We start from the raw sequence: 57671 nt of genomic DNA, 5'->3' as shown, positions 1-57671 counted from the left end.
CGCAACCCCACCGGCATCTCGCATTCGCCGGAGGAACACGTGGAACCGGCTGACGCGGACGCGGGAACCGCAGCACTGGCCGATGTCCTTGCGGACCTGCTGTGAGCGGCAAAGCTGCCGGGGTATGGGCTGACCTTCCGGTGGAGCGTTTCTTCTGGTGCGAACAGGCGTTGCTGGACGGGCGGATATCCCGGGGCGTGCGGGCGGAGGTCGACGGCGCAGGCTGCATCGCCGCCGTCGAAACCGGTACGGCGGCGCGCGGGGGTGACCGGGTGCTGCCCGGGGTGACCTTCCCGGCCGCGTCCAACGCCCACTCCCACGCCTTCCACCGGATCCTGCGCGGGCGCACCCACGCCGGCGGCCCGGGCAGCTTCTGGACCTGGCGGGAGCAGATGTACGCCGCCGCCGCGGTCCTCACCCCTGAGCTGTACGAGGAACTCGCCACGGCGGTGTTCGCCGAGATGGTGGTGACCGGGTGGACCTCCGTGGCGGAGTTCCACTACCTCCACCATCACCCGGACGGCAGTCCCTACGCCCCTGCGCACGCGATGGAACGCGCCCTGGCCCGCGCCGCCCTCGCCACCGGCATCCGGCTCACCCTCCTGGACACCGCGTACCTCTCGGGCGGATTCGGCACCGCCCTGTCCGCCGAACAGCTGCGCTTCGGGGATGCCGGCGCAGACGGCTGGCTCACCCGGCTGGCATCGCTCCGCACGGCGTTTGCCAACGACTTCGATCCGGCGCAGATCAGCGTGGCCGCAGCCCTGCATTCGGTCCGCGGCGTCCCGGAGGAGGCACTGGCCGAGGTGGCTGCCGGGCTGGATCCGGACCTGCCCCTGCACATCCACCTCTCCGAACAGCCGGCGGAAAACGAGGCATGTCTGGCGGCTACCGGGATGACTCCCACCGGGTTGCTGCATAAACACGGGTTGGTGACCGGCCGGCTGTCGGCGGTCCACGCCACCCATCTGAGCGGGGAGGACATCGGCATTCTCGGCGGGGCGGGAGCCACCGTGGTGCTGTGCCCCACCACGGAGGCGGACCTGGCGGACGGTATCGGCCCCGCTGCCCGGTTGCGCGACGCCGGAGCCGGGATTGCGCTGGGAACTGACCAGCACGCCGTCGTCGATCCGTGGCAGGAGATGCGCGCCCTGGAGTACGGGGAGCGGCTTGGCTCGGGGGAGCGCGGCAGGTTTGCCCCGGCCCTTCTGCACCGGGCCGTTTCCGACGCCGGTGCCCGGGCGATGGGGAGGCCTGCGCCGGGACTCGCCGTCGGAAACGCCTGTGACCTGATGGTGATGGACCCGGCTTCGGTCCGCACCGCCGGAAGCCGGCCGGAGCAGCTGGCGCTGACGGCCACCGCTGCGGATGTGCGTACAGTCGTGGTGGCGGGGCGGATCCTCGCCCGGGACGGACACCACGCCGTGCTGGGGGATCCGGCAGCCCTGCTCGCCGGCGCCCTGGCGGCGGCGGATTCCCTACCCGACCCGCAAGGACGTGCCCGCCCGTGACACCGGCCTCCCTTCTTATTACCAACATCGGCGAGCTGTCCACCCAGGACCACCGCCGCCCGGACCCGGTGCTCCGCAACGCCGCCATAGCGTTTGAGGGCGAGCGGATCAGCTGGATCGGTCCCGCACCGCAGGCGCCGGCGGCGGACGAGGTGTTCGACGCCGGCGGGCGGGCCGGGCTGCCCGGCTGGGTGGACTCGCACACCCATCTGGTGTTCGCCGGGGACCGTAGTGCGGAGTTCGAGGCACGGATGGCGGGGGAGCCGTATGCCGCCGGAGGGATTGCCGTCACCACCGAAGCAACCCGCTCGGCGTCGGACTATGACCTGACCCGGCTGCTAATGGCCAGGGCGGCCGAAGCGGCCGCGGGCGGCACCACCTACCTGGAAACCAAAACCGGTTACGGGCTGACCGTGGAGGAGGAGGCGCGCAGCGCCAGGATCGCGTCCACCGTGGCGGACACGGTCACGTTCCTCGGCGCCCATCTGGTTCCGCCCGGAGCCGATCCGGAGGAGTATACGGAGCTGGTCTGCGGGCCGATGCTCACCGCCGTCCGCCCCTATGTGCAGTGGATCGATGTGTTCTGCGAGGAAGGAGCCTTCACCGCAGACCAGTCCCGCCGCGTCCTGGCCGCCGGACAGGCGGCCGGGCTGGGACTGCGCGTCCACGGCAACCAGCTGGGCCCCGGTGCCGGTGCCGCCCTGGCAGCGGAGTTTGGCGCGGCCAGCGTGGACCACGTGAACCACCTCTCCGACGCCGACGTGGCGGCGCTCGCCGGCACCTGGACCGACTGGGACGGCACGGCCGGCACGGGTACCCCGGGCACTGTGGCAACCTGCCTGCCGGCCTGCGACCTGTCTACCCGTGCGCCGCTGGCCCCGGCCCGCCGGCTGCTGGATGCCGGGGTGCAGGTGGCGCTGGCATCGAACTGCAATCCGGGCACCTCCTTCACCAGCTCAATGAATTTCTGCGTCGCAACGGCGGTGCTGCAGATGGGGCTGACCGTGGCCGAAGCCGTCCGGGCAGCCACCTACGGCGGTGCTTTGGCGCTGCGGGTGCACACCGGGGAGGACCGGGACGGCGCCAGGGCGGTGGGGTCCCTCGCCGTCGGGCACCGCGCGGATCTGCAGCTGCTGAACGCGCCCTCAGCCGCGCATCTGGCCTACCGGCCGGGGATGCCGCTGACCGGCATGGTGTTTAGGGCCGGGGAGCCGGTCCGCGGCTGACTTCCGGCGGGGGTGCGTCGGTGACCGGGGCTGCGGGATGCGGGCTGAGGGCGCATGACGCACCGCCGGCGAATCGAGAAGTCACAAATTACCGTTTTTACGGACGAAACCTGTAAATCGTGCCGTTTCGATTCCCGAAACGGTAAATCGTGCCTTTTCGATGCGGGCCTGACCCCTTCCGGCACAATGGAGTCCATGCGCGCTGCCTTCCCTTCCGCGCCGGACGGTTCCCTGGACCCCCGGGCCCGCCGGATGCTGGTTTTCGAGATTCTGATTGTGCTGGGGCTGTCCCTGGGCCGCTCCGGCGTCTACGCCGTCGTCGAGCTGATCGAGAAGGCCACCGAAGCGCCTCTTGGTTCCCAGACCACCACACTGAACCCGGTGCTGGATGAACAGCCCTGGTTCGACCTCACCTACCAGCTGCTGGGCATTTTCTTCTCCCTGCTTCCCGTGGCACTGGTCCTGTACCTGCTGACCGAGCCGGGGAAATCAGCGTTCCGGCGGATCGGCTTCACCTTCGCCCGGCCCGTGCATGACTTCCTGCTGGGCGCCGGACTGGCGGCGCTGATCTGTGTAGGGACCCTGGGTGTCTACGCCGCCGGCCGTGCCCTGGGCATCACCACGGCGTTGGTCCCCGCCGCACTGGATACCTATTGGTGGACGCTGCCGGTCCTGATTCTCTCGGCACTCAGGCACGCGGTGCTCGAAGAGGTGATTGTGGTGGGCTACCTGTTCCTGCGCCTGCGGCAGCTGGGCTGGAGCGCGCCGGCCATCATCCTCACCAGCGCCCTGATCCGGGCCAGCTACCACCTGTACCAGGGGATCGGCCCCGGGATCGGCAACTTCCTGATGGGGCTGATCTTCGGTTTCGTGTACCTGAAAACCAAACGGGTTATGCCACTGGTGATCGCCCACGCGCTGGTGGACATTACCGGATTCGTCGGTTTTGCCCTGTTTGGGCCGGCCATCGGAATAGGGAACTGACCCGCCTGCCCGGTCCGGGCACAAGCTGCTGGTATGGTGCAGCACAACCCCCGCCGATGAGGAGTCCCATGCCACCGCTTCGCCCCCGCACGGACCGGCCGACGGCGGCTCTCGGCGGACGGACCTGGGCGGCACTGGTGATACTGGGGCTGACCGGCCAGCTGGCATGGACCGTGGAGAACATGTACCTGAACGTGTTCGTCTACAACACCATCACCGACAACCCCACCGTCCTGGCAGGGATGGTCGCCGCCAGCGCCGTGACCGCCACGGTTGCCTCCCTGCTGGTCGGCTCCGCCTCGGACCGGTTGCGCCGGCGGCGGATCTTCATTTCCACCGGCTATGTTCTCTGGGGCGGCTGCACCGCCGCGTTCGGGTTCATCTCCGTGGATGCCGCCGCTGCGCTGGGGCCGGCGCGGGATGCCGTGGTGCTGAGCGTCGTCGCCGTGGTGGCGTTGGACTGCCTGCTCTCCTTCTTCGGCTCCGGCGCCAACGACGCCGCGTTCAACGCCTGGGTCACCGATTCCACGGTGCCGGCCAACCGGGGCCGCGTGGATTCGGTCCTGTCGATCATGCCGCTGCTGTCCATGCTGGTGGTCTTCGGCGCCCTCGACGGGATGACGCGCGCGGGCATGTGGCAGGAGTTCTTCGCCGTCATCGGGCTGACAACGGCAGCTGTGGGGGTGTTGTCCTGGTTCCTGGTCCGTGAGCACCCGGACGCTGCCCCGGGGGCGGAGAACTACCTGCGGTCCCTGGTGCACGGCCTGCGTCCCTCAGCGGTCCGGGACTCGCCCGGGCTGTACCTGGTTCTGGCGGCCGCCGCCGTGCTGGGCATCGCAGCGCAGATCTTCCTGCCGTACCTGATCATCTACCTGCAGCGTTTCCTGCGGATTGAGAATTATGCCCTGCCCCTGGCCGTGGTCCTGGTGGCGGCTTCCGTTGCCAGCGTGGCCGGCGGGCGGCTGATCGACCGGATCGGGAAAATCCGTGCCATCCTGCCCGCCGCCGGAGTCATGGTGGTTGGTGCGGCCGGTATGTTCTTCGCCCGCGGCCAGGGACCGGTCATGCTCGCCGGGACGGTGATGATGGCCGGGTTCCTGCTGGCCACCGCCGCAGTGATGGCCTCGGTCCGGGATTTCACTCCGCCCGGACGGGCCGGTAACGTGCAGGGCCTGCGGATGATCTTCGCCGTAATGATCCCCATGGTGGTGGGGCCGTTCATCGGCTCGGCGGTGATCATCGGGGCCAATGAAACCTATCTGGACCTCGGAGTGCTCCGCCAGGTGCCCACCCCGTGGATTTTCCTGGCCGCCGCCGCAGTGGCCCTGCTGACCATAGTGCCGGTGTATTTGCTGCACCGGCTGAACACTCTGCACGACACCCAGCACCCGCCTGCCGCCGGTGCGGCATCCGGGCCGGCAACCGGGGCCGGGCAAAAAACTGCCGAAAAGAAGGAGAACACAGCCCCGTGACACTGATGACCGAGTGGGGAACGGACCTGGATCCGGCCGCCGTGCTGCAGGAATACCCCCGGCCCCAGCTCGTGCGCGACAGCTACCTGAACCTGAACGGGTACTGGGAATACGCCATCACTGCAGGCGGACGCGAAGAGGCGCCGGACGCTTGGGACGGGCAGATTCTGGTGCCGTTCTCCCCGGAGGCACCGCTGTCCGGCGTCGGCCGGCAGCTGCAGCCTTCCGAGGCGCTCTGGTACCGGCGCACTTTCATCCTGCCCGCGGACTTCGCCGGGGATACAGGATTGGCGGGGGAGCGGGTGCTGCTGCACTTCGGCGCCGTGGACCAGAGCTGCACCGTCACGGTCAACGGTGTTCCAGTAGGCGGGCACGACGGCGGCTACCTGCCGTTCAGCTTGGACGTCACCAAGGCGCTGGCCGGGCAACCCGGCGCAGAGCAGGAGCTCGTGGTCCGGGTGCGGGACATCAGCGACACCGGCTACCACAGCCGTGGCAAGCAAAAGCTGGACCGGGGCGGCATCTGGTACACGGCGCAGTCCGGCATCTGGCAGACCGTGTGGCTCGAATCGGTGCCCGGAAAATCCATCGGGGGATTGGCCCTGGTGCCGGATCTGGACTCGCTGACGGTTACCGTGCAGGTCAGCGATGCCGGTACGGCGGGCACCGCCAGCACCGGGCATGACAACGGCAACCAGGCCAGCGCGGCCGGGGCGGATTCCACCGGAACCCCGGCCGGGGGAGCGGACCTAAGCAGTGCCGGAGTGGCCGTGCCCTCCGAAGCCGGTACCCCGGCCGGCGGAGCGGACCTGAGCAGTGCCGGAGTGGCCGTGCCCTCCGAAGCCGGAACCCCGGCAGGCGGAGCAGACCTGAGCGCCGAGATCACCGTCTCCGCGGCCGGACAGACCGTGGCGCGCGCCGTCGTCGTCCCCGGTGTTCCACTGCGCCTTGCCATTCCCCACCCGCACCTGTGGACCCCGGAGGACCCGTTTCTTTATGACGTTCAGGTGCGGCTGCTCGACGGCGGGCGCGAAGTGGACCGGGTACAGAGCTACACCGGGCTGCGGACCTTCGGCATGGGTCCTGACGCCGCAGGGCGGCTGCGGTTGCTGCTCAACGGCCACCCCTACTTCCACGCCGGGCTGCTGGACCAGGGTTACTGGCCGGACGGGCTGTACACCGCGCCGTCGGACGCCGCGCTGGCTTCCGATATTGAACGGGCACGCGACCTGGGCTTCACCATGCTGCGCAAACACATCAAGATTGAACCGTTGCGCTGGTACTACCACTGCGACCGGCTGGGAATGCTGGTCTGGCAGGATCTGGTCAACGGCGGGACCACGTACCGGCATTCGGTGGTCACCGCTCCTGCCGTGGCAGGGACGCACCGGCGGGATAACGCGTATCTTGCCTTCGGCCGTGATGAGGAAGCCGGCCGGGCCGAGTTCCTGGCGGAGATGCACGGCACGGTGGAGCTGCTCCGCAACACTGTCAGCCTGGCCGTCTGGGTGCCCTTCAACGAAGCCTGGGGCCAGTTCGACGCCAACGCGGTCACCGCGCAGCTCCGCCGGCTGGATCCCACCCGCAGCATCGACCATGCCAGTGGCTGGCATGACCAGGGCGGCGGCGACATGAAAAGCCTGCACGTCTATTTCCTGCCGTTCCGGCTGCGGAAAGCCTGGCTGCGCGGCAGCCGCGCCGTTGTCCTCTCCGAATACGGCGGCTACAGCCTGCGCATCCCCGGACACACGTTCAATACCAAGGAGTTCGGCTATCGGAGCTTCCGGACCAGGCAGGCGCTGCAGCGCGCTTACCGCCGGCTGCATACCCGGCAGATCGAACCGGCGGTGGCGCGCGGCCTCGCGGCCACGGTCTATACCCAGCTCACCGACGTCGAGGACGAGGTCAACGGGCTGGTCACCTATGACCGGGCGGTGCTGAAGATCGACGCCGGGACGCTGCGGGAGGTTAATGCCCGGCTGATCCGTGCTGCGGGGCAGTGACCGGCGGGTTTTCTGCTGCGGTCCGTGACAATCGACCGGTTTGGGAAATCCCTGCCAGTTTGCGGCGGAGGGAATTCCCAAAACGGCAGGGAATTCCCAACCGGCAGAGAGTTCAGCGCTGGCGGCGGGTTGGAGACAGGCCAGCTTGGATCAGCCGGTGGACCAGGCTCTCCGGGTGCTGCGCCGGCATGCGGATATCGCGCCAGGACCAGCGGACAAAAGCGACCCCGGTTGCACGGATGGCGTCTTCGCGACGTTTTTCCCGCATCAGCGTGTCCCACGACGGAGGGAGTACGGATCCGTTGGCACCGTACTTCACTGCACCGTCGAATTCTCCGACCACCCGCTGGTCCTTCCAATAAAAATCTGTTCGGAAGTGACCCATTGAAGTAAGAAATTCATACTGAAGCTCCGGAACCGGAAAACCATGGCGGTGCAGAACTGCACGTGAATACGATTCCCCTGGGGACTCGGACCGGGGGTCGGCAAAGTCGATTACGCGCCGGGCCCTCGTCTGTTTGGCCATGTCGGGCAGGTTCCGAGCCAGTTTTTCCAGCTCGTCTTTGTTCGTGGCTGGGCGGCCGTGCACCAGGTCCGGGCGCAGGACACTGTCCATAGCCGGAACTGAGTGCTCGAAAGCCAGATACGCGGCCATGTCCAGAGCGGTCTGTGCACGGGAGGTCAGCGACATTCCCTCCACAACATCGAGCGGCTCCAGCAGCTTACGTTCCGTCCAGTGGAGACCGCCCCGGCGCCGGCCGTGGGAGGACGGGGAAGCCAGCAGTAGTACCTCAGGTGGTGAATCGATCACCGGTAGCCCCCAAATGACGGCGGCGGACTGCTGGACGAGGACGCGTTGCCCGGGCACCTGTTGTGATGCTGCCTGGATACGTACCCGCTCTTTTTCCCAGGCACGGAGCTGTCGCCATACCTCGACGTCGATATAGATCCCGGCACGAAGCCGCACCAGTTGCCCCGCCCGGCACTGCAGGGCAAGGGAACGGCGGCCTGAGCCGAAGGAATCGGCGTCAGCCGCGAAGATGAGCTCGGGATTCACGCCTTCAGGGTGGAAGGGCGGTGGCGTAGATGCGAGCGAACCAGGCTCAAATGTGGAAAACCTGCGGCTCGGAGAGAGAATCTACCGGTTTGGGAAATTCCTGCCACTTTGCAGCGGAGGGAATTCTCAGACCGGACGGAAAACCCCAAACCGGCCGAAAAACCCCGGAGCTAGATCTCCACCCGGCCGTTGGCGGTGTCGAAGGTGACCGACATGATGCCGGGCGTGCCGGCCGGAGCGATCCAGGTGACATCGACGCCCTCCAGCGGTGCCTCCACCGGGTGGCCCAGCCAGTCAGTGACCCGGGCAGCCGAACCGGCGATGGTCAGCGAATTCAGTTTCACCGAACCGGGCATCCCGGGCAGGGCATTGGAGGGGTGCAGTGCCTCGGTGCCGTCATCCCAGCGCAGCAGGTAGGGCACCTGGGGATCCGCGATCAGGCCGTTGATGCCGATCTGGCGCCAGGTGAGTTCCTGGCCATCAGGGAATTTGCGGTTGCCCGGCACTGACGGGCGGCCCAGGCGTTCTTCGAAGGGCGAGAGGTCATCGACTGCAACGCACCACCCCATCCAGCCGCCTCCGCATTCGGAGCGCTGGCGGACGGCCTGCCCGAAGGGCGCCTTGTCCGAGGCAGGGTGGTTGAGCACCTCGACAACTTCCACATATTGGTTGTTGGCCAGGGGCAGGATCATATTGCGGGTACCGAATCGGGGGTGGACGCCACCCTTTACGAAGTCGGCTCCGAGAGCAGCAGCAATCCTCTCGGTGGTGGCCAAAAGACCGTCGGATTCACAGGCATAAGAAACATGGTCCAAGCGCATGCGGCTCATTGTGGCACGTTGTGATGCCCGTCTCGACTAAGGGAAGCCTAAGAAGAAATCCAGTTGCCTCAGGACACGAAATCTATACACGGGGCCGGTTATTTTTTCACGAAAAGTCACGAAGGTTGCGCATCCTCAGCGGATCAGTTTTTATGGGTGCAGGTCATGAGTGCCAGCAGATAGCCCCGGCTTGCTGGCCGGCAACCCTCCAACCGCGGTGGGGTGCCCCGGGTGAAGACCTGGCCGCACGCCAAAAGGGCGTCCGGCAAGCGCGGGTCCCACAAACCCCACCGGACATCCGGCGTACCCGGATGTTCCCGCGAAGGTAGTGTGCGGCCCCTGGAATGAGGGAGCATCATGAGTGCAGATTGGTCTTTTGAAACCCGTCAGATCCACGTAGGACAGGAGCCCGACGCCGTCACCGGCGCCCGCGCCCTGCCCATCTACCAGACATCGTCCTTCGTCTTTCCCAGCGCCGAGGCAGCCGCAAACCGGTTTGCCCTGGCCGATCTTGAACCCATCTACACCCGGATCGGAAACCCCACCCAGGAAGCGGTGGAGAACCGGATCGCGTCCCTGGAAGGCGGGGTCGGCGCACTGCTGCTGGCCTCGGGACAGGCCGCGGAAACCTTCGCCCTGCTGAACGTGGCCCAGGCCGGTGACCACATTGTGGCCAGCCCCAGCCTGTACGGCGGCACGTACAACCTGTTAAAGCACACGCTGAAGAAGTTCGGCATCGAGACCACCTTTGTGCAGGACCCGGATGACCTGGAGCAGTGGCGCACCGCGGTGCAGCCCAACACCAAGGCGTTCTTCGGCGAGGTGGTGTCCAACCCGCGCCAGGACGTACTGGACCTTGAAGGCATCAGCGCCGTGGCACACCAGGCCGGGGTGCCGCTGATCGTGGACAACACGCTCGCCACGCCGTACCTCATCCGCCCCATTGAATGGGGTGCGGACATTGTGGTGCACTCGGCCACCAAGTACCTCGGCGGGCACGGCACCTCCATTGCCGGCGTCATCGTGGATTCGGGGAACTTCGACTTCGCGGCGGACCCGGAGAAGTTCCCCGGCTTCAACACACCGGATGAGAGCTACAACGGGCTGGTCTACGCCCGGGACCTGGGGGTCGGGAGCCCGCTTGGCGCCAACCTGGCCTTCATCCTCAAGGCACGTGTGCAGCTGCTGCGCGATCTCGGCTCGGCGGTCTCACCGTTCAACGCGTTCCTTATTGCCCAGGGCCTGGAAACCCTCAGCCTGCGGGTGGAGCGGCACGTGGCCAACGCCGTCGAGGTTGCCAACTGGCTGGAGGCGCACGACGACGTCCTGTCCGTTGCGTACGCGGGCCTGGAGTCGAGCCCGTGGTTCGAACGCGGACGCAAGTACGGCCCGCGCGGAACGGGGGCCATTGTGTCCTTCGAGATTGCCGGGGGAGTGGAAGCAGGCAAGCGGTTCGTGGATGGTTTGGAACTGCACTCCCATGTGGCCAACGTGGGTGACGTGCGCTCGCTGGTCATCCATCCGGCCTCCACCACGCACAGCCAGCTGGGAGCCGAGGCGCAGCTCGCCGCCGGAGTCAGCCCCGGGCTCGTGCGGCTCTCCGTGGGCATCGAGCACATTGACGACATCCTCGCGGATCTCGAGGCCGGCTTCCGGGCCGCCAAGGGCGCGTAACGGGGCACCGTGACTATTCGGCATTCTGCACCGCAGTACCCCGCCACCGCCGTGGACGGGGTGCTGCGGTTCGCCTCGATCGGCGGACTTGAACTGGAAACCGGCGGATACCTGCCCGACGTCGTCCTCGGGTATGAGACGTGGGGCCAGCTGAACGCGGACGCGAGCAACGCCGTGTTTGTGGCCCACGCCCTCACCGGAAGCACCCATGTGGCCCGCGGGCACACGGATGAGCCCGGCTGGTGGGATGAGCTGGTGGGGCCGGGCCGGCCCGTGGACACCAATCGGTTCTACGTGGTCGCGGCGAATATGATCGGCGGCTGCTACGGCTCCACCGGCCCGTCCTCGCTGGACCCGCAGGGCCTGCCGTGGGGCTCACGGTTCCCGCTGGTTACCATCCGAGACGCCGTGCGGGCCGAGGCACGGCTGGCGGACCGCCTTGGCATTGCCCGCTGGCATGCCGTGCTGGGCGGCTCCCTGGGCGGGGCGCGGGCGCTGGAATGGGCGGCCACGGAGCCGGACCGGGTGCAGCGCTGTGCCGTGATCGCGGCAACCCCGGCCAGCACCGCCGAACAGATCGCCTTTGCGCAGGCGCAGATTGCCGCCATCCGGCTGGACCCGGACTTCAGCGGCGGCGATTACTACAACGGGAACCCGCCCCTGGCAGGCCTCGGCCTGGCCCGGCGGATCGCCCACATTACCTACCGGTCCGAACCGGAGCTCGAATACCGGTTCGGGCGCAGCCCGCAGGAGGACGAGAACCCCTTCGGCGCCGTTTTGCCCGCTGAACGGGGCCGATACGCCGTCGAAAGCTACCTCGACCACCAGGCCGGCAAGCTGGCCGGCCGTTTCGACGCCAACACCTACCTGGTCCTGACCGAAGCGTTGATGGGGCACGACGTCGCCCGCGGGCGCGGCTCGCTGCGCCAGGCCCTGGCGCGGACGACGGCGGAATTCTTTGTGGCTGCCGTGGAATCAGACCGCCTCTACTTTCCGCAGCAATCGGCCGACCTCGCTGCGGCACTGCCGCGCGGCACACAGGTGCATTTGATCCGCGCCCCGATAGGGCACGACGGTTTCCTCACCAACGTGCGGGAGATCGCCGGCCCGCTGCAGGCAGCCTTCTTCGCCTAGCGGAACGGTGGAACGCCCGGCACCGCCGGAGGCAATCCCTGCCGCGGACGCTCGGTACCGGAATTCCTCCCTTGCCAACGGGTCCTGTCCGGGCGAAAACTCTTCCCATGACAGACCGCATCCACCTTTCCGGACGTGCCCGGTGCTCACCGCAGGTGCTCTGGCACACGCTCGTGGACAACCGCGCCGCCTGGTGGCCGGACATGGACTTCGCGCCCCACCCCGGCGCCCCGCTGCAGGAGCGCTGGATGGAGGACGGAGTGGAACACATTTCACGCGGAACGGTCCTGGCCGTAGCCCCGGAGAAACTGCTCTCCTTCCGGTGGACGGCCCCGGACTGGGAGGCACACACCGTGGTGAGTTTTGAACTGATCCCGGCCGACGACGACGGCGGCGGCAGCGGGGGCGCGACGGACGTCGCCGTCACCGAAAGCGGGTTCTCCGGGCTGAAATCCGGCCCGGAGCTTTCCGAGGCGCACCGCGAAGGCTGGGCGTTTCACCTGGCCAACCTGATTGAGCAGGCGGAGAAGTAAACGTGAATCAGGCGCGGGCAGGTTAGCCTTGGCGCCATGAGTGAAACAGCGGATGCCTCCAACCGCCGGCCGGGCCGGGCAGCGCGGATCCTCAGGGCATCCGCGCTTCCGCTGGTGGCCGGTGTGCTGGTGCTGACCGGAGCAGTGCTGGCCGCGACCGGGACAACGGAGTCCTTCGGCTGGTTCTCCTACGCTCCGCTGCAGGAAGGAACACGGGCAACAGGCATGGGACCCGGAAGCCTGCTGGTGCTCACCAGCAGAATGCAGCTGGGCTATCTGCTGATCGGCACAGGCCTGGTTGCCGCCGCCTTCTGGGGCGGGTTCCGGCTGGGACGGCGGCCCGGGTCCGCCCGCAGTACGCGTCGTCAGGACCCGGCACCGCAGGACTAGTCTTCCGTGTCGGAGCCCAGGGGCATGGCGGCACCGAACATGGGCGCCGCGTCCGGCCGCTTGGCGGAGATGCCGTCACCGGAAGACTTATGCCGTACCCGGCGGACCACCCACGGGAACAGGAATTCCCGGGCCCAGACCAGGTCTTCGGAGCGGGCCGTCCGCCAGTTCTTGGGCGGTAGCGGCTTGTTCTCCAGCGGTTCGAGCGTATGCGGGACATTGAGTGTATCCAGGACCATCGCGGCGATGGTGTGGTGTCCCAGCGGTGAGAAGTGCAGCCGGTCCGGCGCCCACATCTGCGCGTCGCTCAGCTCTCGGAGTGCCCACATGTCAGCGATTACCGCATCATGCCGTGCAGCCACGGTCCGCAGGTTCTCGTTGTAGATGGCGACCCTTCCACGCACGCTGCCGATAACCGGCGTGCTGCCCAAATCCGGGCCGGTGAACAGCACCACGGTGGCCCCGGTGCCGCGCAGCCTGGCGATGGCGCCGTCCATGCGTTCGGCGAGCTTGTCCGGATCCCCTCCGGGCCTGATCACGTCGTTGCCGCCGGCGCAGATGGTGATGAGGTCCGGTTTCAGGGACAGCGCAGGTTCCAGCTGTTCGTCAATGATCTGGTTCAGCAGCCGGCCGCGAATGGCGAGATTGGCGTAAGCGAAGTCCGGGTGTCCTGCCGCGAGTTCCTCGGCTACACGGTCCGCCCAGCCGCGGTTCCCGCCGGGGCTGTCAGGATTCGGATCCCCAATGCCCTCTGTGAAGGAATCTCCGAGTGCCACGAACCGGCTCCAAGGATGAGGCGGGACCTCCGGTGTGGCAGATTCAGCCTGGATGTCCGGGGTATGCGGTGTCGAATTTGTACTCACCGGTCAATACTCGCAAACGGGGTCCGGGCTACGCGACCGTAGGTTGCGCATTCCGGCCGCGGGGACCAAAAGTGCCAGAATAAGGAAATGACTGAACCGAATCCCGTAGTCCTCTGGTCCAAGCCCGAAGCCGAACGCGCCGGCACGCCGCTCCTTGTGCTGTTCCACGGGTATCTGGCCAACGAGGAGGACCTTATGGGGCTCGCGGACTATCTGCCGGAGGACTTCACCATCGCATCGGTGCGGGCTCCGCAGGCCATGGGACCGGGCTACACCTGGTTCCCGCTGATGAGCGACGCCGACTACAGCGTGGAATCCGTGGTGGACTCCGTGACCGATGTGTCAGCCTGGCTCGACGGCGTGAGCGGCGCCCATTCCAGTGTGAGCCTGCTCGGATTTTCCATGGGCATGGCCGTAGCCACCACCCTGCTGCGGCACCGCCCGCAGGACTTCGCCGCCGTCGTCGGCCTCTCCGGTTTTGTGGTGCCCGCTGAGGAGAATCCGTTCTTCCATGACGGGGAGCTGGCGCAGCACAAGGTGCCGTTCTTCTGGGGCCGGGACCAGGCTGACCCGGTTATCGATCCGCAGCGGATCGAATACACGCATGCCTGGCTCAACGGGCACACGGCTCTGACCAAGATTCTTTACTCAAACATGGGCCACGGCATCAACATGCAGGAACTGGGCCATGTGAAGGAGTTCCTGGCGCACACGGTGCTGCGCGGCGCGCAGAAAGCCTGACCGGGCCGCCGGGGCGGGACATCAGCCTTCGCGGGTAATCCGGACCGTCTCGCCGTTCACGGAAACTTCGTCGCCGGCGTGCAGCTGGCGGCCGCGGCGCTCTTCGATCTCGCCGTTTACCTTCACCAGCCCGTCCTCGATGAGCTGTTTGGCATGGATGCCGTCCTCTGCCAGATTGGCGAGCTTGAGCAGTTGGCCCAGGCGGATCATGTTGTCACGGATGGGCAGGTCTTGGGCCTCGGTAGAACTCATGCCCCCATTCTGCCCGACTTCGGCTGCCGCCCGGCGCAGCACCCCTGCCGCCCGGCGCAGCACCCCTGCCGCCCGGCGCAGCACCCCTGCCGCCCGGCGCCGATGCGCCGGCTGCGGCATGGCGGCGCCGGGGACGGCGGGAGGCAACGGTAGGGTGGTCGGGTGCCAAATGCTGTGCGGATGTCCCCGCTGATCGGTCTGCCCCTGTCCCTGCTTGCCGGCGTCGCCATTCCCTCCCAGGCCCGTGTCAACGGTGCCCTGGGCGAACGCCTGGGCGACGGCCTTGGCGCCGCGCTCATCAGCTTTGTCGTCGGACTGGTAGTCATGGCGGTAATCAGTGCGGCCCTGCCGCGCGGCCGTGCCGGTGCAGGCCAGCTGATTCCCGCCCTGAGGGAACGGCGCTTCCCGCGCTATTACGTGCTGGCCGGAATGATCGGCGGGTACTTCGTCCTGTCGCAGACCCTCACCGTGGCGGTTCTCGGCGTGGCTGTGTTTACAGTAGCCACCGTCGCAGGACAGACGCTGACCGGACTCGTGGTGGACCGGCTCGGGATCGGGCCGGCGGGGAAGAAGGCGCTGACCATCATGCGCGTGGTGGGCGCAGTGCTGACCATCGCCGCCGTGGCGTGGGCAGTCAGTCCGAAACTGGGCGCCGGGACAGAGCCCTCTGAATGGCTGCTGCCGGTGCTGCTGCCCCTGACCGCCGGCATGCTGATGAGTTTCCAGCAGGCCATGAACGGCACCACCGGAATGCATTACGGCACGCCGATCACGGCGACCCTGGTGAACTTCATCTCCGGCACCGTCCTGCTGGCAGTGCTCTGGGGCATCAAAGTAGCGGTCTCCGGGCTGGGAAACCCGCTGCCCACAGAATGGTGGCTCTACCTGGGCGGACCGCTGGGCTGCGTTTTCATCGGCGTGGGCGCCCTGCTGGTGCGCAGCCTGGGCGTCCTGCTGACCAGCCTGGGCCTGATCGGCGGACAGCTGATCGGCTCCCTGCTGCTGGACATCGTGTTCCCGGCACCCGGGTCCACCGTGGTCGCAGCCACCGTGCTCGGAACGCTGCTCACGCTGCTGGCCATCGTGGTGGCAACCCTGCCATGGAATATGCCCGGCGCACGCCCGTGGCGCTCCAGAACACCGCGCTAAGGATCGACTGTTAACAGCAGGGGCCACAGCGGTAGAGACAGCCGAACAGGCTGATCCGGCACCGGTAGCGGGCTTTTACGGTCGTGACCTTAAGCTGGTATCTATAGGTTTTGCCCTCCACAGGCTCCCGGACGTTCATTCGAGCGGGTACACGCGTGGCAGGGATCAGAAGCGGACCGCACCCAGCGGCCTGCGCGACACGAAAAGAACGGCGGTACCATTCCATGGCTTCGACCAAATCCAAGCTGGATCCCATCATCTCCCTGGCCAAGCGCAGGGGGTTTGTCTTCCAGTCGGGTGAGATTTACGGCGGGTCGCGGTCCGCATGGGATTACGGCCCCCTGGGTGTCGAACTCAAGGAAAACATCAAGAAGCAGTGGTGGCAGCACATGGTCCGCGGCCGCGACGACGTCGTCGGGCTGGATTCCGCCGTCATCCTGCCGCGCCAGGTCTGGGAGGCCTCGGGCCACGTGGAGGTCTTCTCCGACCCGCTGGTGGAGTGCCTGAGCTGCCACAAGCGTTACCGTGCGGACCACCTCGAAGAGGCATACGAGGAAAAGAAGGGCCACGCCCCGGAGAACGGCCTGGCCGATATTGCCTGCGCCAACTGCGGCACCAAGGGCCAGTGGACCGAGCCGCAGGAATTCTCCGGCCTGCTCAAGACCTTCCTGGGCCCGGTGGCCAACGAGGAAGGCATGCACTACCTGCGCCCGGAAACCGCGCAGGGCATCTTCGTAAACTTCAACAACGTGCTCACCACCTCGCGCAAGAAGCCGCCGTTCGGCATCGGCCAGATCGGCAAGAGCTTCCGCAACGAAATCACCCCGGGCAACTTCATCTTCCGCACCCGCGAGTTCGAGCAGATGGAAATGGAATTCTTCGTTGAGCCGGGCACGGACGAGGAATGGCACAAGTACTGGATCGAAAACCGGTTCAACTGGTACGTGAACCTGGGCATCGACCCGGAGAACCTGCGCCTGTTCGAACACCCGCTGGAAAAGCTCAGCCACTACTCCAAGGGCACCACCGACGTCGAATACCGCTTCGGTTTCCAGGGCAGCGAGTGGGGCGAGCTGGAAGGCATCGCCAACCGCACCGACTTTGACCTGGGTACGCACTCCAAGCACTCCGGCACGGACCTGAGCTACTTCAACCAAGCCACCAACGAGCGCTTCACCCCGTACGTGATCGAGCCTGCCGCGGGCCTGACCCGTTCCTTCATGGCGTTCCTGGTGGATTCCTACACTGAGGATGAGGCCCCCAACGCGAAGGGCGGCGTGGACAAGCGCACCGTCCTGAAGCTGGACCCGCGCCTGGCCCCGGTCAAGGCCGCCGTACTGCCGCTGAGCCGCAACGAGGACCTCTCGCCCAAGGCCAAGGACCTCGCCGCGCAGCTGCGCCGGAACTGGAACATCGACTTCGACGACGCCGGCGCCATTGGCCGCCGCTACCGCCGCCAGGACGAGATTGGCACCCCGTTCTGCATCACCGTGGACTTTGACACCCTCGAGGACCAGGCCGTCACCGTGCGCGAACGCGACACGATGGCCCAGGAGCGGGTGAGCCTGGACAAGGTTGAGGGCTACCTCGCGGAAAGGCTGATCGGCGCGTAATGGCTTTGACGTTCCGCGAATGGCGCGAAGACGACGACCTCAAGCTGAACCAGCTCTGGGGCGATCCGGAAGGGGTGCAGGCCGGGCAGTTCCGTGCCGTCCTGCGGCCCTCCTCGGATGAGCCGTGGAGCCGCTGCATTGTGGCCGAAGATGACGGAATCCCGGTAGCGGCCGGGGTGGTCTACGAGACCAGCCTGCACCCGGACCGGCTCTGGGCCTATGTGGAGGTGGCCCGGGAAAACCGGCGCACCGGACTGGGCACCACCCTGCTGGATATGTTGCGCAAGGAAGCCGAAGCCGCGCCGTCGGGCGTCCGGAAGCTGCGGGCCAAGGTGGAGCCGGGAACCCCGGCCGCCGCCTTCGCCGAGGCCGCCGGGCTTTCCCCGATCCAGCGGTCCGCCGTGATTGTGGTGGAGCCGGGCAAGCTGAAGCTGCCCGTCTTCAACGACGACGGTCCCCAGCTGGACGAGGCAGCCACCGGATCGGTGGAACTCACGCAGGCGGTTACCGCGTTCTACAACTCGGTCCACGGCTGGGACCGCGCCGAAATGAGCCTGGGCAAGGCCCAGCAGATGCTGCTCAACGAGGCAACCGGCGCGGCCGGAGCCATTGTCCTGCGGGATAAGCCGAAGAAGGACGGCGGAAAGATCGCAGCCTTCGCGGTGAGCTACACGCAGGAACGCACCGACGAGCCGGCCGATGTGCTGGTGGGCTATGACACGGAGCTGGACGACGCCGAGGCGCAGGCCGCGGTTGAGTCACTGATCGCGATGCTGGCCTACCAGTACCCGGTCCAGCTGGAAGTGGATGAATCCATGACCGCCGTGGTCCGCGCGCTGGAACCGCTGATCAGGGCGGGTGTTGCCCGGCAGGCGGGCAGCGAGACGCTGATCCTCAGCGACTAGGGCGCTCAACAAAGAGGCGGTTCCGGCACTGTATTCACGGTGCGGGAGCCGCCTCTTTTGCATGCCAGGGAGCGTCAGGTATTCAGCCGCCCGGACAGTGCATAAAGCACGGACGAGGCCACGTCCTCGACGGGCCTCTCCGGATCAAAGACCAGCCAGTCCAGGGCCCCCATCAGGGTTGCCCCGAAAACACTGCCGGCAATCAGGGTCAGGCGGTCCGGCCCGCCGGCGTCCACCGCATTCCAGCCGCCGGTCTGCCGGATTGGTTCAACAAATTCGGCCAGCGCCTCCTGCCGGAGCAGATGCAGGGAGTGCTGCCAGGTGCGGTCGGTCCGCAGGATTTCCGCGGCCATCAGCTTGGCCAGCGCCCGGTTCTCGGAAAGCAGCTCCAGCAGCGCCCGCACCATGGACTCAATGGCAGTCCACCCTTCCAGACCGCTGCGCGCGGTACGCAGGCACTGCGTCAGTGCGCCCACGCCCTCGAGCAGGAGGGTTTCGAAGAGCTTGTCCTTCGCGGAAAAGTTGTAGTACAGGCTGCCCTTGGCCACCCCGGCGCGTTCGGCAACGTCATCCATGGTGGTGCCGGAGATGCCGTTGGCTGCAGCAAGTTCCAACGCGGCGTCCAGAATGGCCCGCTTGGTACCGGATTCGCGTGGCATGCGGCAATACGTCCTTAGAACCGATGGAAAACTCTCTCCCTCTGATCTTAGATGCCGCCGCGACAGGTCCCGGCGCCCGGTGATGCCTGGCTCCGTCAGGGGGCGGGTGCTTCCGCTGGGATGACGGGCGGTTCGAAGGTGAAAGTCATGCCCAGGAGCCAGACCAGCAGCAGCACTACGGGCAGATGGATGGTGAACTGCAGGAAGGTGAATCCCACCAGGTCCCTCGCCCGGAGCTTCAACACGGCGAGCAGGGGGAGCATAAAGAACGGGTTGATCAGGTTTGGCAGTGCCTCGGCAACGTTGTAGATCTGTACAGTCCAGCCAAGATTCATTTGCACGTCGGTGGCGGACTGCATGACGTAGGGTGCCTCCACCAGCCATTTTCCGCCGCCGGAAGGGACAAAAATGCCCAGAATTGCGGTGTAAAGGGCGATGATCACGGCAAAGCCGCCGCCGGAACCAATGCTGGTGAAGAACTCGGCCAGGTGCGAGGAGATGGTCATCCCGTTGGCTCCCTCAGCCTTGGTGAGGATGGCGGCCATCGCGGCGTACAGCGGGAACTGCACCAGGATCCCGGCTGTGGCGGGAACAGCCTTGGTGACGGCCTGCAGGAACTTGCGCGGAGTACCGTGCAGCACCAAGCCCAGCATCAGGAAAACCAAAAGGTATCCGTTCAGGCTCGAGATGACACTCAGGAACGGTTTGCTGACGAATTGTGAGATCAGCCAGCCGACGGTCAGCAGGCCCAGCAGCGCGGGCAGGATGCGGCTGTATTCCAGCCATTCGCCCGGACGCTCCCGCTTGGCTGCAGGCTCCGGGGCGTCGTTGAGGTCCACATCCAGGTCCTGCGCCGTGCGGATGGCCAGCCCGCGCGGGGCGGAGAAGTGGGCGATCAGGGTGGTGAGGACAATCAGGATGGCGCAGGTCAGCAGGGACTGCCAGGTGAAGATGGTCTTGCCGAAGTCCAGCACGCCGGTGACCTGCAGCAATGCCGGCGGGATCGAGGCCGCCGTCGCCTGCAGTTGAGCTGCGGAGGAGGAGAGCCCCAGTGCCCACACGGCGCCAAGCCCCATAAACGCCGCAGCGCCCAGTGCCCGGTAATCCACCCGCAGATCCTGCCTGCGGGCAATGGCCCGGGCCAGCAGGCCGCCGAAGACAAGGCTGAGTCCCCAGTTCAGGAACGAAACGGACATGGACAGGAACGCCACAAAGCTCACCGCTGTGGCGGCGGTTTGCGGAACCAGGGCAAGCCGGGCGATCAGCCGGGCCACAGGCGGGGACGTGGCCACTGTGTAACCGGTCAGCACCACCATGGCCATCTGCAGCGTGAATGCGGTCAGGTCCCAGAAGCCGTTGCCGAAGGAATCAACCACCGCCTGCGGTGAGGAGCCGTTGAGCAGTGCTGCGAGGGCGACAATAACCACACCGCCCAGGGCAAAGACGTAGGCATCCGGAAACCATTTTTCCGTCCAGCGCGCCATGACCTGGGCAACACGGGCCAGGCCTTTCTCGGCAGGGGCAGCGGTACTTGGGGCAGCGGTGGTCATGGGTAAACCTCGTATCTTCGGTTGCGACAGTGAAACCGATGGGCGGCGGTGCGAGAGCCGGAAAAGTGATGCAGGTCACCTGCACGCTAGGGTGTGCGGGGAACCGTGTCAATTTCCCTCACGGGCCGGGCGGGACAGGATTTGCACCGGCTTGCGAGAATAGGGGAGTGACTGTTTTATCTCCGGAACTCAAGCTCGAGCTTCCCCCGCTGCAACTAGGCCCGATCACCGTGGACACGCCGGTGATCCTGGCACCTATGGCCGGCATCACCAACAAGGCGTTCCGCCGGCTCTGCCGTGAATACGGCGGCGGGTTGTACGTGACCGAAATGGTCACCTCCCGCGCCCTGGTGGAACGTTCGCCGGAATCCATGCGGATCATCAAGCACGACGACGACGAAAAAGTGCGTTCCGTCCAGCTCTACGGTGTGGACCCCAAGACCGTCGGTGCTGCCGTCCGCCTGCTGGTGGAGGAGGACCGCGCCGACCACATTGACCTGAACTTCGGCTGCCCCGTTCCCAAGGTCACGCGCAAGGGCGGGGGTTCGGCCCTGCCCTGGAAGCTGGACCTGTTCACCGCCATTGTGCAGACCGCCGTGAAGGAGGCCTCCCGCGGCAACGTCCCGCTGACCATCAAGATGCGCAAGGGCATTGACGAGGACCACCTGACCTTCCTGGATGCCGGGAAGATCGCCCGGGATTCGGGTGTGGCCGCGGTGACCCTGCATGGCCGCACCGCCTCGCAGTTCTACTCCGGCAAGGCCGACTGGTCCGCCATCGCGGAACTGCGCGAAGCCCTGCCGGACATGCCGGTGCTGGGCAACGGCGACATCTGGTCCGCCGAGGACGCCATCCGCATGGTGCGCGAAACCGGTGTGGACGGCGTCGTCATCGGCCGCGGGTGCCAGGGCCGCCCGTGGCTGTTCGGCGACCTCGAAGCAGCCTTCGAAGGCAGTGCCGAACGGCACCGGCCGGGCTTGAAGCAGGTCTCGGACAGTGTCTACCGGCACGCCGAGCTGCTGGTGGAAACCTTCGGCGATGAAGTGATTGCCCTGCGGGACATCCGCAAGCACATGGCGTGGTACTTCAAGGGCTACGTAGTGGGCGGAGACCTCCGCGCTAAACTGGCCACGGTGCCGTCCCTGGCGGTGCTCCGTGAACTGCTGGACCAGCTCGATCCCGAAGCTCCGTACCCCGGCACAGACGCCGAGGGGCCGCGCGGACGGGCCGGCACACCAAAAAAGACAGCTCTGCCGGAAGGCTGGCTGGACGGGCGGGAACTGAACGCCGCCCAGAAGGCCATCATTTCGGCAGCCGAACTCGACGTATCAGGCGGCTAAAGCAACCCATGAGTTTCCCGCAGGCAGTCTCCACCGCAGGCTATACAGAAGTCGATCTGTCCCGCTGGGTTACGGAACCGGCGAAAAACACCAACCGAACCCAGTTCGGCCGTGACCGTGCCCGCGTGCTGCATTCCTCCGCACTGCGCCGGCTGGGCGCCAAAACGCAGGTGGTTGCCCCGGACACGGATGACTTTGTACGCACCCGCCTGACGCACAGCCTGGAAGTGGCGCAGGTGGGACGCGAGCTGGGCAACGCGCTGGGCTGTGATCCCGACGTCGTCGACGCCGCCTGCCTCTCGCATGACCTGGGGCACCCGCCCTTCGGGCACAACGGGGAAACCGCGCTGAACGACATTGCGCACGCGATCGGCGGTTTCGAGGGCAATGCCCAGACGCTGCGCCTGCTCACCCGGCTGGAACCGAAAATCATTGCCCCGGACGGCACCCCGGCCGGCCTGAACCTGACCCGGGCCAGCCTGGATGCCGCCTGCAAATACCCGTGGTCCATCACCGACGCCCCGCTGGTCAACGGGCACCGGACCACCAAGTTCGGCGTCTACGAGGATGACCTGCCGGTCTTCACCTGGCTGCGCGACGGCGCTCCAGCCGGCCGCTCCTGCCTCGAAGCCCAGGTCATGGACCTGGCCGATGACATTTCCTACTCCGTGCATGACGTGGAGGACGCCATCGTCGCCGGCCATGTGCAGCTCAAGTGGCTGGACAATCCGGACCAGCGGGCCCGCGTGGTGGGTTACACCCAGCAGTGGTACCTGCCCGGCGTTGACGCGGCCGCCATCGAAGCAGCTCTTGCCCGCCTCGAGGCCACCGCCGTCTGGGTGCGCGAGTCCGATGGCAGCCGCAAGTCCATGGCCGCCCTGAAGGACATGACCAGCCAGCTGATCGGCCGGTTCTGCAACAGCGCACTGGAAGCCACCCGCGTCATCTACGGCACCGACCCGCTGACACGGTACAACGCGGAAATGGTGGTGCCGGAGGATACGGCACTGGAAATCGCCGTGATGAAGGGCCTGGCCACCACCTTTGTGATGACCACCGACCAGCGCCAGCCGCTGTACGAACGCCAGCGTGAAATCCTCACCGCCCTGGTCGCCCAGCTTTCCGCCACCGGGGATCGGCACCTCGAGCCGATGTTCGCCGCCGATTGGCGGGATGCAGCCGACGACGGCGCCCGGCTGCGCGTGGTTGTTGACCAGGTCGCCTCGCTGACGGACGGCTCAGCGCTCGCCCTGCACGAGAGGCTCGTGGGACCGGTTCCGGCGCTCTGGTAGGAGCGGTGCGGGGCCTGAATGAGCGTTTTTCGGGCAGCTCTCTGGCAGTAGACGGCACCGGCCGTTAGCGTGTGGCGTTCACAGTCTCCCGGGTCACTCCCGGGGGATGCCGGCCGAACGAGCGCACCTGAGGATCCTGATGAGCCGCCAGCAATCCCGCGTAAACCGTCTCCGCCACCGATTCGGATCTGCTGCCTGGATCCGTAGCCCCCGTTTCCGGAGCGCCCTGGTGTTCCTTATGAGCCTGCTTCTGATGGCGGTCCCGTTGGCAGCACCGGCGCAGGCAGCCACTGATCCTGGACCGCCGAGCAACGAGCTTCCGGTTTCGGATGCCGGAACCGACATTGTGATCACCTCCCTTGGTGAGGGGCGCCGGAACGTTCCAGGGGCGCTGCCGCCGGCCGGGACCACCTGGCCCATCAATGCTTATCCCGCCTCCATTCCACCCGGCTACGAGTCCGAGACTGTCGGTTTTGCGGGGGTTATCAATACCCAGGAAGTGGACGGGACCACCACGGCCCAGATGTACTGCATTGATCTGCGCACATCCACACGCGTGGGGATTGGCTATGAGAACGGCACCTGGGACGAGTCCAACGTCCCGAACATCGGATATGTGAACCGGATCCTGAATACCTACTATCCGAGTACCAACCTGCCGCCCGGCACGAACAACAACACGAAGGCAGCGGCGGTGCAGGCGGCCATCTGGTTCTTTACCGACGGCTACGTGGTCAATCCGAACAACAACCTCTATTCCACCGTCGCATCGATCGTGAACTCCACTATCGCGGCCGGGCCGCTTGAGGAACCGGACGCCCCGGACATTTCCATTACTCCCGCCACGGCAGAAGCAGCGGTCACCGGAGTGGCCGGACCATACACGGTGACCTCTGAAGCTGATGAAATCACCGTGACTGTCGACGACGGCTTCGGACTTTTTGCGGACGCCGCAGGAACCATCCCGCTTACCAACCCGGTGGCCAGCGGCACCCAGGTCTGGGTACGGAGCGAGACCGGCGGCACCGGTCCGGCATCCATCAGTGCACGGGCGGTGGTGACCGTTCCCACCGGGAGCGTGTACCTCTACGACGGCGCGACACCGGGAGTGGACACCGCCCAGAAACTGATCCTGGCGGACACCCGCGAACTGAGTTCCGCAGCCAGCGCCACGGCAAGCTTCTTCGAGGTGGGGTCCCTGACAGTTACCAAGTCGATTGAGGGCCCGGCAGCCGGCGGCCAGGACGAAGTGGTCATCAGCATAGACTGCGGGCCCGGATACCAGTTCACGTTCAATATCCCCGCCGAATCCACCGGGACGGCGTCTGAGACATTCACTGACATCCCGGCCGGCAGGGTCTGCACCATCGCCGAGCCCACCAACGGCACCAATGCAAGTGTCGCGGTCAGCACAACCATTGTGCCCACCGCAGTGACCATCCCCTCGGGTACCGCGGCGACGGCGACCGTTACGGACACGTACACTTTCACCTCCGGGACACTGGTGGTTACCAAAACCAATACGGGGGAGGCAGCCGGCGCCCAGGGCGAGGTGACGATCTCCGTGGTCTGCACCCTGGACGGCGCCACGGTACTGAATGAGACGGTGACTATCCCTGAGGGGACGCTTACGCCGGAGGCAGCGGAATTCCCCAACGTAGCCGTAGGCTCCAGCTGTGCGGTGACGGAAACCGCCAGGGGTGAGAGCACTGCCGTGTCGGTCACTGTCGAAGGCGAGGGGACCGTCGTCGTTCCGCCGACAGGCAGCGTTACTGCCGCGCTGACCAACAACTACACCTTCAACCCGGGGACCCTCGCGGTGCGCAAGGACATCGCCGGTGACGGAGCCGGCCGGCAGGGTGAGGTCACCCTGCAGGTAACCTGCAGCTCCGGCCTCAGTCGAACCATCCCCATCCCGGCCGGCACCACCGAACCCACCACGGAGGAAATCACGGGGCTTCCCGCCGGGACCACCTGCACGGTCACGGAGATCGCGGATGGCGAGACCACAGAGGTCAGCGTCAGCACCGTGATCGATCCGGCCGGTGGAGCAGTGACCATCCCGGCGGGAGACGGCGTGGAGGTTACTGTCACTGACACGTACACGGTGAACCCGGGGGCAGTGCTTGTGAACAAGAGCATTGCCGGCCCGGCAGCGGGGCGGCAGGGCGACGTCACCCTAGAGGTGACCTGCACCCTGGAAAGTGCAGTAGTCGCAGAGGGGACCTTCACCGTTACTGCCGGCACCACCGGCACCGTTCCGGCGGGCACCCTCACGGAGATTCCGGAAGGTGCCAGCTGCGCCGTCACGGAACCCGTCACGGGGGAGAGTACGGAAATAGGCGTGGTGGTGGATCTGCCCGATTCCGTGACCATCGCTGCCGGTGCCACCGCTGCGGTCACCGTGACGGACACCTACAGCGAGAACCCCGGCACCCTGATCGTCACCAAGGTGATCACCGGTGAGGCTGCCGGGAACCAGGACGCTGTTGAGGTTGACGTCCTCTGCACCCTGGGCGGGGAAACGGTCTTCTTCGAAACCTCCCAGATCCCGGCCGGCGAGACCGGCGAGGTAGGGGCGCAGTTCCTGAATATCCCAGCGGGCGCCAGCTGTGCCATTACTGAACCGGTTACAGGGGCCACCGAGTTTGTCCAGGTTGTCCCCGAACTTCCCACACCGGTCACTATCACCCCGGGAGGCGATCAGAGTGCCACGGTGACCAATACCTACACATTCACTCCCGGAACGCTGGCAGTCACCAAGGAGTTTGCCGGCGAGGCCGCAGGAGCGCAGGGTGAGGTGGTGCTGCAGGTGACCTGCGGCCCGGACGGGTCGGTCCTGGATGAAACCGTGGCCATCCCCGCCGGAACCGCCGAGACAGTGACCCGGAATTTCGAGGACCTGCCCGCCGGCACGGAATGCACCGTCACTGAAACGGAGAACGGAGCCACAACAACGGTATCCGTGGAAACCGTCATTACGGACCCGGTCACCATCCCGGCCGCAGGCGGTGCGGAAGTGACGGTCACCAACACGTACAGTTTCGTGCCCGGCGCCCTGGCGGTGACCAAGGCCTTCGCCGGCGAGGCGGTCGGCCAGCAGGGCGAGGTTCTCCTGCAGGTCACCTGCGGACCGGACGGTTCGGTACTGAATGAAACGGTTTCCATTCCGGCAGGCACTGAGGAGAACGTAACCACTACGTTCGAGGACCTGCCGGTGGGCACGGAATGCGCTGTCACCGAAACGGCCACCGGAGCAACCACCGAAGTTTCCGTGACCACGGAGGCGGCGGAGCCGGTCACAGTCCTGGCTGCGCAAACCGTCACCGCCACTGTCACCAACACGTACTCGTTCACCCCGGGAACCCTGGTGGTGACCAAGGTGATTACCGGAGAAGCAGCCGGCCGCCAGGGCGAGGTTGTCCTGCGGGTCCAGTGCGGTCCGGAGGGAACGGTCCTTGATGAGACGGTCAGTATTCCGGCAGGATCACAGGGCGACGTCAGCACCGGCTTTGAGGGCCTGCCGACCGGAACCGAGTGCACGGTTACCGAAACAGCGGGCGGGGAAAGCAGCACCGTCAGTGTGGTGGCGGACCTGCCGGAGCCGGTAACCATTCCTGCCGGTGGCGGGGCAGAAGCAACCGTTACCAATACCTACGCACCTGTGGTGCAGCCGAAACCGCAGCCGGCTCCCGCCCCGGCCGGGCCGGACCGCCCCAACCTTCCGTCCACCGGTGCCAACGGTGCCCTCGGCTGGCTCTACGCCGGTGCCGGGCTGCTGCTGGCAGGAGGACTTGCCATGGCGGTCAGCCGCCGCAGGTCAGGCAGCGCGGAGGAAGAGGCTAAACCTCAGGAGTAAAGGGGAGTAGCTGTCCAGAAGGATCCCGTGCGGCCCGACGGCTGCACGGGATCCTCTCTGTGCGGGCCCCGACAGCGCGGCGTCGGCGGGGAAGAATAGACTGGGAGGTATGGCCGGACTGATCAAGCGTGAAGACATCGATGAAGTGCGGCTGCGCACGGACATCAAAGCCGTGGTCGACGGTTACGTAACCCTCAAATCGGCGGGGCTTGGGTCCTTCAAGGGTCTGTGCCCCTTCCATGACGAGCGCTCGCCGTCCTTCCATGTACGGCCACAGGTGGGTACCTACCACTGCTTCGGTTGCGGGGAGAGCGGCGACGTCATCTCCTTCGTGCAGAAAATGGACCACGGTTCCTTCTCTGAGACGGTGGAAAAGCTTGCGGCACGGCTCGGCTACGAACTGCACTACGAGGACGGCGGCACCGGGCCCCGGCGTGAGGATGTGGGTAAACGCCAGCGCCTGCTGGACGCCCACAAGGTGGCTGCGGAGTTCTTCCGGAGCCAGTTGGGCACGCAGGGTGCCGCCGCTGCCCGCAGTTTCCTCCAGGAGCGCGGTTTCGACCCCGCCGCTGCCGAACACTTCGGTGTCGGATACGCCCCGCAGGGCTGGGACTCGCTGCTGAAACACCTTACGGGCAAGGGCTTCACCCGTGCCGAGCTGGCCGAGACCGGCATGTTCTCCACCGGATCGGATGCCTCCCGGTTCTATGACCGGTTCCGCGGCCGGCTCATCTGGCCCATCCGCGACCTCACCGGATCCGTTATCGGCTTCGGTGCCCGGAAGCTCTACGAGGATGACCAGGGGCCCAAATACCTGAACACTCCCGAGACCCCGCTCTACAAGAAATCCCAGGTGCTGTACGGCATCGACCTGGCCAAACGCGACATCGCCAAAACCCGGCAGATAGTGGTGGTGGAGGGGTACACCGATGTGATGGCCTGCCATCTGGCCGGGATCACCACCGCCGTCGCCACGTGTGGCACCGCCTTTGGCACCGACCACATCAAAATTGCCCGGCGTCTGCTTTCCGACGACGGTACCGGGGGAGAGGTGATCTTCACATTCGACGGCGACGCCGCCGGGCAGAAAGCCGCCCTGCGTGCCTTCGAGGAGGACCAGCGCTTTACCGCGCAAACCTACGTTGCTGTGGACCCCAACGGCATGGACCCCTGCGATATCCGCCAGACCCACGGCGACGCCGCCGTGGCCGAGCTGATCCACTCCCGCCGGCCGCTGTTCGAATTCGCCATCCGCTCCACGCTGCGCAAATTCGACCTTAATACGGTGGAAGGCCGCATTTCGGCGCTGCGGGCGGCAGCTCCGGTGGTGGCGGACATCAGAGACCCCGCGATGCGTCCGGCCTACGCCCGCGAGCTGGCAGGCTGGCTGGGTACCGACGTCGACGACGTCACCCGGGCAGTCAATGCCGCGTCCAAGCGCCAGCATGCCGCCGGGACCGCCAACAGTCCTTCCGAGCAGTCGCCCACCGGCCAGCGCCGGCAGGACGGTGCACAGCAGGGCAGGCCCCCGTATGGCCAGCAACAGGGGCAGCAGCGTGGCGGCCAGCAGCAATACGGCCGGCAGGACCACAACCGGCAGGAGTACGGCCAGCAGCAATACGGCCGGCAGGAAGCTGTCCCCGACGCCGCACCGCCCGCCTACAGCCGTCCGGACCCCAATGACCCCGCCGCGCGGATGGAGCGCCAGGCATTGGAAGTGGCCCTGCAGCAGCCCGGCCTGCTCGATGCCGGCCAGTGGGAGCGGTTCAAAGCGGCCAGATTCACTGTGCCGGCCTACGTTGCGGTCCATGATGCCATTCGTGCCGCCGGCGACGCCGGAACCGCCCCGGCGGCCTGGGTGGAGCGCGTGCGGCAGGAGCTGCCGGACGCACTGCGCGGTTTTGTGAGCGAGCTTGCCGTGACACCGCTGCCGGCGCGCGATGCCGATGCTTTGTTCCTGTACTGCAGGGACATCCTGAACCGGCTCTTCGAACTGCAGGTGACACACTTGAAGGCTGAGAAGCTCGGTCAGCTGCAGCGCCTGGATCCCAACGCCGATCCGGAGCTTTTCCACCAGCTGAACCGGGAGCTGATGGAACTGGAGATGCAGCGCAGGGCCCTGCGGGGAGACCAGTAGCTCCGCGAGCCTGACGGCAGGGCGCCGATTTCGTTTCGGCGGGAAATCTCTGTAAAGTAAAACCTGCCGCTTTCCCCCGTAGCTCAATTGGCAGAGCATTCGACTGTTAATCGAAGGGTTACTGGTTCGAGTCCAGTCGGGGGAGCAAACAGGAAGCCCCTGACCTGCATTACCGCAGGTCAGGGGCTTCTTTTATGCCCGGACAGGCGGTCCGTCCGCTTATCCTGTCCTGGGACTGGCAGGGGAAGGCGGCCCCGTGGCTCTGAACTGGCCCCCGAAAGTTGGACTGGCCAAATAAAAGTCTAGGCCGCGAGGGCCTGAGCACGGTATTGCACCGGGCTCAGGCCCTCGAGCTTTGTCGAGATACGTTCAGTGTTGTACCAGCGGATGTACTCATCCAACTGGGCCCTCAGGGCATCGGTGTTCAGGAACCGCACCCGGTGGAAGAGTTCCTCCTTGAGGTGTCCGAAGAAGTTCTCCATCACCGCGTTGTCATAACAGTTGCCCTTGCGGGACATCGATTGGACCGCTCCGGCGTTCTTCAGCAGCGTACGCCACGAGACGTGCTGATACTGAAATCCCTGATCCGAATGCACGAGCGGCTGCGCCCCGGGCTCGAGACCGGTGAGGGCTTCACGCAGCGAGGAGTTAGTGAGCTCCAGATTCGGGGATAACCCGATCGAGTACGAGATGATCTGCCGGTTGAAGAGGTCCATCACCGGGGAGAGGTAGAGCTTGCGGTCACCGACGCTGAACTCGGTCACGTCGGTCACCCACTTCTGGTTCGGTGCAGCAGCTTCGAACTCCCGGTTCAGCAGATTCGGTGCCACCACGCCCTGTTCACCGCGGTAGGAGACGTAACGCTTCCTTCGCCGTACTTTGCAGACCAGCCGCAGCGAACGCATCAGCTTCAACACGGTCTTTTTCGCCACCGTCCACCCGTGCTTGAGCAGCTCAGTATGAATGCGGCGGTGCCCGTACCGGCCGTGGTTCTTCTCGAAGATCTCCCTCACGGCAGCCTTAATCTCAGCTTGCGGGTCTGGGCGCTGGAAGCGGGCCTGATGATAGAAAAACGTCGAACGGGCCAGGCCCGCGACGTCCAGGAGCACGTCCAGCCGGTGTTCGGCCTTGAGAGCGATGACAGCGCGGACCTTTACGGCCGTTCCTCGTCCCTCAAGGCATGCACTTTTCCCAGGAACGCGACCTCTGCCCGCAGACGCTCGTTCTCGCGGCGCAATCGTTGTATCTCTGACTCTGGCTGCGTCGATGCCTCAGGATTTGTCTTCGGGCGGCCCTTGGGCTTCGCGCGCAGTCCGTCTTCGCCTTCCGCCCGGTACTGACGTGCCCACTTCTCGATCAGCTGCGGAGAGGACAGCTGGAGCTCTTTAGCCAGGGCGACTTTGCTCTCTCCAGCTTGAAATCGGCGCACGGCATCGAGTTTGAACTCGAAGGAGAACAAGCGTTTGGTTGGCTTGGCCACTAGCGTCGAACCTCCGCGAACTCTCCACCGGTCGTATAGCCGGCGGATTGCTTTCACGCGCACCCCGAGCCTTGTTGCTACGGAGTTGGGACCCCAACCGGTCTCGAACAACGCTACCGCGGCCTTGCGTTGTTCCTCGGATAACGAACTGCTCTTCTGCAAAAACTGCTCCCCGAAAGTCAGAACTGATTTCTCAGTCCAACTTTCGGGGAGCGGTTCACTCCGCCCGGCCCCGGCTTTTGGTTCGGGCCCCTCCTGTCGCCACCGCCGCGACGAAGGCTGCGCTGGCCGTCTGTGCCTGTTCCACCGGAGCGGCGGCGGCTGCTGGTTCGTTAGCACCGCAAACTTGCTGTATAGTTGAGGACGCCGCTTTCCCCCGTAGCTCAATTGGCAGAGCATTCGACTGTTAATCGAAGGGTTACTGGTTCGAGTCCAGTCGGGGGAGCCAGCAAAGGGTCTGCATCCGGGTTTCTGCCGGATGCAGGCCCCTTTTTGTTTGGCCGGCTGGCCCGGTTCCCGGCGGCCGCTACATGTAGTCAGGTGTTGCACAGCGGAAACACCCGCGAAACCCCCGCTTCCTAGGGTGGAGCCATGACAGAGCCGATAAGTCCGAAACGCCCTACATTCCTTCACTCGAAGATTTACAAATCGTTATTTGTGCAATTGCTTATTGCCGTAATCCTGGGCGTGGTTGTGGGGTATGTCTGGCCGGATGTCGGTGCTGCCTTCAAAGTCCTGGGTGACGGCTTTATCCGGCTGATTAAAATGATCATTGCGCCTTTGATCTTCCTGGTGATTGTCACCGGTATCGCCCGGATCAGCGATGTGAAGGCAGTGGGGCGCGTTGGCGTGAAGGCACTTGCCTACTTCCTGGCCGCGTCCAGCTTCGCCCTCCTCTTCGGGATGGTGGTGGGCAACGTGGTCCGGCCGGGCGCGGGGCTGAACATTGACCCGTCCGGCCTGGACACGTCGGACCTGGATGCAAAAACCTCAGCCGAAGTGGCATCGCCGGCCGAATTTATCCTGAATATCATTCCGGTCAGCGTCTTTGACGCTTTCGCATCCAATTCCCTGTTGCAGGTTCTTTTCTTCTCAGTCTTTTTTGGCGCGGCAGCCGTGGTTATCGGGCGAGAGACCTGCGAACCGGTCCTGCGGGTGATGGAAGGGACCCTGGAGATTATTTTCAAGGTGATGTCCTGGATCATGCGGCTGGCCCCCATCGGTGCCTTTGGTGCGATGGCCTTCATCATCGGCCAGTACGGCCTCTCAACACTGGGCACCTACGCCAAACTCATTGCCGCCTGCTATGGCGCTGCCCTGCTCTTCATCGGTGTCCTGTTTGTGATCGCCCGGGTTTTCGCCGGGGTGCCGCTCTGGCAGTTCATTAAGTACACCCGGGAAGAGTTCCTCCTTGCCCTCGGGACCGCATCCACGGAGTCCGTGATGCCGAGGATCATGACCAAACTGACCAACGCCGGATGCTCGCGCGCAACCACCGGCCTGGTCATCCCCACCGGATACTCCTTCAACCTGGACGGCGCGGCCATTTATCTGTCCATTTCGGTCGTGTTCCTGGCACAGGCCTTCAACATCGACCTCAGTTTCGAACAGCAGCTTGGCGCTTTGGGGATTCTGCTCCTGACGTCCAAAGGCATGGCAGGGGTTCCCGGCTCATCCTTCCTGGCCCTCTCCGCCACGGCAGCTGCCCTGGGGCTGTTCCCTGTGGCCGGCGTTGCCCTGCTCCTCGGCGCGGACCGGCTGATGGATTCCATGCGGGTGGTGGTGAACCTGTTGGGAAACTGCGTGGCGACGTTTGTCGTGGCTAAGTGGGAAGGGCAGCTGGACCGGCAGGCAATGCTGGAGGCGTTCGCCGGACACGGAACAGCGGTGCCCGCGGGTCTTGCTCTGCATACGGAGGAAGAACCGGCGGCGGCTGAGCGGGCTTCTTCCGCAAAGCTCCCGTAACCCTTCGACGCACAGGTGTCTTTTAGGCAGGCCCGGGCGTGCCGGACTTGCCCGCAGGCCGTGCCGTGCGTTTACACTTTCACTAATCGCACCCGGCAGGGCGGTCCCGGCATCACCGGACCTCCGCCTCTCCGGGTGGAAAAGGCATCCCATCCTGTTGCCTCTGGCCCGGAGCCCTAAGGCTCCCGGTATCCGTTGCCAGCGTGCCCGTGTATCCGAAGGGCAGCCAGCGGACCTTCCATAGGAACCAACAGCAGGAGCACCGCTATGTCCACTACTGAAACGGCCCCCACCATGATGGACGGCAACCCCACCCACGCCAGCGCATCGAACACTGAACCGATCACTACCGACGAGATATTTTCCGCGCACGAAGGCGGGAAGCTTTCGGTGGAAACCCGGCTTCCGCTGGACTCCAAGCGGGCGCTCTCCATTGCTTACACGCCCGGTGTTGCGCAGGTCAGCCGCGCCATCGCAGCTGAACCCGAACTCGCTGCCTCGCATACCTGGGCCTCACGCCTGGTGGTTGTGGTCAGCGACGGCACGGCTGTGCTGGGACTGGGGGACATTGGCCCCGCGGCTTCCCTGCCCGTTATGGAGGGAAAATCCGCACTATTCCGCACTTTCGGCGGCCTGAACTCGATTCCCCTGGTGCTGGACACCACCAACGTGGATGAAATCATCGAAACACTGGTCCGCCTGCGGCCCAGCTACGGGGCGGTGAACCTGGAAGACATTTCGGCGCCGCGCTGCTTCGAGCTTGAGCAGCGCCTGATTGAAGCACTGGATTGCCCGGTTATGCACGATGACCAGCACGGAACCGCCATTGTGGTGCTTGCTGCCCTGCGGAACGCTGCACGGGTAACCGGACGTGAGCTTGCCGGACTGCGCGTGGTGATTTCCGGAGCGGGGGCTGCCGGTGTCGCCTGCGCGAACATCCTGCTCGAAGCGGGGATACCCGACGTCGTGGTGCTGGACTCCAAGGGTGTGGTGGGTTCCGCGCGTACCGACCTGACCAGCGTCAAAGCTGATCTGGCAGCGCGGACAAACCCGCGTGGGGTGGCCGGGGGTGCGGCCGAAGCACTGCAGGATGCAGATGTGTTTATCGGGGTGTCTTCGGGCACTGTCGCTGAAGACATCCTTGCCGGCATGGCTCCCGAAGCCGTCATTTTCGCCCTGTCCAACCCGGATCCCGAAGTGCATCCGGAAACCGCCCGGCGCTATGCCGCCGTCGTTGCAACCGGACGCAGCGATTTCCCGAACCAGATCAACAACGTGCTCGCTTTCCCCGGCGTGTTCCGCGGTGCGCTGGACAGCGGTGCCCGCCGGATCACGGCGGCGATGAAGGTGGCCGCAGCCACCGCCATTGCGGACCTGGTGGGTGAAGATCTGACGGCGGAGTACATCGTGCCCAGCCCGCTGGATCCGCGGGTCGCCCCGGCGGTGGCTGCAGCCGTCGCTGCAGCCGCCACCGCCTAGCGTCAGCCGGCCAGGCCCGCACTTTCACCGGCAAGCCGGAACCGCCGTCCCGGCGGCCGGCCGGCCCTGGAAGGCCTCCGCGGAATGTGATCCGGATTGCTTTTTTACGTACGGCGCCCGCTCCCGCCGCACGTAAAATACCCGGTTTTCCGGGCCGGGCACCCGCTGGAAGGCGGATCGTTAGTCCTGATGCGCCGTCGTTCGCCCCCTTCGGCTACCGTGCTTGAACAAGCATGCTTAGGGTTGTGCGTAGGCTTAAGTGTTTTGACACCAGTCACACGTACGTAGCTAACGGACAGAAATCGAGGAACGGTCGATGGGCGCGACTCAGCCAGGACCTAATCAGGGCGGATCCGAACGGATAGCCCACCCCGGAAAGGTTATCGGCGTTACCGTCGCTGCCGCTGTGGGTGGTTTGCTCTTCGGGTTCGATACCGCGGTTATCAATGGTGCAGTGGATGCCATTGGTGAAGAGTTCACGCTGAGCCCGGGCATCCTCGGCTTCACCGTTGCCATCACACTGCTGGGCTGTGCCGTTGGCGCATGGTTTGCCGGACAGCTGGCGGATCGGCTCGGACGCAAGCTGGTGATGGTGGGCGCCGCCGTGCTGTTTGCCGCCAATTCCGTTGGTTCAGCCTTTGCCTTCTCCGAGTGGGACCTGATGCTCTGGCGCCTGATCGGCGGCCTCGCCATTGGTACCGCATCCGTCATCGCCCCGGGCTACATTGCAGAAGTTGCCCCGGCCAAGTGGCGCGGCGCCCTGGGCTCCGTGCAGCAGTTGGCCATCACCATCGGTATTTTTGCCGCACTGCTTTCCGACGCGTTCCTGGCCAACAGCGCAGGCAGCGCCCTTGGGGAACTGTGGTGGGGACTGGCTGCCTGGCGCTGGATGCTCCTGGTGGGCGTTCTCCCGGCAATTGTCTACGGTGTGCTGGCACTGACCATCCCCGAATCCCCGCAGTTCCTGGTCCGCCGCAACCGCGACGCCGAGGCGGCAACGGTACTCAGCAGCATCTCCGGGGTGACGGACACTGACCGGAAAATCCGGGAGATCCGGGAAAGCTTCAAGAGCCCCAAACCGACCTTCCATGACCTGCGCGGTCCGAAGTTCGGCCTGCAGCCGATCCTCTGGGTGGGCATGGCCATTGCCGCCTTCCAGCAGCTGGTGGGCATCAACGCGATCTTCTACTACTCCACCACTCTGTGGAAGTCTGTGGGTTTCAGCGAAAGCGATTCATTTACGACGTCGGTCATCACCTCCGTGGTCAACGTGGTGATGACCCTGGTTGCCATCGCCTTCGTGGACCGCATCGGACGGCGCAAGCTGCTGATGATCGGTTCCGCCGGTATGTTCGTGGGCCTGCTCGCTGCCACCGTGTCCTTCTTCCAGGCCGAGGACGTTGCCGGGGAAGTTTCGCTGCCGGGCATCTGGGGCCCGGTGGCCCTGGTGGGTGCGAACCTGTTCGTGGTCTTCTTCGCCGCCACCTGGGGGCCGGTCATGTGGGTAACCCTGGGCGAAGTATTCCCCAACAACATCCGATCCCTCGCCCTCGGGCTGGGGGCCATGGTCAACTGGATCTTCAACTTCATCGTCACCCTTGCCTTCCCGTGGGTAAGCGATAACTTCGGGGTGTGGATCATGTACGGCATCTTTACCGCATTTGCGGTGCTGTCCTTCTGGTTCGTGAAAACCAAGCTTCCCGAACTCTCCGGCCGCGAGCTTGAGGACCGTGAGGGCCTTGAGGCGTCCTGACCGGCGGCTGATACAGATGAGCAGGCTGAGAACACTGAGGAGAATGGTAATTTGGGGTTATGGCTACGGTGAACACTGAACAGGGGACGGAGGCTGGGCGCATGAACCGCTCTGCTAGCACTCGGACACAGCGAACGGCGGGGAGCTCTTCGCTGGTGGGGCTGGCAAAGGTCATGGCTCGCCTGACGCCGCGCCAGTTGAATGACGAGTTTGCCCTCGCCACTGCGGAAATGAAACAGAAGGGCATTAAGGCGGGCATCGCCGCGGCTCTTATGGTGGTGGCCCTCGTGCTGCTCGCAGCCCTGGCCATTTCGCTGTTGGTGGCAGGCATCCTTGCCCTGTCGCTGGTCATGCCCGGCTGGCTGGCGGCACTCCTGGTCGCCGCATTCTTCCTCGTGATCGCGGCAATTGCAGGCCTGATCGGCTTCAGCCGTTTCAAGAAGACCCTGCCGCTGCTGCCCGAAGAGGCCATCCGCGGACTGCGCTACGACGTCGGCGTGCTGAAGGAAGGCCGCCGCTTCGATCCGGCCACCTTGGACAAGCCCAAGGAACCGAAGGAGAAGAAGGACAAAAAGGCGGAGAAGGCTGACAAGCCTGAAGGCCCGAAGCAGCCGACCCCTGAGGAACTGCGGACCCGTGCACGCCAGCGGCGCGAACACCTTGCCGCAGTCCGTGACGGACTGGGCGAAAAGGTGGACGTCAAGGCCCGTATCCAGGAGCTGAAGTCCCGCCGTGCGGCAGGCTCCCGCTCCACCGCCAACACCGGCGCCGGTTCCAGCTCCGGGCAGGCAGACGATGTACTGGCCATGATCAGGGAACGCTGGCAGCCGCTGGCGGTCATGGGCGCTTCCCTGCTCGCCATGGTCATAATGTTCCGCCGGCTCGCCCAAAAGTAAGCTGTACTCGTACATCTTTTTGAACGAGGGGAACGGACCGTGATCAAACTCATCGGTGCCGGAACACGTCCCGACATGGAACTGACCGTGTCGGGGAGGTTCTGGACCATACCGAATCTGGTCACGGTCCTTCGCTTTCTGGGCATTCCGCTGTTTGTTTTTTTCATTGCCCAGGACCGCTACGGCAGCGCCTTCCTCACACTGGTCATTGTGGGATCCACCGACTGGATTGACGGCTATCTGGCCCGCCGGCTCAACCAGGTTTCCACCACCGGCCAGTGGCTTGATCCGGTAGCGGACCGGCTGGCCCTGATAATCGTCTCGGCCACGTTTGTGCTGGACGGCATCGCCCCGGCCTGGCTGATCCTCAGCATTGCCGTTCCGGATGCTGTCCTGATCCTCAACGCATTGGTGCTCTTCCGTGGCAGCCCGGACCTTCCGGTGAGTACCATCGGCAAGATCCGAACCGCCCTTCTGCTGGTGGGCGCCCCGTTGCTGCTGCTGAACCGGGTCCCCGGATTCGACTCACCCGGGCTCGCCGCGGCCGGCACCATCGTGCTGGTCCTTGGCTGCCTCGGGCACATTGCAGCGGCGGGCGGCTATCTCGCTGCCGCCTGGCGAAAATACCAGCACCTGCAGGAGCAGGTCCCGGCCGGAACCGGAACCGGCCATGTTCCCTAGAACCATCCGGGTGCCCGCCGGATTGGGCGCTTCCCGGGCCGGAACTGCGGCAGGACGCTGCTGATGGTAGGGATCGCCGTCGCCTGCGCCCTGGCCAGCGCCTTCTTCCTCGCCTTTGGCGCCCAGCGCCAGGGCAGCGCCGTCCGCGCCGACACCGGCGGACTGGCATTGAACTCTTCCCAGCTCAGCAGGCTGCTGCGCAATCCGCGATGGCTTTTCGGCCTTCTGCTGCTGGGTACGGGCATGGCCCTGAACGTGGCCGCACTCTCCATGGCCCCGCTCACCGTGGTGCAGCCGATCGGTTCGATTGCCCTGGTGATCACCACGGTGGTGAACTCACGCGACCAGGGGCTGCGGATGAACCGCATCACTGTCGCCGCCATCACCGCCTGCGTCACGGGCAGCATGCTGTTTGTGTCGCTGGCCATCCTGGTCACCCGCAGCCAGCAGGAGGTGGAGCCGGCCCAGGAAGTGACCATTGTGCTGATCCTCGCCGTCGTGGTGGCGTTCTTCGGCACCCTGAACCTGGTGTTTGGCAAGCGTCTCGGCGCCATTGCGCACATTCTCGGGGCGGGGATCCTGTTCGGTTTTGTGGCCGTGCTGACCAAGATCATCGCCGGGGACCTGCTCAACCCCAACGGCCGGTTCCTGCTGAACGTCCCGTGGTACACCATCGTGGGCATCGCTGCGGCCGGCGCACTGGGTTCATGGTTTGTGCAGAACGCATATTCCAGCGGCCCTCCGGACCTGGTGATCGCCGGCCTGACCGTTATTGATCCGATGGTGGGGATCGCCATCGGCATCTCCGTGCTGCATGAATTGCGCCCCGACGTGCCCGCAGTGGCCGCCGTTGCCATGGCTGTCGCAGCCCTGATTGCTATTGTTGGGGTCATAGCCCTCTCGAGGTACCACCCTGATGTTATCCAGCGGCGGAATGAAGAGCGGAGGCGGCAGAAGCTGGCCTCAAAGAATCCGAAACACCGATAAGGACCTCCAACGTGACCGAAACGCCGGTACAAAAACCGCTGACGATCCTGATTGCCTGTGACACCTATCCTCCGCATCTGAACGGCGCTGCACAGTTCGGCTACCGGCTGGCGCGGGGCATGCACGGGCGGGGCCACAACGTGCACGTCCTGGCCCCGAACGACGTCGACGGCGGCAGCCGCACCGATCTTGACGGTGAGTGGGCGGTCCACCGGCTCCGCTCGCACGGCGTCCCGACCCATGAATACTGGCGCATTTGCCTGCCATGGGAGATCAAGAAGGAAATCGCACTGCTCTTTGACCGGGTGCAGCCGGACGTGGTGCACATCCAGTGCCACTACATGGTGGGGGAGTACACGCTCTACGAAGCACGCAAGCGCGGCATCCGGGTCATCGCCACCAACCACTTCATGCCTGAGAACCTGGACCCGTTCCTTCCGTTCCCCAAATGGGTCAAACGGATTGTGGCGAAGAACTCCTGGAAGGACATGGGCAAGGTCATGGGGCAGGCGCAGGTGGTCACCACGCCCACCCCGCTGGCCGCCGAGGCCATGTACCGCCACGCCTTCCTGCATGACGTCATGCCGCTCTCCAACGGCATTGACGCGTCGGTCTACGAACCCCGCCCGGGGGAGCAGATTGAGCCGCATCCGGGACCCACAGTGCTGTTTGTCGGCCGGCTGGCTGAGGAAAAGCACGTGGACGTATTGATCGATGCCGTGGCCAAGACACCGCCGGAGCTGGGCATACGTGCCGAAATTGTCGGCGGCGGGGAAGTCAAGCCTGCCCTGCAGGCACAGGCGCAGCGGCTGGGGCTGGGGGACCGGGTGGTGTTCCGCGGCTTGGTCTCGGACGAGGAACTTCGCCAGGCGTACCTGAAGGCGGACCTGTTCTGCCAGCCGGGCACCGCTGAACTGCAGTCCCTGGTAACGCTGGAGGCCATGTCCGCGTCGAAGCCCGTGCTGCTGGCCGATGCCATGGCACTGCCGCACCTGGTGGAAAAGGGCCGTAACGGGTACCTGTTTACGCCCGGAGACAGTGACGAACTCGCCGGGCGCATTACGGAGATCCTGGAACTCGCGCCGGAGGACCGTCAGGCGATGGGCAGTTACAGCCGGGAGATGGTGGACCGGCACAGCCTGGAGGCCACATTGGCCACCTTTGAGGGTCTGTACCGCGGTGTGCCCGTGGAAGGCATTCCCGCCCGGTGACAAACTGCTGAATTGGTTCCGCGGCGTCCGTACACACTAGGATGGCAACGTTGCCCGTAAGGCGCACCGGTACCTATGGGGCTGTAGCTCAGCTGGTCAGAGCAGCGGACTCATAATCCGTGGGTCGTGGGTTCAAGCCCCACCAGCCCTACCGGTGGTGATGCGAGTCGTCCGTATGTGACGCATCGGATTGCCGCAAACACACCCTGGTCTTCGGGCCGGGGTGTGTTTGTTTTAATCGACGTTGTGATCCTTGTTACTGATGGGTAACATTGGCTCAGCGGGTTCCCCACGGGGGCCGGCAGATCACCGATGATCAGCAGCGAAGGATATTTCCATGGCAACTATCGACGTCGACAACCTTCCGTACCCGGACGGCGACTTCTACGCATTCGAGGACCTGCTCACTGACAAGGAGCGCGACCGTCTGCATGAAATCCGGACCTGGCTTGCCGCGGAGGTCAAACCGCACGCCGCTGACTGGTGGAACGCCGGTGAATTCCCGCACCACATGATCCCCAAGATCGCCGAACTCGACGTAATGAGCCCGGTTTACCGCCAGGGCTACTCCAACCTCTTCGCCGGCCTCTGCCACGCTGAGGTCACCCGCGCGGACACCTCGTTCGCCACGTTCCTGGGTGTGCATGACGGCCTCTTCACCGGTTCCATTGAGGCACTGGCCTCCGAAGAGCAGAAGGCAGCCTGGCTGCCGGATATCTACGCCATGAAGAAGATCGGCGCCTTCGGCCTGACGGAGCCGCTCGGCGGTTCCGACGTCGCCGGCGGCACCCGCACCACCGCACGCCGCGACGGGGACAACTGGATCCTCAACGGCGAAAAGCGCTGGATCGGCAACGCCACGTTCTCCGACTGGGTTGTCATCTACGCCCGCGACGTTGAAGACAACCAGGTCAAGGGTTTCCTCGTGGACACCAAGACCCCCGGTTACCGCGCCACGAAGATCGAAAACAAGATTGCGCTCCGCACCGTGCAGAACGCGGACATCGTGCTGGACAACGTGGTGGTCAGCGACGATTTCCACCTCAAGGGCGCCAACAGCTTCCGCGACACCAACAAGGTGCTGAAGGTTACCCGCCTTGCCGTAGCCTGGCAGGCCGTGGGCCAGCAGATGGCTGCCTTTGATGTTGCCCGCAAGTACGCGGTGGAACGCCACCAGTTCGGCAAGCCGCTGGCATCCTTCCAGCTGGTGCAGGAACAGCTGGTAAAGATCCTGGGCAACACGGTCAGCTCGCTGGGCATGATGGTCCGCCTGGCCCAGCTGGAAGACCTCGGCCAGGCCAAGGACGAGCAGTCCGCACTTGCCAAGGCTTTCACCACCGCCCGTATGCGCGAATCCGTTGCCCTCGGCCGCAGTATCCTGGGCGGCAACGGCATTGTCACCGACTACGGCATGGCGAAGATCTTCGCCGATGCCGAGGCAATCTACTCGTATGAAGGCACCTACGAGATCAATACTCTGGTTACCGGCCGTGCGATCACGGGTGTAGCCGCGTTCGTCTAAGTAACGCCGCATCCCGTCTTCGGGACCAGTAAAGAACCCCGGCCGGGTCCTGCATAGGACCCGGCCGGGACGTTTAAAACCGGAAACGCGGGATCCGGAACAGCGGCCCGCGTCCCACTGCCGCCGAATTACCGCCGGGCAGCAGCACGGACGGCCGCCGGTCCAGGACGTAGTCCAGAGGATTGACGTACTCCTTCTCCAGCCGCACACCCCAGTGAAGGCAGTTGCCGCTGCAGTGCACTTCCGGACTGGACGCCACCGTGCCGACCTCGGTTCCCCGCGCCACGAAGGTACCCGTGCCCACAGACGCTGTCACCGACTCAAAACTGGATTTCAGTCCGCTGCCGTGGTCAATGGTGAGCACCGGGCGGTTCACCACCACGCCGGCGAAAACAACGTAGCCGTCCGCCGGGGCGAGAACCGGAGCGGCCGGCGTCGCTGCCAGGTCAACACCCCGGTGCCCGGCGAGCCACGGCTGGGCGGGTTTATCGAAGTATCTGATCGGTGCGGGATCCGGACTCAGGGGCCACGACCACGGCGCGGCAAACCGGGCACCGCCCACCCGCCCTGTGGAGACAGGGACAGCCGGTGCCGGCTCAGGCGGGGCCGGTAGGAGCACTGCCACCAGAAGGAGCGCCACCAGCGGCAGGGACGGGAATATCCTCATGGGGCCAGCATGCTGTCCAGGTGCAGATAACGCCGCCGGAACCCTCCCCGGGTGGAGCGCGCACCATTGCCGCTGCCATGGGGAGGAATGGTCCGGGACCGTGCGTTTGGTCCCCGGCGCTGTAGTACACTTGACGGAGCAGCTTGCTGTGCCATGTGGCCTGCGTGGATTGAAACCAACGGACTTGTTCTGTTCACTCCGCGGGCTGTCCGGGATCATTGTCCGGGGCAGCACCCATACGCACGGGAATCTGACTACGCGTATCCCAACTATCCCCGTCACGGGGGTGCATCTCCAACGGTCCGGCAATGCCGGCAGGGGAGGCACGCTGGAAGCCCTCACAGGAATTCGGCTGATGGATACCAGGAGCTCCGCCCGCCCGGGCGTACAGCTAAAACCGTCAATAGGCAGTAGGACCAGTGCGCCGTGCGCACGGCTGCTGCCGGAAGGAGTGACGACATGCCCGTCGTTACAATGCGCCAGCTGCTCGACAGCGGCGTCCACTTTGGTCACCAGACCCGCCGTTGGAACCCGAAGATGAAGCGTTTCATCTTCACCGAGCGCAACGGCATCTACATCATCGATCTGCAGCAGTCGCTGTCCTACATCGACCGTGCCTACGAGTTCGTCAAGGCCACCGTTGCCCACGGCGGAACCGTCCTGTTCGTCGGTACCAAGAAGCAGGCCCAGGAAGCCATCGCCGAGCAGGCCACCCGTGTTGGCCAGCCGTACGTCAACCAGCGTTGGCTCGGTGGCATGCTCACCAACTTCCAGACCGTTGCCAAGCGTATCCAGCGCATGAAGGAACTCGAAGAGATCAACTTCGAGGACGTTGCTTCCTCCGGCCACACCAAGAAGGAGCTCCTGCTCCTCAAGCGTGAACTGACCAAGCTGCAGAACAACCTCGGTGGTATCCGCAACCTGACCAAGGCACCGTCCCTGCTCTGGGTTGTTGACACCCCGAAGGAACACCTGGCCATTGACGAGGCCAAGAAGCTGAACATCCCCGTTGTTGCCATCCTGGACAGCAACTGCGATCCCGACGACGTCGACTTCCCGATCCCGGGCAACGACGACGCCATCCGCTCCGTAAACCTGCTGACCCGCGTCATCGCCGATGCCGTTGCGGAAGGCCTGATGGTCCGCCACAACAAGTCCGGGAACACCGAAGCCGCGGCCGAGCCGCTGGCCGAGTGGGAGCGCGAACTGCTTGAAGGCGCTGCAGAGACCCCCGCAGCCGAAGCCGCTGCAGAGGCCCCCGCCGCTGAAGCAACAGGAGTCGACGCCGTCGTAGACGCTCCGGCCGCCGAAGTAACTGAGAAGTAAAGAACGAATTCCTTGGTCCGGGTGATCTAACGCCGGGACCGGGTATCTGTTGGTGCGGCTGGCCGGGATTCCCGACCAGCCGCACTGGCGGAACCGCACCAATACTTATAACGGGAGGACTGGAGTCCAAATGGCGAACTACACCGCTGCTGATATCAAGGCACTGCGCGAGCGCACCGGCGCCGGCATGATGGATGTAAAGAAAGCTCTGGACGAGGCCAACGGCGATGCCGACAAGGCCATGGAGCTCATCCGCATCAAGGGCCTGAAGGGCGCTACCAAGCGTGAAGGCCGTTCCACCGCTGAGGGCCTGGTTGCTGCCAAGGTCATCGACGGCACCGTTGGTGTCATGATCGAACTGAACTGCGAAACCGACTTCGTTGCCAAGTCCGCCAAGTTCATCGAACTGGCTGACAAGGTGCTGGCCGCCGCTGTTGAGTCCGCTGCTGCCGACGCCGAAACCCTCCTTGCCTACAACGTTGACGGCAAGCCGCTGTCCGAGGTTGTCGTCGAGGAAGGCGCCATCCTGGGCGAGAAGGTTGTTGTCCGCCGCGTGGCACGCATCGAAGGCAAGACCGTTGATGCCTACCTGCACAAGACCTCCAAGGATCTTCCGGCACAGGTCGGCGTGCTGTTCGCCGTTGACGGCGAAGGCGCAGACGCTGCCACGGCCGCCCACGACGTCGCCGTGCACACCGCTGCCTACGCTCCGACCTACCTGACCCGTGACGAAGTTCCGGCAGAGACCGTCGAGAACGAACGCCGCATCGCCGACGAGACCGCACGTGCGGAAGGCAAGCCCGAAGGCGCGCTGACCAAGATCGTTGAAGGCCGCCTGACCGGTTTCTTCAAGGAAATCGTCCTGCTGGACCAGCCGTTCGCCAAGGACGCCAAGAAGACCGTCGGCAAGGTGCTCGAAGAAGCCGGGGTTGCACCCGTTGGATTCGCCCGTTTCCGTGTAGGCGCCTAATTAATCAGGCCATAACGGTTCCGACGAAAACGTCATCATGACAGAGGGGGTGGTCACCACGGGTGACCACCCCTTTTGCCTGTCCAGAACAGCTAACTAGTCTTAAAAGCAGCATCAGCATCTATGCCCGGGAGGCACAATGGCCCACGTATTGAAAGACACCGATTCCCCGCGACGACGCGTCCTGCTGAAACTTTCGGGCGAGGTGTTCGGCGGCGGGAAGCTCGGTGTTGATCCGGATACCGTGCGTGCCGTGGCCAAACAGATCGCGGCAACCGTCGGTGAAGTTGAAGTCGCCATTGTGGTGGGCGGAGGGAACTTCTTCCGCGGCGCGGAACTGTCCACCAGCGGCATGGACCGCTCCCGCGCGGATTACATGGGCATGCTCGGCACGGTTATGAACTGCCTCGCGCTGCAGGATTTCCTGGAGCAGGCCGGCGTCGAGACCCGGGTGCAGAGCGCCATCACCATGGGCCAGGTTGCTGAAGCGTACATTCCCAGGCGGGCCATCCGGCACCTGGAGAAGGGCCGTGTAGTGATCTTCGGTGCGGGCGCGGGCCTGCCCTACTTCTCCACCGATACGGTGGCCGCCCAGCGTGCCCTGGAGGTCCACGCAGATGAGGTCCTGATGGCCAAGAGCGGCGTGGACGGTGTCTACACTGCGGACCCCAACAAGGACCCCAACGCGCGGCGCCTTGAGACCCTGACCTACGACGACGCCCTGCGCCAGGACATCCGCGTGATGGACCAGACGGCCATGACCATGTGCAAGGACAATGACCTGGACATGGTGGTCTTCGGCATGGAGGGCGAGGGCAACGTGACCCGCGCGATCCGTGGCGAGAAGATCGGCACCATCGTTTCCAACTAGTCCCTGGTGGTCCCTGTGGGCAGGTACGACGGCGGGTGCGTTTCCCCTACACCTCGCTGCGCTCGGTGCAGGGAACCCGCACCCTTGCGCCAAGGGTTTCCCCTACACCTCGCTGCGCTCGGTGCAGGGAACCCGCACCCTTGCGCCAAGGGTTTCCCCTACACCTCGCTGCGCTCGGTGCAGGGAACCCGCACCCTTGGCTTAGGATGATATAAGAGCCCGGCCGCCAGGCAATATTGCCGGCGGACACTGTTTTATGAGGAGAGACCGTGATTGAAGACACCTTGAAAGAGGCCGCCGACAAAATGGACAAGGCGGTGGAAGTTGCTAAGGAAGACTTCTCCTCCGTCCGGACCGGCCGCGCCAACCCGGCACTCTTTTCCCGGGTGCTGGTGGACTACTACGGTTCCCCGACGCAGCTTCAGCAGCTGGCATCCTTTGCCACGCCGGATGCCCGCACCCTGCTGATCACTCCGTACGACGTAACCGCACTGCGTGCCATTGAGCGTGCGCTCAGCGACTCCGAGGTGGGTGCCAACCCGTCTAACGACGGCAAGGTCATCCGGGTTATCATGCCCGAACTTACCCAGGACCGCCGCAAGGAATACGTCAAGATTGTCCGCGGCAAGGCAGAGGACGCCAAGGTCTCCGTCCGGAACATCCGCCGCAAGGCAAAGGACGGGATTGACCGTCTGGTGAAGGACAGCGAAGTCGGCGAGGATGACGGTGCCCGCGCCGAAAAGGACCTCGATGCCCTGACCAAGGCACACACGGATTCCATCGACGAGCTCCTCAAGCGCAAGGAAGCCGAGCTTCTCGAGGTCTGATGAGTGACACCCAGCCTTCCACCCAGGCTGGCGGGTCACCGTCCGTCGAGACAGTTCCGGCAGCAAAGGCCCAGGATATGAGCGCACCGGAGTCCAGCCAGGCCGGCGGACGCCGCGCCCGCAACCGGAGCGGTAAGGATGCCAAACCGGCCAAAGTGTCACGGGCCGGACGCAACCTGCCCGCTGCCATCGCCGTCGGCGTTATTCTCCTGGGATCTCTGCTTGTAGGCCTGCTGTTCCTGCCGTTCGCCATCGTGGTGATAGCGGTGGCCTTCGCCGCCGTCGGCGTCTGGGAAGTCAGCCGGGCCCTGGAAGTGCGGGGCATGAAGGTGCCCTTGGTGCCCGTACTCGTCGGATCCGTGGGCCTGCCTTTCGCCGCCTACTTCGGCGGTACGGAGGCGCTGGCCTTTGCCACGGTTGCCACGGCAGTGGCGATTCTGCTCTGGCGCAGCATTGATACCGCTGCCGAAGCGATCCAGAGCATCCTTGCCGGCATCTTCGTGGTGCTCTGGGTTCCCTTCCTGCTCAGCTTCGCCCTGCTGCTGCTGCGCGAGCCGGACGGACAAATCCGGGTGGCCGTGCTGCTTCTGCTGGTGGTAGCCAATGACACCTTCGGCTACCTGGTGGGCGCCTTCTTCGGAAAGCATCCCATGGCCCCGAAGATCAGCCCGAAGAAATCCTGGGAGGGATTCGCCGGGTCCGCGGCCGGCGCTGCCATTGTCGGAGTGGGGGCAGCGGTGCTGTTCCTGGACCAGCCCTGGTGGTTCGGCGTGGCCCTGGCGGTCGCAACCGTGGCCGCGGCAACGGCGGGGGACTTCTCCGAATCCATGGTCAAACGTGAACTCGGCGTCAAGGACATGTCCAACCTCCTGCCCGGCCACGGCGGGGTGATGGACCGCCTGGACTCGGTGGTCTTCGCCTCCCCGGTGGTCTTCCTTCTTTCGGTGCTGTTGTCGGCAGTGTCCTGACGGGATTCCCCGCTGGTACCGACCGGCCGCCGCCCGGCCATTGGCAGCCGCTGTGGAAACGCAGTAAGCGTAACGGTCCGGCAACAACCGGTGCGCCTGAACCGGGCCCCTGCGGCGGCGTCGTAAGATGTTTCAGAGTTTTTCAGGCGTTGGACGCGGAGTGTCCGGTGCCAACACGGCCTCCAGCGGCAATAGCTCCCGAGGCAATAACCACAGAGGAACAGTACATTCATGGACGATGAGCGGCAGGCCAGTGCCCCTTTCGAGCGCGTGGGACGACGGGACTACGGCTACAACATCCGCCAGGTCGATGAGTTCCTGACCAAGGCACGGAACTACTACAACTCGGAATCCAGGACCGCGAAGCCCGTCACCAGTGCGGATGTCCGGTCCATGGCCTTCGACCCGGCCAAGGGCGGCTACGAACCGCAGGCAGTGGACGCGGCCCTGGACCGCCTCGAGGACGTTTTCGCCCAGCGGGAGCGCGACGAGATGATCACCGAACGCGGTGAGGAAGCGTGGCTGCTGCAGATCGGCCGCATGTCAGCCGTGCTGCGGGCAAGGCTGCACCGGAAGCCGGGGGAGCGGTTCCGCCGTCCGGTCAAGAAGCGTGTCCCCAGTTACAACGTCAAGGACGTGGACGCGCTCTGCAACGAACTTCTCGGTTACTTCGAGCATGACCGTCCGCTGAGTGTCGATGTGGTGCGCCGCGCCGTGTTCCGCGAGGCACGGGGTGCCGACGGTTATGAAGAGACCCAGGTGGATGCCTTCCTGGACCGCGTTGTCGAGCTGATGGCGTCCATAGACTAACGGTTGTCCTCGGCGGGGGACCCGGCGCCGGGACGGGGCCGCTCAAGGGGCTCCGGTGTATGCAGTCGGGCCAGGAATTTCGCCGCTCCGCCGGGCAGGGCGCCGGACGTCAGCTTGGACACGATCACGGTGACGGCAAAGGCAGCCGGCACCGTCCAGGCGGCAGGCTGCTCTATCCACGCCGGAATCGAGGCCCCCATCCGGGGTAGGACGGCACCTGCCACCATTGCGCCGCCGCACAGCAGGGCACCGGTGAACATCCCCGCCCCGGCCCCGGCAGCGGTCAGCGGCCGCCACCAGATGCCCAGCACCAGCAGGGGGCACAGCGTGGAGGCCGTGAAGGCAAAAACCATGCCAATGCTTCCGGCCAGGGCCGATGACTCGGTCAGCAGGGCAATGACCAGCGGGACCACGGCGGCCAGGACGGCAGAGAGCCGGAAGCCGCGCACGCTGCCGCGGAAAAACTCCTGGCTGATGACCCCCGCCAGCGAAACCGTCAGCCCGCTGCTCGTGGAGAGGAACGCTGCGAAGGCCCCGGCAGTCACCAGGGCAGCCAGCAAATCACCGGAGGCGCCGTCGAACACGCGGCCGGGAAGCAGCAGCACCGTGGCATCGGTGTTTCCGTCGGCTGCCAGGTCCGGTGCATAAATCCGGCCCAGAACCCCGTACGTGATGGGGAAAATGTAAAACAGGGACAGCAGGCCGAGCACAATCAGTGTGGTCCGCCGGGCCGAGGCGCCGTCCGGATTCGTGTAGAACCGCACCAGCACATGCGGCAGGCCCAGGGTGCCGCAGAGCAGGGCAATGCTGAGGGAGATGTTGCGGTAGAGCGGTGCATGGGTCTGCGGGTCCAGGGCTTCGGCCAGGAGCTGTGCTCCGCCCGGACCGGGCGGACCGTCACCGGCCAGGCGGAAAAGGATGAACAGCACGGGAACGCCGATGGCCACCAGTTTCAGCCAGTATTGGAACGCCTGCACAAACGTAATGGACCGCATCCCGCCGGTCACCACGCTGAGGCAGACGACGCCGGTTACCACCAGGCAGCCGATCCAGGCCGGCAGGCCGGTGGTGATGCGCATGGTCAAAGCGGCACCGTGCATCTGGGGGACGATGTACAGCCAGCCGACGGCGATTACCAGGAGGCTGGTGAGCCGCCGGACAGGAAGGGATTCGAGCCGGGCGTGGGCAAAGTCCGGCACGGTGTAGGCGCCCGAACGCCGCAGCGGTGCGGCCACAAACAGCAGCAGCATCAGATAGCCGCCGGTATAGCCGATCGGGAACCAGAGGGCATCCACACCGGAGGCAACGATGAGCCCGGCCACGCCGAGGAAACTTGCGGCAGAAAGGTATTCCCCGCCGATAGCCGAGGCATTCCACCACGGCTTAACCGTGCGTGAGGCGACGTAGAAGTCGCTGGTGGTCCGGGAAATACGCAGGCCGTAGAACCCGATCAGCAGGGTGGCGGCAGCCACGAAAGCCAGGGCGGCATAACCGATGCCCGGACTCATGCCGGGGTCCAAAGAAAGATCCACGCCGGCGCCTACCGTCCGTCCACCAGATCGCGGTACCGGTTTTCGTTGCGCTGGGCACTGAGGACGTAGAGCATCCCGCAGCCGATCACCAGCGGGTACACCCCCACACCCAGAAGGATCCACGGTGCAGGAACCCCGAATATGCTCAGGTCCGCAATCACGGGAAGGAAGGCCAGCAGTACCGGGACGCTGAGCAGGATCAGGAGAAACCCGCCGCCGACCACCAGTGCCAGCCGGAGCTGGCTGCGGATCAGGGAGCCGATCACGAGCTCTCCAACCTCGGACTGTTCATCCAGCTCCCGGGACACCGGGAACGGGGCCGCTCCGCCGGAGATGCCGGTGGCTGTCACCCGGACGCGGCGCGGTGCCGGCGCTGCGGGGGTGTCGCCGTTCTTCATGATGTGGGCCGGACCCGTCCGGCCTCCAGGGTGTTGCGGACAGCGGGCAGGTGGCGCCGGCTGACCGGCAGATCAACGTCGCCCAGACGCACGCTGGCCCGGCCGGCGGTCAGCCGCACCTGGCGCAGATGGTTCCTGGCCACCAGATAGGACCGGTGGATGCGCACGAAACCTGCCTCCGCCCACTGCTCTTCCAGGTCCGCCAGCGGCACCCGGATGAGGTAGGAGGCCTCGGCGGTGTGCAGCCGGGCGTAGTCACCCTGCGCCTGAACGTAGCGGATGTCAGCGCGGGGAATGATTTTCGTCGTCGCTCCCTGCACCACGGTGACGACGTCGGCGTCCGCGGCATCGCTCTCGGCACCTAACTCGCAGATCCGGCGCACCGACTCCGAGAGGCGCTCCGGGCGCACCGGTTTGAGCAGATAGTCCAAGGCGGCAAGGTCGAAGGCGCGCAGCGCCTGGTCCTCGTCCGCGGTCACGAACACCACGGCCGGCGGACGTTCCCGGCGCGCCAGGGCCTTGGCGATGTCCAGGCCGGAGAGCGCAGGCATGTGGATGTCCAGGAACACGGCGTCGACGTCGCGTGACTCGATCTCCTGCAGGGCCTGGGCTCCGCTGCCGGCCCGGTGCACGGTACCGATCCGTGCGTCCAGGCCGAGCAGGTAGGCAAGTTCCTCAACGGCGGGCGCTTCGTCGTCGGCCACCACAACGGTCAGGGGGCGGGCAGGTTTACGCATGTGAGACAGATTACGCGTTTGTTGGCCGGTTCTCCGGCTGCGACTTGGGCACCCGCATGGTGATCAGGGTTCCGGCACCCGGCGCGGTGTCGATCACCAGACCGTGCGAGTCCCCGTACACCTGGCGCAGCCGCACGTCCACGTTGCGCAGTCCCACGTGGTCGCCCTCGGCATGTCCGGCCAGGACAGACCGGAGATAACCGGGGTCCATGCCAACACCGTTGTCCTCGATGGTGATCACCGCTTCGGCCCCGGCATCCACGGCGGCAATGGTGATCCGGCCCTGTCCGTCCTTTGCCTCCAGGCCGTGGCGGACGGAATTTTCCACCAGCGGCTGCAGGGATAGGAACGGGATAACGGTCGGCAGCACTTCGGGGGCAATCTGCAGGCTGACCTTCAGCCGTTCCCCGAAACGGGCCCGCTCCAGCAGCAGGTACCGGTCCACCGACTGCAGTTCCTCGGCGATGGTGGTGAAGTTGCCGTGCCGGCGGAAGGAGTAACGGGTGAAGTCGGCAAACTCGACCACCAGCTCCCGGGCACGTGCCGGATCGGTGTTGATGTAGGAAGCAATCGCGTTCAGCGAGTTGTAAATAAAATGCGGACTGATCTGGGCCCGCAGCGCCCGGACCTCGGCCTCCATCAGCTGGGCGCGGGAGGTGTCCAGCTCCGCCAGCTCCACCTGGGTGGCAAGCCATCCGGCCACTTCGTTTGCGGCACGGACCAGCCCGGCCCGCACCGTCGGCGCGAAAACGGCCACGGTGCCCACCGTCTGCCCGTTGACCGGGAGCGGGGCCACCAGCAGTTCCCGTCCGGAGTGCTCCAGCCCCAGCGCCCGGAGCGCAGCGCCGCGGAACACGCGGGTGCGGCCGGACTCCAGGACCAGTGCCGCCGCTGACTGCAGCCTCTCCCGCCGTACGGCCGTGTCCGGCACGGTGCCCTCCCAGGCGAGCACCGTGGAGGCATCGGTGATCACCAGGGTGTCGCAGTCCAGCAGGTCGCGCAGGTGCCGGCTGGCCTTGCGCGCCCCGGCCGGCGTCAGCCCGGCGCGCAGGTGCGCCGACGCCAGGGACGCGGTATGCAGCGTGGCATAGGTGGCCCGTTCGGCGTCGGAACCCAGATCCCGCTGCGAGCGGGTCAGCCGGAAGCCGAGCGCGCCCACCACCGCGATGGTCAGGACCGCAATGGCGCAGACCAGGGCAATATCAACGGCGGGACTGAGCATGGCACCACCCTAGCCTCACACCGGAGCGGGAACCGGCGGGGATGCCGTTCACCGCACGGAACTGACCGTTCACCGATGCTGCGGGGCGTCGGGCGGACACGGCCGCCGGGGTGTAGGAAAGTGATGAGCGTCACAGCTTGCACGGCGTCGTGTCCTGACCTTTTCGAGGTGGGCGCAGCGCGCAGGGCGGGCCCCAACAGAGGAGGAACAATGGCTGAAGAGCAGCCGGTTTCACACGCTGCGCACCCTGACCAGGTGGACTTCCGGGAAGTTCAGAGCTCACCCGAGTTCCAGGAACTACGCAAGCGCCAGCGCAGCTTTATTTTCCCCATGGCCGTGGTTTTCCTGGTCTGGTACTTCGCATACGTCCTGCTGGCCGACTACGCGCATGACTTCATGTCCACTCCGGTGATTGGCAACATCAACATCGGACTGATTCTGGGTCTGCTGCAGTTTGTCAGCACCTTCGGCATCACCATGTGGTACGTCAGTTACGCCAACCGCCGGTTGGACCCCATATCCGCGGAGATCCGCGCCGAACTTGAGGCCAAGGGCGTCAGCCGTCCGGAGGAGAACAAGTGAACACTGTGCAGATAGCTGCAGCCGACATTACGGCCGACTCCATCAAGGACACCGGCCTGCTGAACATGATTATCTTCGGCCTGTTCGTGGCCGTGACCCTGGTAGTGGTGCTGCGGGCCAGCCGCAACAATAAAACCGCCGCTGACTACTACGCCGCCGGCCGCTCGTTCACCGGACCGCAGAACGGCACGGCCATTGCCGGGGACTACCTCTCCGCGGCGTCCTTCCTCGGCATTGTCGGCGCCATTGCCATCAACGGCTATGACGGCTTCCTCTACTCCATCGGCTTCCTCGTCGCCTGGCTGGTAGCCCTGCTGCTGGTCGCTGAAATGCTGCGCAACACCGGCAAGTTCACCATGGCCGATGTGCTCTCCTTCCGCCTCAAGCAGCGTCCGGTCCGCATTGCCGCGGCCATCACCACCCTGGCGGTCTGCTTCTTCTACCTCCTGGCCCAGATGGCCGGTGCCGGCGGACTGGTGTCCCTGCTCATGGGTATCGACGGCAAGGTGGGCCAGTCACTGGTGATCACCGTCGTCGGCGGCCTGATGATCATTTACGTACTGATCGGCGGCATGAAGGGCACCACCTGGGTGCAGATCATCAAGGCCTGCCTGCTGATTGCCGGCGCCGCCATCATGACCGTCTGGGTCCTGGCACTGCACGGCTTCAACCTCTCCGAACTGCTGGGGGCTGCCGTGGAAACCTCCGGCAATGCCGCCATCCTGGATCCGGGACTGCAGTACGGCAAGTCTGAAACCTCCAAGCTCGACTTCGTCTCCCTGGGCCTGGCGCTGGTGCTGGGCACTGCGGCACTGCCACACGTGCTGATGCGCTTCTACACCGTCCCCACGGCCAAGGAAGCCCGCCGGTCCGTGGTCTGGGCCATCTGGCTGATCGGCCTGTTCTACCTCTTCACCCTGGTGCTGGGCTACGGTGCAGCAGCACTTATCGGCGCAGACGCGATCAAGTCGGCTCCCGGCGGGGTGAACTCGGCAGCCCCGCTGCTGGCCTTCGCCCTCGGCGGGCCGGTACTCCTGGGCCTGATCTCCGCCGTCGCCTTCGCCACCATTCTTGCAGTGGTGGCCGGCCTGACCATCACCGCAGCGGCGTCCTTCGCCCATGACATCTACGCCAGCGTGATCCGCAAGGACCAGGTCGACGCCGACGGTGAAGTCAAGGTGGCCCGCACCACGGTGGTGGTGATCGGCATCGTCTCCATCCTCGGCGGCATCGGCGCACAGGGACAGAACGTGGCCTTCCTGGTGGCTCTGGCCTTCGCGGTGGCAGCCAGCGCGAACCTGCCGACCATCATCTATTCGCTGTACTGGCGGAAATTCTCCACCCAGGGCGCGGTCTGGAGCATGTACGGCGGCCTTGGCTCGGCGATCCTGCTCATCGCTTTCTCGCCCGTAGTCTCGGGTGCCGAAACCTCGATGATTGCCGGGGCGGACTTCGCCTGGTTCCCGCTGAACAACCCGGGTCTGGTATCCATCCCGCTGGCCTTCTTCCTGGGCTGGCTGGGCACTGTCCTGGATAAGAACACCGAATCCGCCACCAAGCAGGCGGAAATGGAAGTGCGTTCGCTCACCGGTGTCGGCGCTGAAAAGGCGGTTGACCACTAAGGCAGCTGCCGCAGGCATAAAGGCAGGGCCCGCTTCGGCGGGTCCTGCCTTTTGTGTGCCGCTTAAAAGCGTGCACCGGTAAAACCGGCGAAAGGTGCACGCAAAAAACGGGAATCAGCGTCCCGTATTGGTATTGTGTGTGTCTGTTACCACTGTCTTCATCGCCCCGTTGCCCGAAAGGTTAGCGGAATCCGTGTCAACGGAAATGTTCAGCGGATTTCATCGGGCGGCGGAGCCATTGTCTCTAGAGGGGGAAATCCATATGTCACGCGTGTTGTCCACCGAGCAGGCGAAGTCTGCCATCAACCAGGTGCAGTCCATCATCAACGGCGGGTTCACCGACCAGATTCAGGCGTTGGACGCGCAGGGCAAGATCCTGTCAGACCCGAACGTATGGGACGGCCCGCTGGCCGCCCAGTTCCGCGGTTCAACGTGGCCGGAAACCAAGGCAGCGCTGGATAAGGCCCGCCAGGAGCTCGAAGAGCTGCGTACGCAGCTGCAGAAGATTTCGCAGGACATCTTCTCCGCAGGCGGCGGCGCGTAAGCGAGCCGTTCCCGTCCGCGTTGTAAGGGCCGGATAGCTGTTCCGCTGCCGCGGACGGCTATCCGGCCGGCACGCGCTTTGGACCGGCCGGGCAATCCATTCGCCCCGGCTGTTCGGCCGGTGGTCGCTTCCGGCCGGCTTTGACAGGTTTTCCCTTGACGTTCCGGCGCCGGTGTTTCGTCCCCGCAGGTACGCCCAAGGTTGTTTGATTCTTCTTTTCCAGTTCTTGCAGTGGGGGACCCTGATTTATGTCTGAGTCTAAGTTTGTCGAAGTTCCGTTGTTGCCCGAGGATGCGCAGGGACGGTTTGTCTACTCCGTAGCTGAAGAGATGAAGCAGGCGTTTGAGAACGCGGCGGCACGCCTCGAAGGGCAGGCCGGCTCCCGGGCATCGTTCGTGTCCACCGGTATCGAGGATTTCAAGGGCGCGTTCGCGGACATCTTCCAGGAGAACGCCGCTACTGCAGCCGTTGACGCGGCGAACCTGGCAACTGCCCTTCGCACTGTGGCTAAATATGCCGGGCAGATGATTCCGCTGGCACGCGAAGAAGATGCCAGGCGCAGGGAAAACAATGAATGGGTGTGGCGGCACAACAACCGCAGCTGGCTGGAGGAAGTCGGAGACTGGATCTGGGGCGAGGGGGAGCGGCCCAACCAGGAACGGGGACCGGCCCCGACGTTCGCACCCGCCACCGCGGTCACCGGCAGCCGCAGAACCCCGCCGTCCGGGAACGCCGGAGGTAACGGAGGCGGGACGTCTTCGGCGCGGCCGTCGAACCTGCGCAGTTTCGCGGTGGGTGCCCGGGGACTGGACGCTGAGCTGGTCGGTGCTCCCGGCAGCCTCGAAAGCCACCTGTCCACGTTTGCTGCCCAGTGCAACTGGGGCACTATCGAGGCCTCGGGGGTCCTGAGGGCCTACCGTGCGTACCTGACCGCCAACGAAAACGACGCGCGGTGGGCCATCACGGTGGCGGATGCCTTTGCCGCGGCCGGGGGAGACGGGAACGTTTCCACCCTTTCGGATGCAGCTCTTGCCGCAGCCCTGGCCGCAGCCGGTGTGGACACCAGCCGGAGCGCCCTCTCCATCGACCCGCCGACCGCGGCCGGGGCCATCCCTACCACCGGTTACGCCAATGACCCGGTGAACACGGCCACGGGTAACTTCATTGAGCCGGAAACGGACCTGGCCTTCGCCGGCAGGGCTTCCAGCCTGGCGCTGACCCGGATGTATAACTCACTGCCTTCGGGCCTGGAATCTCCCGGCGTGTTCGGCCCGGGCTGGGCGTCCGTCCTGGACCAGCATCTGGTGCTGTCGGATGAGGGCTGCCGCTGGGTCCTGGCTGACGGCCGTGCCGTGGACTTTCCCCGCGAAGGCGAGGGCTGGGGCCGCGCCGTGGGAGAGAACTTCTGGGTTGCCCGCGAACCGGCAACCACTACGCCCCTGACGGACCTGGCCCTGCCCGAGGGCAGTACCGAACTGCTGGTGGTGCGCGACAACCAGGGCGCCTGGTGGGCCTACAGCCTTACCGGCCTGTGGCTTGGCGCCGGCGCCGGTCCGGGCCGCACCATCTCCGTCCACCACGAGTCTGCAGCCGACGGCGCCAACGACGCCGGTGCCTCCGCCCGGGTGTCCAGGCTTGCCCACGCCTGCGGCCGTTTCCTCGACGTGGACTACAGCGACGGCCGCGCCGCCGTCGTACGGACCTCAGACGGCCGGCGGGTGGAGTACGGCTACGACGACGCCGGCCGTCTCGTCACCGTCACTACGGAAACCGGCACCCGTACGTACCGGTGGAACGAGGCCGGCCTGATTGACGCGGTGTACTCCGCTGCCGGCGTGCTCGAAGCGGAGAACACCTACGACGAGCAGGGCCGGGTGATCCTGCAGCTGACCCAGCATGGCCGCCGCACCCGCTTCGCGTACCTGCCCGGACGGGTCACGGTTGTCTCGGATGAGGACGGCACACGCTCCAACTCCTGGATCGCCGATAGCAAGGGCCGGCTGGTCGGGGTGCTGGACTCCCACGATCAGCGCCAGTCCATGGCCTATGACCGGCACGGCAATCTGGTCTCCCTGACCGAACGCGACGGATCCGTCACCGTCCACGCCTATGACCTGCGCGGCCGCCGCATCCGTACCGTGACGCCCGAGGGTGCGGACCTGACCTACGGGTGGGACGAGCAGGACCGGATCACCACCCTGGTCACCGAATCAGGGTCCGTCGTTACCTATGAATATGCCGATGACCTTTCCCGGGATCCGTCGGTGATCCTCGATCCGCTGGGCGGTCGGACGGAGCTGACCTGGGACCGGGGGCTGCTGACCCGGGTGACCGACCCGGCCGGGGTAACCGTCGAGTTCGACTACGACAACTACGGCGACCTGATTGCCACCCGCAACGCAGTCGGGGACACGGCAAGGGTCCTCCGCGACACAGCCGGGCGCCCGGTCGCAGCCATTACCCCCTCGGGTGCTGCCACCCGCTTCACGTACAACGCTGCCGGGCTGCTCATCCGGCGCGAGGAAGCCGACGGTGCAGTCTGGTCCTTTGAGCATGATGCCGCCGGACGGATCACGGCGTCCATCGCCCCCGACGGGGGCCGGACGGAACTGGAATACGCGGCCAACGGGGAACTGGTCCGCACCATCGACCCCCTGGGCCGGGCCATTGAGCGGGAGTTTGACGAACTGGGCAACGTCACCGCAGCCATTCTGCCCGACGGTGCCCGCTGGGGTTTCACCCATGACACCCTCTCCCGGCTCACCGGGATCACCGATCCGGCCGGGCACGACTGGATCCGGGAGTACGACAGGATCGGCAACCTCACCGCCGTCGTCGACCCCACCGGCGTCCGCTCAGAGGCGAGTACGGACCGGAAAACGGGCACGGCCACCCTCGCCAACGCGTTCTCCACCTCCACGTACAGCTTCGATGAGTACGGGCGACCCGTCCGGGCCGAAGCTCCCGACGGCTCCGCTGAGCTGATCACCTATGACGCGGCCGGGAACCCGGTGGAGCTCGTGGACGGGGAAGGCGGGCTGACCCTGCTGGGACGGGACGTCTCCGGAAAAATCACCTCCATCACCTCGCCGTCCGGGGCCGTGACCCGGTATGAGTACGACATTTGCGGACGGCCCTGGAAGACCGTCGATCCGCTGGGCGCGGTCACCGAACTGGTCTACGACGCCGACCAGCGGGTGGCAGCCCGGATTCTGCCCACCGGTGAAGCCGAAATGTTCGAGTACGACGCCGCCGGCCGCCTGGCATTACGCGTCACGCCCGGAAACGGTGCAGCCCGCTACGGCTACGACAAGGCCGGCCGGCTGAATTTCTCCCAGGACTCCTGGTACGGCACACGCCGGTTCAAATACAACACCGCCGGAGAGCTCATCGAGTCGGTCAACGGCCTGGGCGGACGGACCCGGTTCGAGTACGACCTCCGGGGGCGCCTGGTGC

At 65.3% G+C, this 57671-nt stretch carries 49 protein-coding genes, 3 tRNA genes and 1 riboswitch (2 of these 53 only partly in view); of the genes, 39 read left to right on the top strand and 13 right to left on the bottom strand.

Going from position 1 to position 57671, the window contains the following annotated elements:
• The 6 genes from QWJ37_RS11860 to QWJ37_RS11835 all read left to right on the top strand — a co-directional run.
• Positions 1 to 105, top strand: partial view of an allantoate amidohydrolase gene (locus QWJ37_RS11860; RefSeq protein WP_290245377.1) — the end only. Its footprint begins 1101 nt before the window's first position; only the last 105 of its 1206 coding nucleotides appear in the window; its start codon lies off the left edge, out of view; it ends in the stop codon at positions 103 to 105.
• Positions 102 to 1511, top strand: coding sequence for a formimidoylglutamate deiminase (locus QWJ37_RS11855; RefSeq protein WP_290245376.1), 1410 nt, complete (start codon positions 102 to 104; stop codon positions 1509 to 1511). The genes QWJ37_RS11860 and QWJ37_RS11855 overlap by 4 nt, the downstream gene beginning before the upstream one ends.
• Complete coding sequence (gene hutI, locus QWJ37_RS11850; protein WP_290245375.1) at positions 1508 to 2737, top strand: imidazolonepropionase; 1230 nt, start codon at positions 1508 to 1510, stop codon at positions 2735 to 2737. The genes QWJ37_RS11855 and hutI overlap by 4 nt, the downstream gene beginning before the upstream one ends.
• A 195-nt stretch (positions 2738 to 2932) precedes the next feature.
• A complete protein-coding gene (locus QWJ37_RS11845) occupies positions 2933 to 3721 on the top strand; it encodes a type II CAAX endopeptidase family protein (protein WP_227904343.1) in 789 nt (262 codons plus the stop codon).
• Positions 3722 to 3789: 68 nt separating this feature from the next.
• On the top strand, positions 3790 to 5193 hold the full coding sequence (locus QWJ37_RS11840; RefSeq protein ID WP_290245374.1) for an MFS transporter: 1404 nt from the start codon (positions 3790 to 3792) through the stop codon (positions 5191 to 5193).
• A 5-nt stretch (positions 5194 to 5198) separates the two neighbouring features.
• Positions 5199 to 7196, top strand: a complete 1998-nt coding sequence (locus QWJ37_RS11835) for a sugar-binding domain-containing protein (RefSeq protein WP_290245740.1) — start codon at positions 5199 to 5201, stop codon at positions 7194 to 7196.
• Between the two features lie 112 nt (positions 7197 to 7308).
• On the opposite strand, the gene QWJ37_RS11830 is transcribed toward QWJ37_RS11835, so the two are convergent.
• Both QWJ37_RS11830 and QWJ37_RS11825 read right to left on the bottom strand, forming a co-directional pair.
• Positions 7309 to 8253: a hypothetical protein gene (locus QWJ37_RS11830; RefSeq protein ID WP_290245373.1), complete on the bottom strand. Its 945-nt coding sequence runs from the start codon at positions 8251 to 8253 to the stop codon at positions 7309 to 7311.
• Positions 8254 to 8423: 170 nt separating this feature from the next.
• Positions 8424 to 9074, bottom strand: a complete 651-nt coding sequence (locus tag QWJ37_RS11825) for a VOC family protein (RefSeq protein WP_227904582.1) — start codon at positions 9072 to 9074, stop codon at positions 8424 to 8426.
• A gap of 161 nt (positions 9075 to 9235) precedes the next feature.
• Positions 9236 to 9352, top strand: a riboswitch (SAM riboswitch).
• 79 nt (positions 9353 to 9431) lie between these two features.
• Between QWJ37_RS11825 and QWJ37_RS11820 the strand changes: the two genes are divergently transcribed.
• From QWJ37_RS11820 to QWJ37_RS11805, 4 genes are all read left to right on the top strand, one after another.
• Entirely contained in the window at positions 9432 to 10748 is a 1317-nt protein-coding gene (locus tag QWJ37_RS11820) for a bifunctional o-acetylhomoserine/o-acetylserine sulfhydrylase (protein ID WP_227928965.1), read from the top strand.
• A gap of 15 nt (positions 10749 to 10763) precedes the next feature.
• Entirely contained in the window at positions 10764 to 11882 is a 1119-nt protein-coding gene (locus QWJ37_RS11815; protein ID WP_227929048.1) for a homoserine O-acetyltransferase, read from the top strand.
• A gap of 107 nt (positions 11883 to 11989) precedes the next feature.
• Complete coding sequence (locus tag QWJ37_RS11810) at positions 11990 to 12415, top strand: SRPBCC domain-containing protein (RefSeq protein ID WP_227904348.1); 426 nt, start codon at positions 11990 to 11992, stop codon at positions 12413 to 12415.
• A 36-nt stretch (positions 12416 to 12451) separates the two neighbouring features.
• On the top strand, positions 12452 to 12805 hold the full coding sequence (locus QWJ37_RS11805; protein ID WP_290245372.1) for a hypothetical protein: 354 nt from the start codon (positions 12452 to 12454) through the stop codon (positions 12803 to 12805).
• Here QWJ37_RS11805 and QWJ37_RS11800 read toward each other — a convergent pair.
• Positions 12802 to 13635 (bottom strand): SGNH/GDSL hydrolase family protein, encoded by an 834-nt coding sequence (locus QWJ37_RS11800; protein WP_290245739.1) that lies wholly within the window; start codon positions 13633 to 13635, stop codon positions 12802 to 12804. The two genes, QWJ37_RS11805 and QWJ37_RS11800, sit on opposite strands and share 4 nt — an antisense overlap.
• 120 nt (positions 13636 to 13755) lie before the next feature.
• Between QWJ37_RS11800 and QWJ37_RS11795 the strand changes: the two genes are divergently transcribed.
• Complete coding sequence (locus tag QWJ37_RS11795; protein WP_227904350.1) at positions 13756 to 14409, top strand: alpha/beta fold hydrolase; 654 nt, start codon at positions 13756 to 13758, stop codon at positions 14407 to 14409.
• A gap of 21 nt (positions 14410 to 14430) precedes the next feature.
• Here QWJ37_RS11795 and QWJ37_RS11790 read toward each other — a convergent pair whose 3' ends face one another.
• The gene (locus QWJ37_RS11790) at positions 14431 to 14661 is read right to left on the bottom strand and encodes an RNA-binding S4 domain-containing protein (RefSeq protein ID WP_290245371.1); all 231 of its coding nucleotides are present in this window, start codon (positions 14659 to 14661) and stop codon (positions 14431 to 14433) included.
• 162 nt (positions 14662 to 14823) lie between these two features.
• On the opposite strand from QWJ37_RS11790, the gene QWJ37_RS11785 reads away from it, so the two are divergent.
• The 3 genes from QWJ37_RS11785 to QWJ37_RS11775 all read left to right on the top strand — a co-directional run bounded on the left by QWJ37_RS11785 (position 14824) and on the right by QWJ37_RS11775 (position 18328).
• A complete protein-coding gene (locus tag QWJ37_RS11785) occupies positions 14824 to 15810 on the top strand; it encodes a DMT family transporter (RefSeq protein ID WP_290245370.1) in 987 nt (328 codons plus the stop codon).
• A 224-nt stretch (positions 15811 to 16034) separates the two neighbouring features.
• Positions 16035 to 17423 (top strand): glycine--tRNA ligase, encoded by a 1389-nt coding sequence (locus tag QWJ37_RS11780; protein ID WP_227904353.1) that lies wholly within the window; start codon positions 16035 to 16037, stop codon positions 17421 to 17423.
• The gene (locus QWJ37_RS11775; RefSeq protein WP_290245368.1) at positions 17423 to 18328 is read left to right on the top strand and encodes a GNAT family N-acetyltransferase; all 906 of its coding nucleotides are present in this window, start codon (positions 17423 to 17425) and stop codon (positions 18326 to 18328) included. The genes QWJ37_RS11780 and QWJ37_RS11775 overlap by 1 nt, the downstream gene beginning before the upstream one ends.
• Positions 18329 to 18402: 74 nt before the next feature.
• Here the strand turns inward: QWJ37_RS11775 and QWJ37_RS11770 are convergent, their stop codons facing one another.
• On the bottom strand, positions 18403 to 18987 hold the full coding sequence (locus QWJ37_RS11770; protein WP_227928967.1) for a TetR/AcrR family transcriptional regulator: 585 nt from the start codon (positions 18985 to 18987) through the stop codon (positions 18403 to 18405).
• 95 nt (positions 18988 to 19082) lie between these two features.
• Positions 19083 to 20537: a TIGR00366 family protein gene (locus tag QWJ37_RS11765; RefSeq protein WP_290245366.1), complete on the bottom strand. Its 1455-nt coding sequence runs from the start codon at positions 20535 to 20537 to the stop codon at positions 19083 to 19085.
• Between the two features lie 167 nt (positions 20538 to 20704).
• On the opposite strand from QWJ37_RS11765, the gene dusB reads away from it, so the two are divergent.
• The 5 genes from dusB (at position 20705) to QWJ37_RS11740 (ending at position 29310) form a co-directional block, all read left to right on the top strand.
• On the top strand, positions 20705 to 21877 hold the full coding sequence (dusB, locus tag QWJ37_RS11760) for a tRNA dihydrouridine synthase DusB (protein ID WP_227928969.1): 1173 nt from the start codon (positions 20705 to 20707) through the stop codon (positions 21875 to 21877).
• An 8-nt stretch (positions 21878 to 21885) separates the two neighbouring features.
• A complete protein-coding gene (locus QWJ37_RS11755; protein WP_290245365.1) occupies positions 21886 to 23169 on the top strand; it encodes a deoxyguanosinetriphosphate triphosphohydrolase in 1284 nt (427 codons plus the stop codon).
• 238 nt (positions 23170 to 23407) lie between these two features.
• Positions 23408 to 27028: a thioester domain-containing protein gene (locus QWJ37_RS11750; RefSeq protein ID WP_290245364.1), complete on the top strand. Its 3621-nt coding sequence runs from the start codon at positions 23408 to 23410 to the stop codon at positions 27026 to 27028.
• A 109-nt stretch (positions 27029 to 27137) separates the two neighbouring features.
• Positions 27138 to 29165, top strand: a complete 2028-nt coding sequence (gene dnaG, locus QWJ37_RS11745) for a DNA primase (RefSeq protein WP_290245363.1) — start codon at positions 27138 to 27140, stop codon at positions 29163 to 29165.
• A 72-nt stretch (positions 29166 to 29237) separates the two neighbouring features.
• Positions 29238 to 29310, top strand: a tRNA-Asn gene (locus QWJ37_RS11740).
• A 157-nt stretch (positions 29311 to 29467) separates the two neighbouring features.
• Here QWJ37_RS11740 and QWJ37_RS11735 read toward each other — a convergent pair.
• Together QWJ37_RS11735 and QWJ37_RS11730 are read right to left on the bottom strand one after the other, a co-directional pair.
• Complete coding sequence (locus tag QWJ37_RS11735) at positions 29468 to 30274, bottom strand: IS3 family transposase (RefSeq protein WP_244802774.1); 807 nt, start codon at positions 30272 to 30274, stop codon at positions 29468 to 29470.
• Positions 30275 to 30318: 44 nt separating this feature from the next.
• Positions 30319 to 30645 carry a helix-turn-helix domain-containing protein gene (locus QWJ37_RS11730; RefSeq protein ID WP_290245362.1) on the bottom strand — a complete coding sequence of 109 codons (327 nt, stop codon included), beginning with the start codon at positions 30643 to 30645 and terminating at the stop codon, positions 30319 to 30321.
• A gap of 372 nt (positions 30646 to 31017) precedes the next feature.
• On the opposite strand from QWJ37_RS11730, the gene QWJ37_RS11725 reads away from it, so the two are divergent.
• The 10 genes from QWJ37_RS11725 (at position 31018) to QWJ37_RS11680 (ending at position 41139) form a co-directional block, all read left to right on the top strand.
• A tRNA-Asn gene (locus QWJ37_RS11725) sits at positions 31018 to 31093 on the top strand.
• A gap of 143 nt (positions 31094 to 31236) precedes the next feature.
• Positions 31237 to 32610, top strand: coding sequence for a cation:dicarboxylase symporter family transporter (locus QWJ37_RS11720; RefSeq protein ID WP_227928973.1), 1374 nt, complete (start codon positions 31237 to 31239; stop codon positions 32608 to 32610).
• A gap of 294 nt (positions 32611 to 32904) precedes the next feature.
• Positions 32905 to 34089, top strand: a complete 1185-nt coding sequence (locus QWJ37_RS11715; RefSeq protein ID WP_227929049.1) for a malic enzyme-like NAD(P)-binding protein — start codon at positions 32905 to 32907, stop codon at positions 34087 to 34089.
• Positions 34090 to 34405: 316 nt separating this feature from the next.
• Complete coding sequence (locus tag QWJ37_RS11710; RefSeq protein WP_227928974.1) at positions 34406 to 35842, top strand: sugar porter family MFS transporter; 1437 nt, start codon at positions 34406 to 34408, stop codon at positions 35840 to 35842.
• A 101-nt stretch (positions 35843 to 35943) separates the two neighbouring features.
• Positions 35944 to 36738: a phage holin family protein gene (locus tag QWJ37_RS11705; protein WP_290245360.1), complete on the top strand. Its 795-nt coding sequence runs from the start codon at positions 35944 to 35946 to the stop codon at positions 36736 to 36738.
• A gap of 39 nt (positions 36739 to 36777) precedes the next feature.
• Positions 36778 to 37419 (top strand): CDP-alcohol phosphatidyltransferase family protein, encoded by a 642-nt coding sequence (locus tag QWJ37_RS11700; RefSeq protein ID WP_356882248.1) that lies wholly within the window; start codon positions 36778 to 36780, stop codon positions 37417 to 37419.
• 63 nt (positions 37420 to 37482) lie between these two features.
• A complete protein-coding gene (locus QWJ37_RS11695; protein WP_227904364.1) occupies positions 37483 to 38406 on the top strand; it encodes a DMT family transporter in 924 nt (307 codons plus the stop codon).
• A gap of 11 nt (positions 38407 to 38417) precedes the next feature.
• Entirely contained in the window at positions 38418 to 39617 is a 1200-nt protein-coding gene (locus QWJ37_RS11690; protein ID WP_227928975.1) for a glycosyltransferase, read from the top strand.
• 77 nt (positions 39618 to 39694) lie between these two features.
• Positions 39695 to 39768 (top strand) — tRNA-Ile (locus tag QWJ37_RS11685).
• A gap of 186 nt (positions 39769 to 39954) precedes the next feature.
• Positions 39955 to 41139 (top strand): acyl-CoA dehydrogenase family protein, encoded by a 1185-nt coding sequence (locus tag QWJ37_RS11680; protein WP_227904366.1) that lies wholly within the window; start codon positions 39955 to 39957, stop codon positions 41137 to 41139.
• Between the two features lie 73 nt (positions 41140 to 41212).
• On the opposite strand, the gene QWJ37_RS11675 is transcribed toward QWJ37_RS11680, so the two are convergent.
• The gene (locus QWJ37_RS11675; protein ID WP_290245359.1) at positions 41213 to 41806 is read right to left on the bottom strand and encodes a M23 family metallopeptidase; all 594 of its coding nucleotides are present in this window, start codon (positions 41804 to 41806) and stop codon (positions 41213 to 41215) included.
• A 459-nt stretch (positions 41807 to 42265) separates the two neighbouring features.
• On the opposite strand from QWJ37_RS11675, the gene rpsB reads away from it, so the two are divergent.
• The 6 genes from rpsB (at position 42266) to QWJ37_RS11645 (ending at position 47578) form a co-directional block, all read left to right on the top strand.
• The gene (rpsB, locus tag QWJ37_RS11670; RefSeq protein WP_227904368.1) at positions 42266 to 43132 is read left to right on the top strand and encodes a 30S ribosomal protein S2; all 867 of its coding nucleotides are present in this window, start codon (positions 42266 to 42268) and stop codon (positions 43130 to 43132) included.
• A 130-nt stretch (positions 43133 to 43262) separates the two neighbouring features.
• The gene (gene tsf, locus QWJ37_RS11665) at positions 43263 to 44102 is read left to right on the top strand and encodes a translation elongation factor Ts (RefSeq protein WP_227904369.1); all 840 of its coding nucleotides are present in this window, start codon (positions 43263 to 43265) and stop codon (positions 44100 to 44102) included.
• Between the two features lie 139 nt (positions 44103 to 44241).
• Entirely contained in the window at positions 44242 to 44973 is a 732-nt protein-coding gene (pyrH, locus tag QWJ37_RS11660) for a UMP kinase (protein ID WP_227904370.1), read from the top strand.
• 269 nt (positions 44974 to 45242) lie between these two features.
• On the top strand, positions 45243 to 45800 hold the full coding sequence (gene frr, locus QWJ37_RS11655) for a ribosome recycling factor (RefSeq protein ID WP_227904371.1): 558 nt from the start codon (positions 45243 to 45245) through the stop codon (positions 45798 to 45800).
• A complete protein-coding gene (locus tag QWJ37_RS11650) occupies positions 45800 to 46768 on the top strand; it encodes a phosphatidate cytidylyltransferase (protein WP_227904372.1) in 969 nt (322 codons plus the stop codon). The genes frr and QWJ37_RS11650 overlap by 1 nt, the downstream gene beginning before the upstream one ends.
• 231 nt (positions 46769 to 46999) lie before the next feature.
• Positions 47000 to 47578 carry a DivIVA domain-containing protein gene (locus QWJ37_RS11645; protein ID WP_227904373.1) on the top strand — a complete coding sequence of 193 codons (579 nt, stop codon included), beginning with the start codon at positions 47000 to 47002 and terminating at the stop codon, positions 47576 to 47578.
• Here QWJ37_RS11645 and QWJ37_RS11640 read toward each other — a convergent pair.
• Genes QWJ37_RS11640 through QWJ37_RS11625 form a run of 4 tightly spaced genes read right to left on the bottom strand, consistent with a single transcriptional unit; the run spans position 47575 to position 51467 of the window.
• A complete protein-coding gene (locus QWJ37_RS11640) occupies positions 47575 to 49086 on the bottom strand; it encodes a cation acetate symporter (protein WP_290245737.1) in 1512 nt (503 codons plus the stop codon). The two genes, QWJ37_RS11645 and QWJ37_RS11640, sit on opposite strands and share 4 nt — an antisense overlap.
• Before the next feature lie 32 nt (positions 49087 to 49118).
• Positions 49119 to 49508, bottom strand: a complete 390-nt coding sequence (locus QWJ37_RS11635) for a hypothetical protein (RefSeq protein WP_290245357.1) — start codon at positions 49506 to 49508, stop codon at positions 49119 to 49121.
• Complete coding sequence (locus QWJ37_RS11630) at positions 49505 to 50245, bottom strand: LytTR family DNA-binding domain-containing protein (protein ID WP_227904375.1); 741 nt, start codon at positions 50243 to 50245, stop codon at positions 49505 to 49507. Before QWJ37_RS11630 ends, QWJ37_RS11635 begins: the two co-directional genes overlap by 4 nt.
• Positions 50246 to 50255: 10 nt before the next feature.
• Entirely contained in the window at positions 50256 to 51467 is a 1212-nt protein-coding gene (locus tag QWJ37_RS11625) for a histidine kinase (RefSeq protein ID WP_227904376.1), read from the bottom strand.
• 210 nt (positions 51468 to 51677) lie between these two features.
• Here QWJ37_RS11625 and QWJ37_RS11620 point away from each other — a divergent pair, with 210 nt between their 5' ends.
• From QWJ37_RS11620 to QWJ37_RS11605, 4 genes are all read left to right on the top strand, one after another.
• The gene (locus QWJ37_RS11620; RefSeq protein ID WP_227904377.1) at positions 51678 to 52049 is read left to right on the top strand and encodes a DUF485 domain-containing protein; all 372 of its coding nucleotides are present in this window, start codon (positions 51678 to 51680) and stop codon (positions 52047 to 52049) included.
• Positions 52046 to 53671 carry a cation acetate symporter gene (locus QWJ37_RS11615; protein WP_227904378.1) on the top strand — a complete coding sequence of 542 codons (1626 nt, stop codon included), beginning with the start codon at positions 52046 to 52048 and terminating at the stop codon, positions 53669 to 53671. The genes QWJ37_RS11620 and QWJ37_RS11615 overlap by 4 nt, the downstream gene beginning before the upstream one ends.
• A 262-nt stretch (positions 53672 to 53933) precedes the next feature.
• The gene (locus tag QWJ37_RS11610; protein ID WP_146363391.1) at positions 53934 to 54215 is read left to right on the top strand and encodes a pyrophosphorylase; all 282 of its coding nucleotides are present in this window, start codon (positions 53934 to 53936) and stop codon (positions 54213 to 54215) included.
• A gap of 248 nt (positions 54216 to 54463) precedes the next feature.
• On the top strand, positions 54464 to 57671 hold the 5' portion of the coding sequence (locus tag QWJ37_RS11605; RefSeq protein WP_290245356.1) for a DUF6531 domain-containing protein. 2312 nt of this gene lie beyond the right edge of the window; the window shows 3208 of its 5520 coding nt (coding positions 1–3208); it begins with the start codon at positions 54464 to 54466; the stop codon falls past the right edge of the window.

The sequence above is a fragment of the Arthrobacter sp. YD2 genome, assembly GCF_030410475.1.
Classification (GTDB): Bacteria; Actinomycetota; Actinomycetes; order Actinomycetales; family Micrococcaceae; genus Arthrobacter_B; species Arthrobacter_B zhangbolii.
This window is presented reverse-complemented; position numbering and strand designations above follow the sequence as displayed.

Excerpts from the sequence above, each read along its gene's own strand:
- QWJ37_RS11845 (WP_227904343.1), top strand. The coding sequence starts at position 2,933 with ATGCGCGCTGCCTTCCCTTCCGCGCCGGACGGTTCCCTGGACCCCCGG.
- QWJ37_RS11840 (WP_290245374.1), top strand. The coding sequence starts at position 3,790 with ATGCCACCGCTTCGCCCCCGCACGGACCGGCCGACGGCGGCTCTCGGC.
- QWJ37_RS11835 (WP_290245740.1), top strand. The coding sequence starts at position 5,199 with ATGACCGAGTGGGGAACGGACCTGGATCCGGCCGCCGTGCTGCAGGAA.
- QWJ37_RS11825 (WP_227904582.1), bottom strand. The coding sequence starts at position 9,074 with ATGCGCTTGGACCATGTTTCTTATGCCTGTGAATCCGACGGTCTTTTG.
- QWJ37_RS11820 (WP_227928965.1), top strand. The coding sequence starts at position 9,432 with ATGAGTGCAGATTGGTCTTTTGAAACCCGTCAGATCCACGTAGGACAG.
- QWJ37_RS11810 (WP_227904348.1), top strand. The coding sequence starts at position 11,990 with ATGACAGACCGCATCCACCTTTCCGGACGTGCCCGGTGCTCACCGCAG.
- QWJ37_RS11805 (WP_290245372.1), top strand. The coding sequence starts at position 12,452 with ATGAGTGAAACAGCGGATGCCTCCAACCGCCGGCCGGGCCGGGCAGCG.
- QWJ37_RS11795 (WP_227904350.1), top strand. The coding sequence starts at position 13,756 with ATGACTGAACCGAATCCCGTAGTCCTCTGGTCCAAGCCCGAAGCCGAA.
- QWJ37_RS11790 (WP_290245371.1), bottom strand. The coding sequence starts at position 14,661 with ATGAGTTCTACCGAGGCCCAAGACCTGCCCATCCGTGACAACATGATC.
- QWJ37_RS11780 (WP_227904353.1), top strand. The coding sequence starts at position 16,035 with ATGGCTTCGACCAAATCCAAGCTGGATCCCATCATCTCCCTGGCCAAG.
- QWJ37_RS11775 (WP_290245368.1), top strand. The coding sequence starts at position 17,423 with ATGGCTTTGACGTTCCGCGAATGGCGCGAAGACGACGACCTCAAGCTG.
- QWJ37_RS11770 (WP_227928967.1), bottom strand. The coding sequence starts at position 18,987 with ATGCCACGCGAATCCGGTACCAAGCGGGCCATTCTGGACGCCGCGTTG.
- QWJ37_RS11765 (WP_290245366.1), bottom strand. The coding sequence starts at position 20,537 with ATGACCACCGCTGCCCCAAGTACCGCTGCCCCTGCCGAGAAAGGCCTG.
- QWJ37_RS11755 (WP_290245365.1), top strand. The coding sequence starts at position 21,886 with ATGAGTTTCCCGCAGGCAGTCTCCACCGCAGGCTATACAGAAGTCGAT.
- QWJ37_RS11750 (WP_290245364.1), top strand. The coding sequence starts at position 23,408 with ATGAGCCTGCTTCTGATGGCGGTCCCGTTGGCAGCACCGGCGCAGGCA.
- dnaG (WP_290245363.1), top strand. The coding sequence starts at position 27,138 with ATGGCCGGACTGATCAAGCGTGAAGACATCGATGAAGTGCGGCTGCGC.
- QWJ37_RS11720 (WP_227928973.1), top strand. The coding sequence starts at position 31,237 with ATGACAGAGCCGATAAGTCCGAAACGCCCTACATTCCTTCACTCGAAG.
- QWJ37_RS11715 (WP_227929049.1), top strand. The coding sequence starts at position 32,905 with ATGATGGACGGCAACCCCACCCACGCCAGCGCATCGAACACTGAACCG.
- QWJ37_RS11710 (WP_227928974.1), top strand. The coding sequence starts at position 34,406 with ATGGGCGCGACTCAGCCAGGACCTAATCAGGGCGGATCCGAACGGATA.
- QWJ37_RS11705 (WP_290245360.1), top strand. The coding sequence starts at position 35,944 with ATGAACCGCTCTGCTAGCACTCGGACACAGCGAACGGCGGGGAGCTCT.
- QWJ37_RS11695 (WP_227904364.1), top strand. The coding sequence starts at position 37,483 with ATGGTAGGGATCGCCGTCGCCTGCGCCCTGGCCAGCGCCTTCTTCCTC.
- QWJ37_RS11680 (WP_227904366.1), top strand. The coding sequence starts at position 39,955 with ATGGCAACTATCGACGTCGACAACCTTCCGTACCCGGACGGCGACTTC.
- QWJ37_RS11675 (WP_290245359.1), bottom strand. The coding sequence starts at position 41,806 with ATGAGGATATTCCCGTCCCTGCCGCTGGTGGCGCTCCTTCTGGTGGCA.
- rpsB (WP_227904368.1), top strand. The coding sequence starts at position 42,266 with ATGCCCGTCGTTACAATGCGCCAGCTGCTCGACAGCGGCGTCCACTTT.
- tsf (WP_227904369.1), top strand. The coding sequence starts at position 43,263 with ATGGCGAACTACACCGCTGCTGATATCAAGGCACTGCGCGAGCGCACC.
- pyrH (WP_227904370.1), top strand. The coding sequence starts at position 44,242 with ATGGCCCACGTATTGAAAGACACCGATTCCCCGCGACGACGCGTCCTG.
- QWJ37_RS11650 (WP_227904372.1), top strand. The coding sequence starts at position 45,800 with ATGAGTGACACCCAGCCTTCCACCCAGGCTGGCGGGTCACCGTCCGTC.
- QWJ37_RS11645 (WP_227904373.1), top strand. The coding sequence starts at position 47,000 with ATGGACGATGAGCGGCAGGCCAGTGCCCCTTTCGAGCGCGTGGGACGA.
- QWJ37_RS11640 (WP_290245737.1), bottom strand. The coding sequence starts at position 49,086 with ATGAGTCCGGGCATCGGTTATGCCGCCCTGGCTTTCGTGGCTGCCGCC.
- QWJ37_RS11635 (WP_290245357.1), bottom strand. The coding sequence starts at position 49,508 with ATGAAGAACGGCGACACCCCCGCAGCGCCGGCACCGCGCCGCGTCCGG.
- QWJ37_RS11630 (WP_227904375.1), bottom strand. The coding sequence starts at position 50,245 with ATGCGTAAACCTGCCCGCCCCCTGACCGTTGTGGTGGCCGACGACGAA.
- QWJ37_RS11625 (WP_227904376.1), bottom strand. The coding sequence starts at position 51,467 with ATGCTCAGTCCCGCCGTTGATATTGCCCTGGTCTGCGCCATTGCGGTC.
- QWJ37_RS11620 (WP_227904377.1), top strand. The coding sequence starts at position 51,678 with ATGGCTGAAGAGCAGCCGGTTTCACACGCTGCGCACCCTGACCAGGTG.
- QWJ37_RS11610 (WP_146363391.1), top strand. The coding sequence starts at position 53,934 with ATGTCACGCGTGTTGTCCACCGAGCAGGCGAAGTCTGCCATCAACCAG.